The organism is Tritonibacter litoralis (assembly GCF_009496005.1).
In the GTDB taxonomy this organism is placed as follows: Bacteria; Pseudomonadota; Alphaproteobacteria; order Rhodobacterales; family Rhodobacteraceae; genus Epibacterium; species Epibacterium litoralis.
Window position 1 is genome coordinate 111,396 of sequence record NZ_WIBF01000005.1, and the last position, 53,497, is coordinate 164,892.

A 53,497-nucleotide genomic window follows, 5' to 3' on the forward strand; every position below is an offset into this window, starting at 1 on the left:
GCCAGCGCGTGGCGGCCGGATTTGGTGACATAATAGCCGGTGGCGCAGGTGGTCATATCGGCGATGCCATTGTCGATATTGCGAAACACCCGGCCAAAGCCGCTGTCTTGGGGGTTGAGCGTTCCGCCCTCGTCGTCAACGGTAATGTCCTTGGCCGCCACGGGTGTGGCGCAGGCCAGGGCAATGCAGATCGTCAGATAACGCATGGTCTCCTCCCTTTTGCGAGACAGGATAGGCCGGTTGGCGCTTTCGGGCTCTGGGACTTTGGTCGCATAGGGCGGTGCGTCACCTTTTGTGTCGGGTCAGCCCATGGGACGGATCATAACCCCAAAGCGCCAGCGCCAGAAAAACCACACCGGCCAGCGCGCTCCAGCCCAATGCGGTCAGGTTCAGCTGGCCATAAAGGGCAAATCGGATCAGTTCGACCACATGGGTAAAGGGGTTCACCGCACAGATGTCATGTAACAGTTCCGAGCTTTCGGCCATTTTCCATAAGGGGTAGAGCGCGGAGGACAGGAAGAACATGGGAAAGATCACAAAGTTCATGACGCCTGCAAAATTCTCCAACTGGCGGATCAGAGAAGAGAGCGCCAGCCCCAGCGCGCCCAAAGTCAGCCCTGCGATAATAAGCGCGGGCAGCACCAGCACATAGCCCTGCCACGGCAGATGAATGCCGTAGATCGCGGCAATTGCCAGAAAGGCATAGACCTGAAGGCCGGAAATCACAGTGGCGGCGATCAAGCGGCACAAGAGCAGCCACCAGCGCGGCAAGGGGCTGGTGAGCAACAGCCGCATCGAGCCCATCTCGCGGTCATACACCAGAGACAGCGCGCTTTGCATGCCGTTGAACAGGATGATCATGCCACAAAGACCCGGCACAATGTAGATCTCATAGGTGATATAGGTCTGATAGGGTGGGGTGATCGACAGGCCCAGGGCGGCTCGAAATCCAGCGGCAAAGACAATCAGCCACACCAGCGGGCGCACAAGGGCTGCGATAAAGCGTTCGCGTTGGCGAATGAACCGCAGCGCCTCGCGTTGGATAATGGCGGCAAGGGCGATGAACGCGGTCCTCATGTGGCGGCTCCGGTGCGCAAAAGGAAATCATCGGCCAAGGGGCGGTCGCCGCGTACCGTGGCGCAGCTGTCATTGGCCAGGATCTGTCCCCGGTGCAGCACCACCAGCTGGTCGCTGTCCTGCACCTCATCCGTCAAATGGGTGGCCCACAGGACGGTTTTGCCGGTCTGTTGCGCCAGATCATGCACATGATTGGTGATTGCGCGGCGGCTGGCCGCGTCCAGCCCCACGGTGGGTTCATCCAGCAAAAGGACCGCCGGGTCATGGATCAGGGCGCGTGCAATCTCGGCCCGGCGGCGGTGGCCGCCGTTCAGGTCGCGGGCGCGTTCGTCGGCGCGTTCGGCCATGTCCAGACGTTCAAGCGCGGCTAGGATCCGGACCTCGGCCTGTGCGCCAGACAGGCCATGCAGCGCCGCGAAATAGCGCAGGTTGCGCCGGACGCTCAGATCCAGATCCAGGGTCGATTGCTGAAACACCACGCCGATTTGCGCCAGCGCCACACGTGGCTGGCGGGCCAGGTCAGCGCCCGCCACGGTGATCTGCCCCTGGCGCGTGGTGAACAGCCGGGTCAACAGGGCAAACAGCGTCGATTTCCCCGCGCCGTTTGGCCCCAGAAGCGCGCAGAACTGACCTGGCTTTACCTCAAACGAGACACCGTTGAGCGCGGTTTTTGCCCCATAGGAAAAGCTGACGTCGGTGATCTTCAGACCGCCCATATGCCGGATCACTGGATGGTGATTTCAAGGCGTTGGGTGTCGCCCGTGCTGCCCGGAACTTTGAGGTAATAGCTGCCGGGTTTGATTGCGATAAAGCCGATTTCCATCTCGCCGGCCTCGTCAAATTCGATGCTGTCCAGGCCAAGGGGGCGGATTTCCAGCCCTTCGACGACAATTTCGTCCACCCAGATGGCGCGGAAAAACTCGGACCCGATCAGTGCGAGTTCCTGGCTGCCGTCGCCTTGGATTTCGAACTCATAGTACGTCCCGGATTCCAGCGTCCAGGGCGCATCTGACAATGGCATGCCAGCGGACAGGATGACGGGTGGCAGGTCTTCTTTGTTCTTGGCGGACAAGAGCCCCGCCAGGCCAAAGCCGTTGTCATCATCGTCATTGTCTGCCCAGGCATGGGTTCCGGTCAGGGCGACGCAGGTTGCAGCGGCATAAATCAATGCACGTTTCATTGGGGGTCCTCCTCGTTTGATTTTATTCTAATGCGTGTCGGGGGCGCATGGCTGCGCTCAGGCTTGCTTTAAGGGCGCATGGCTACGCCGAGGCTTGTTTTAGGGGCGCATGGCCGCACCCCAGGGAAACCGGCCAACCTTGATGGTTTTGATGGGGGTACGTTTGGCCACATCGATTACGGTGACATCGCCAGACACTCCATTGGTGGTGAAAAGCTTTGATTTGTCAGGCGAAAACGCCATGTGCCAGACCCGGCGGCCCACCAGAATGTAATCTTCGACCTCATAGGTTTCGGCATTCACAACAGCCACGTGGTTTGAGGGGCCAAGCGCCACAAAGGCGGTTTTCTCATCCTCTGTGAACTCAAACCCCACCGGTTGGACGCGGTCGGGGTGGACGCCTTTGACCTCAAAATTGATCTTGCCCTTCTCAGACTGGCTGGCCACGTCAAAGATCGAGACGGTGCCGCCGATCTCGGCGCTGACCCAGAGTTCGCGGCCTGCTTGGGCAAATTCCGCGTGACGCGGGCGGCTGTCGACCAGCGTATTGGCAAAAAGCTCTTGGGTTTCGGTGTCGATCCAATGGGCCATATTGGTGGTTTCGGATGTGGTGATTGCGATCTTGCCATCGGGAGAGACGGCCATGCCCTCGGGTTCAATCCCCACATCAATCTGGGCCACCACCTTGCGGGTTTGCGTATCCACCACTGTGGTGATCGCGTCATCTTCGTTTGCGATATAAAGGTGGCGGTCATCGGGGTGCAGAACAAATTGCTCCGGGTCTTCGCCCGACGGCAGATCAAACAGGATTTCGCCTGTGTCGGGATCCATCACCTGCACCGTGTCGCTGTCAGAGGCGCAGATATAGACGCGGCTGAAATCCTTGGAGAAGGTGATGCCACGTGGGCGTTCACCGGTTTCAATCGTGCGCGTCACCTCAAGCGTGTCGACGTCGATCACAGAGATGGTGTCGTCTTTTTCATTGGTGACCCAAATCTCGGCCGATTGGGCCAGGGTCGCCAATGGGATCAGGGTTGAGGCGAGGAATAGGGATTTAAGCGTCATTGGAAGGCCTCACATGTGGTTTCGGGTTGATCAAAGCCAAGGGTGTCCATTTCGCTGTGCTGGTGCAGATAGCCGGGCAAGGGGGCCTGGGTGACCACAGCGCGGGGGGTGACCAGCGGGATGGGCTGGCGCAATTGTCCATTCCAGGAACGATAGCTGAGGGGGCGGCCTTTGAAACCTGCGAGTTCGAACGCATCCGACAGGATAAAGTCGCGCAAGGTCTGGGCGTCCGCACTTCCGGTGCGAGTCACGGCTTCGCCGATGCTGCGCACGGCAGCCCAGGCCGCATAATCGCGGGATTGCATGTCGCGGGCATGTTCGTCGAGAAACCGTCCCTGAAGCTGGGCTGCGCCCCATTGTTCCACCACCGGGCTCCAGGTTTTGGGCATCAAACCGGCCGAACCTGCCACGGGGCGGGGGTGCCAGGTGTTAAACGGGATATAGCGGGCAAAATCATCAGCCTCATCCGCAACCAGCAGCAGGTCGTAATCGCCAAGGCTTTGGGTCAACAGCGGCACCTCTTGGGCGGCGTTGCGGCGCATGTCAGCGTCGATGTCCCAGGTGAGCTTGGTGTCGATCTTCAGGCCGAATTTGGCGGCGCTGTTTTCCAGGGCGGCGGCAAACCGTTGGTCCGCGGGACGCGGTCCCATCACCATCGCCAGGTCTTCCCAGCGTTTACTGCGTGCAAATTGCATCACAGCATCGGCGCGCATGGCGTCGCTGGGGATCGTATGCAAAAGGTTGGCGCGGCAGTCGGCATTGCGCAGATCTGCATCCGGGGCGCTGGCATTAAACAACAGCGCCGTTTGCGCTGCGGGCAGGTCCGCGACGGCGCGCGCAGTTGCGGCGGGCATGTCCAGAACCACAAGCTGTGAGGTCATGAGCGCCGTGGTCACCGCAGCTAGGGCATCGCCGTCTTCCGGCACCTCAACCAGGTTCAGTTTGTAATTGTGGCCAAGGAATTTTCCGGTGGTCAGATTGTCCAAAAGCGCGAGTTGCGCGCCTGCCGTCCCCAGGTCGTCAGGGCGGGGATCAAGGTTCGACAACGTTGCCAGAGGAGCCTGCTTTTGCCGAACATATGTAACGGGCACATCTATTGGTGCGCTGTGCGCCAACAGCGGCTGCACCGCTAGAAATAGCGTTGTACAGAAACGTCTTAGCATTGAACTTCCTCCCACTGGGAAGGGTAAGTCGGGGGGCGGTCTGGCGGATATAGGACCAAGGTCGAACTTTGCGCGCGCCTTAAACCAAGGTCGAATATCCCAAGGGTCGGAGGCTGGTCTATGACCGAAGTTGACGCTCGTAAGGGAGGTAAAAAATGAAACTGAAACGCGCGATTTCTGCTTCGCTTTTCTGTGTGGCCCCGGCTTTGGTGCTGGCCCATGGTGATGTGGCCCCACAGCCGATGAACACCGATGCTTTGCCCGATGTTGGGGAAGAATGGCTGATCGAAAACCCCTATCGTGACCAGGGCGAAGAGGTCTGGCAGGCTGCGATTGATATTGGTGACAGTGGCTACAACCAGAACTGCGCCCGTTGCCATGGGTTGGGTGTGGTCTCGGGTGGATTGGCGCCGGACCTGCGCTATCTTGAGGCCGAGGAATACGGGGATGAGTGGTACATGGAGCGCTTCCGCACCGGGTATACGCAAAACGGGATCACCAAAATGCCGGCCTTTGGCGATTTGCTGGGCCAAAAGGCTGCGTGGGCGATCCGCACCTATATTGAAACCCGCCCCGATGATGGTGCGCTGGATGAGGCGACGCCACGTTTGAAAGAGATCCGGGATACTTTGGAAGGCATGGCCAGCGCAGGTTCTGGTGATGTGACCGAACTGCAGGCCGAGCTGGCAGGTATTGCCGAAGCGGTCGAGACCGGATCGGGTGCACCGATTGCGGACAGTGTGGCCCTGCGCGCGGCAAACTTGTTGGTTGGGGATGCGCCGAATTATGGCAAGGCGGCTGAAGTTCTGACCATCGGCCTGTCCGCGGCCCATTAACCCGGACAACGCAGCAAAGCAGATAAAAGGAGGACGGCTTTGGGGAATAAATGGATGTACGCTCTATGCGTGATCGCTGCGACGGCCGGGTCCGCTTGGGCGCGCTGTGCGGATTATGTTCCCCAAGCCAAACCGCAAAATGCCTCGCGTGATATTGTGGGGCAGGATCTGGATCGGATCCAGGAACGCGGATTTATGACCTTTGCCGCTTATGAGAATTTCCCCCCCTGGTCCTGGGAAGAGGGGGGGAAGGCCAAAGGGGTTGATATTGAGATCGGCAAGCTGATTGCCGAGGCGCTGGGCGTCAGCGCGCGGTTCACCCTGGTCGCCGCCGGAGAGGATCTGGCCACGGATCTGCGCAATTGGGTCTGGAAAGGTCCAATTGTCGGCGGGCAGGTGGCCAATGTGATGCTGCATGTACCCTATGACAGCGAATTTGCCTGCAGGGTCGAACAGGTGGTGTTCACCGGGCAATATCACGTGGAAGAGGTGGCGATTGCTTATCGCACGCAGGCCTATCCCGAAGATCCCCCCATTCCCGCCTATTTCCGGTTTGACACTGTTGGGGTCGAAAATGACTCGATCGCGGATTTCTACCTGTCAGCGTTTCCCGGTGGGCAGCTGTCGCATAATGTGACGCGCTATTCCGAGATGGCAGAGGCAATGGCGGGATTGGCCGCTGGAGAGACTATGGCCGCCATGGGGCCGCTGGCGCAGCTGGAATATGGTCTGACCGATGAGCTGGACGTGCACACGCCGCCCTTGCCAGGGTTTGCCGTTGGCAATTGGACTGTGGGGGTTGGGGTGCACTTTGCCTATCGCCCCTTGGCCTATGCGGTGGAGGATGCGATTTATGCGGGTCTTCAGGACGGGCGCATCGCGCAGATCTTTGCCGATTTTGGTCTCTCTCACCGCGTGCCGGAGCTACGCTGAGGGCGTCAATCGTTGCAGTGCGCCGGTCTCGGAGACCAAGAGCACCGATGTCACGCCCGGCATGGCGCGGCAGGCGGTGCGTATCTCATCCTGTGACATCAGACAAAAGGCGGTAGAGGCCGCATCCGCAAGACCTGCGTCCTGTGCGGTGACCGACACTGTCGCCCATTTTGGGAGCTGACCGTTGGGGCCCAGAATATGGCTGTGATCGCGTCCCAGCGGCAGGGCTGCTGGGCTGGAGGTGGCGATGGCCGCGTTTTGCAGTGTTTCGACCGCCACCTGTCCAAACCGGGCATCTACCACCCCCAAGTTGAACGGCCCGCCAAGGGCTGCAAATTCACCCAGATTGATCAGACAGTGATCCAGCCCCATGGCGCGCCAGCGATCCCGCAGCACATCTGTCAGCACCCCTTGGGCGATGCCGTTCAAGGTCAGGGCCTGACCTGGCTCCAAGGTGATATGTTCTGCGCTCCAGCGGATGCGATGCCAGCCGAGGGCGGCCTGTGCGGCGGTGAGATTAGCGCCCTGTGCCAGCGCCTGCCACAGGGGTTGTACGGTTGGGTCAAAGCAGCCATCTGTCGCGCCATGGACGTGGTCCGCGATGTCCAACATATGCAGGAACAGCGGGTCGGGTTGGTGCAGCTGTGTGGTTCTGTTCAACCGGGTCAAATCGGACTGTGGATTGTACAGGCTAAAGAGCGCCTCGCCCTCAGCCAGGGTTGATTTTGCCACCGAGATGGCAGCAGCCGCCTGATCGGGATCTGCATGGATGGTCAGCGTGACCTCTGCCCCCAGGGCAAAGCCATGCCACCGGGTTGGCGTGGCCCAGGCCGGGGTGGCCATGGATGCGGCGGACAGAGACAGGAAGCGGCGGCGTGAGATCATTCGGCGGGCTCCAAAGCGTTGGTGTCGGTGCTGCGATTGCGCTGGCGTGCGGCCAGGATCAGCGGCACGCATTGGGTGTCGTCATTGTGGATCGTCACACAGTCCAGGCATTGGAAACATTCGCTGTATGAGATTTTTCCGCTTTTCTGAATGGCGCCATAATTGCATTTGACCCGGCACAGCTGGCAGGGTGAGCCGCAGTCCGCCCGGCGCGCGATCCAGTCACGCCCCCGCAACAGCCCGCCAATGGCCATCACCGCGCCAAGCGGGCAGACATAGCGGCAGAACCCTTTGAACAGCACCATCCCGGACAACAGCCACAGGGCCGCATAGGCGACATAATACCATTCGCGGATGAAAAACGTGGTGATGGCGGTTTTGAACGGCTCCACCTCGGCGGCCGTGTCCAAATGGTCTGGCGCCCAAAGGGTGACCGCGATAAGGGCGGCGAGGATCCCATATTTCACCGTTTTCAAACGTGCATCCCAGATCGCATTAGGGGTGATCTGGGGCAGGCGCAGCAGGCGGCCCAGATGGTGAGTGAATTCTTGCATCGCGCCAAAGGGGCAGAGCCAGCCGCAGAAATACCCTCGTCCCCACAGGACAAACCCGAGGATCACAAATCCCCAGATCAACAAGGAGAACGGATCATACAAGAGATAGGCAAAACTGCCGCCGTCCATTGCGGTGCGCAGCGTCGCCAAAGGCGTGACAATGGACAGCTGCCCCTGTCCCCACCAGCCGATAAACCCGGTGACCGCTGCCAAAATGATCAACCGCACAGGCGTGAATTTAGGATGATCCGCAAGCCGGTTCATGCCGCCCAGCAACACCAGCGTCAGCAGCACAAGACCGGCGGCCAGCACCAAAAGATCCGCTTGCCGGTTGCGCAGCGCTTCACGCCACGGCGGCACCGATTTGGGAGGTGTTTCGCGCAGGAAAAACCGCTCATCCGTCTGGTGGTTGGCTGAGAGGGTCACCGCGCCGACCTCGGGTCGGAAAATCCCATGTTCCCGTTCGGCTCGCAGGTTCAGCGTCCAGGGGCGGGCGGGGTCAAAGCCCAGGCGTCGGTCCGTGCGCAGGATCATGGCCACCCCATCGGGCACATCAGCGGCCAGATCAACAAACAGATCTGCATCCCGCAGGGCGACCGGCAAACCGTCCTGTTCCGCGCTTAAAAGATCGGGCGCGGTGTTGCGGACAAAATCCTCTCCGACCAGCCCGTGACGGGCGTTTTCGATCACCAGCAGCGGTTCGTCACTGTCTGAGATCCGAAGAAAACCCTGCAGCTCCTTAAACCCGTCTGCGCTGAGGGCGGCGCGGGCAATGGCGGGTGGGCCCAGATCGACGATCCATAGATCCAAATAGGGCGCATCAGGGTCGTCCTGCGCCTCTGGGTCGTCGTCCGCCCAGGTGGTGTCCTGAAACAGCGCGTCCACTTCGGCATTGGTTACAACGTGATGACTGGCCAAGCCTTGGTCCACCAGGTCCTGCCAGGTCAGCTGTTCATCATGCTCTGGATTGGGACGGGCCGGGGGAGCAGAGGCCAGGCCCTGCATCTTTTCCCGCGCGACGGCAAGCGTGGCCCCCATCACCGATTCATGGGCGATCCGGACCGAGGCGGTCGCCTTGGTCACCCCGTCCAGATAGACCAGCGCCGAACTGTCGCTGCCATCCCCGTAGGGCGTGCCCACTACAATCGAAGAGGAAATCGAGAGGCCCGGATATTGTTCAAAAAACTTGTGAAACGGAGCTTCGCCCAGACCCGAGACAAAGATCGGCTCATTGTGGTCCAGCAGGCGCACATCCAGGAACGTCCCTTCGAGGTCGAGGATCACCAACATATTGATGACGCCGCCAGAAAACCCAGGGAGTGGGGCAAGGGGGCCGGTTTCAAACACATAACCCGCTTCGGCACCGCCGGAATTCAGTAGGCTGTAGACACCTTGGTCATTGATCGCTTCGCCCAAGGAAAACGGTGGCATGACATATTCTGCCAATGCCGCGTGATCGCGGGGCTCGGCTTTGGCGGTACTGGCCCACGCCAAAGCGAAGACCCCAAGCCAAAGCGCAAGCGCTGCGCAAGAGATGTGCCGCTGTAACATGGCTGGCAGGTTATGGGCCGGGCGCGGGGTGGGATATGCGACGTTGGTCTGACAGGCGGCGGGCTTACGACCAAAGGATCATTTCCGCTGCCGGCTCCTCTGCCTATCGTCGTGGGATGACAACCAGCCACTGGAGGTGAAAAATGGCCTGGACTGCTCCGACACTGAAAGAAATCAACTGCGGTATGGAAATCAACATGTACAGCCCGTCCGAGGACGAAGGCGGCCGCGGTCATGATCCTGACCTGTTTTAAGCAAACTGATCTGCGCGGAGACCGTGCATGAAGTTTCTTGTATTAGGCGCTGCGGCAGGTGGTGGCCTGCCGCAGTGGAACTGTGGCTGTGCCAATTGCAATGATGCGCGGGCCGGACGAATTCCACCTGCAACACAGTCTTCGCTGGCCGTCTCTGTTGATGGCGAAACATGGGCTGTGCTGAATGCTTCTCCCGACATTCGGATGCAGATGCAAATGCTGTCCTCCCTACACCCGCGCAGCTTGCGGCACAGCCCGGTCGCTTCGGTTCTGGTAACCAATGGCGATATTGATCATGTGGCGGGCCTGCTGAGCCTGCGCGAGCAGACACCGTTTGAGCTGTTTGCGACGGGAGATATTCATCATGTACTGGCGCAGAACCGGATCTTTGACGCCGTGAACCGCGAGGTGGTGACACGCCATCAGATCGCGCTGGACCAGGGGTTTGAGATCCTGATGGGGGTTCAGGCCACCGTGTTTCCGATCCCGGGCAAAGTTCCGTTGTACATGGAAGGGGAGAATGTCCAGACGGATCTGGTGGGAGAGCAGACAGTTGGCGTGCGGTTGGATGACGGGCGTCGCGTTGCCTATTACATTCCCGGCTGCGCCTTGGTCGATGACCGGCTTTATGCTCGGATTGCGGATGCGGACATCCTGTTTTTTGACGGCACGCTGTGGGATGATGAGGAGATGATCCGCACGGGCACCGGGGTTAAAACCGGGCGGCGGATGGGCCATATCCCGATGTCGGGCGCGGAGGGATCGATTGCGGCTTTGGCTAGTCTCGATTGCCGCAAGGTCTTTACCCATATGAATAACACCAACCCGGTCTGGCGGCCGGACAGTGTCGAACGGATTCAGGCAGAGGCCGCGGGTTGGACAATCGCACAAGACGGGATGGAGATTGCACTATGAACCGCGAAAGCCTGGAAACCCGACTGCGGGCCATTGGCGCGGCGCGGTATCATGACAAACATCCCTTTCATCACAGGCTGCATGGCGGGGCGTGTACCCCAGATCAAGTGCGGGCTTGGGTGATCAATCGCTGGGCCTATCAGGCGGCGATCCCGATGAAGGACGCGGCCTTTTTGTCGCGCTGCTCTGATCCCGCAATGCGGCGTGAATGGCGGTCGCGGATCGAGGACCACGACGGCGGCGTTGACGAAGGTGGCGGCCTGCGTCGCTGGTTGAAACTGGCCGAGGCGGTGGGGCTGGATCCTGACTATGTCGCCTCGGGGCAGGGGATCCTGCCTGCCACGCAATTCGCGGTGGATGCCTATATTCGCTATGTGCGGGATATGCCGTTGCTGCAGGCGGTGGCCTCTTCTTTGACCGAGCTCTTTGCGCCATCGATCCATGAGCGGCGCATTGAAGGGCTGTTGGAACATTATGACTTCGCCAATCCCGACAGCCTGTCCTATTTCCGCAAACGGTTGAGTGAAGCGCCCAAGGATGTGGCCTTTGGTCTGGCCTGGGTGCTGGAACATGCGGATAGCCCGGAAAAGGAAGACATGGCCTGTGCGGCGTTGACGTTTAAAACGGATGTCCTGTGGGCGCAGCTGGATGCGATCTGGGGCGCTTATGTGGAACCGGGTCGTATTCCGCCGGGCGCTTGGCAGCCGGGGGAGGGGATGTTGTGACCTTGGAGTTGGCGATGGAAGACACCCCTGTGTTGCCGCGCGGCGTGCGTCTGCATCAGGACCGCGTGCGCGGCGGCTGGGTGCTGTTGGGGCCAGAAAAAGCGGTGGCGCTGGATGCGATTGGCACCGCAATCCTCAGCCGGGTGGATGGGCAGACGGATCTGGCCGCTTTGGTTGCGGATCTGGCAGCCACCTATGACGCGCCCGAAGCACAGATTGCGCAGGATGTGCAACGGTTTCTGGTTGGTCTGCGGGCGCGGATGTTTCTGACGGTGTCGGCATGACGGTCCAGCCTCCCATCGCGATGCTGGCTGAGCTGACCCATCGCTGCCCTTTGGCCTGTCCCTATTGTTCGAACCCTCTGGCGTTGGTTCAGAAGGACCGTGAATTGCCGACCGAGGTCTGGGCGGATGTGTTTCGCCAAGCAGCGGATATGGGCGTGTTGCAGCTGCATCTGTCAGGCGGGGAGCCAGCGGCGCGTCCGGATCTGGTGGCCCTGACCCAAGCGGCGCGGGAGGCCGGGCTTTATGTCAATCTGATCACCAGCGGCATTGGTCTGACGCCGCGCAGGATCGGCCAACTGGAAGACGCCGGTCTTGATCACATTCAACTGTCCCTGCAAGGCACCAATGCTGAATTGGCGGATTGGATCGGTGGGTATAACGGCGGGTTTGACCGCAAGATGCAGGTGGCGGATGAGATCAAGGCGCGCGGCATTCCGTTGACCCTGAATGCGGTGATGCACCGGCACAATCTGGATGATCTGGACCGGACGTTTGACATGGCGCTTGAGATGGGCGCGCGCCGACTTGAGGTGGCTTGTGTGCAGTTTCACGGCTGGGCGACCCAGAACCGGGGCATGCTGTTGCCCACACGCGCCCAGACAGCGGCAACCAAACGCAAGGTGGCCGAGGCTGCAAAACGCTTGCAGGGCATATTGGCCATCGATTTTGTACCACCGGATTACTATGCTGAATATCCCAAGGCCTGTATGGGCGGCTGGGGCACGGCGGGGTTGAATGTGACACCCGAAGGCAAGGTTTTGCCCTGTCACGCGGCCGAAACCATTCCGCATTTGCAGTTTGATACCGTGACCGACCGTCCTTTGGCAGAGATCTGGTATAATAGCGCGGCGTTCAACGCCTATCGCGGCACCGATTGGCTGCCGGAGCCCTGTCAAAGCTGCGACCGCAAAGAGGTGGATTTTGGCGGCTGCCGCTGTCAGGCGCTGGCCTTGGCCGGGGATGCTAATGCCACTGATCCCGTCTGTCGCCACGCGCCCGGACGCGGGCAGGTGGATGCATTGCTGGCCGCTGCAGAAGCGGATGAGACGACCGCGTTTACCTATCGCAGGGTTGCGGCCACCTAAGGCCTGCTTTCATTTACAATTTTGGTTGCAACTGGGGCAATTTGCGCCAGATGATGCGCTATGCCCAGGGTTTGACTTCTGCTGATGTCAGTGTCATCATGACGTCATGAAGGAGCGGGCGCATGGCAAAAGACAAACAAAACAAGTCCTCTGAAGGTGACAAGAAAAACACGTCCCTCCGTCTGGAGCGCAAGACGTTGAAAGCGTTGAAAATTCGCGCAATCGAAGAGGATACCAGTGTTCAAAAGATCATTGAGCAGCTGATCGAAGAGTATCTGGCTGGAACCAAAAAGAAAAATTGAGACCAGAAATGTCGAACCAACTGTTATCATATCCCAAAGCATTGCCACTGTCTGATTGGTCAAACATGGCAAGCGGCCTGTCGGCCCAAGCGGGCGAAGACGTCGAACCCAGCCCGTTTACTGTGCTGGATTGTTTTGATCAGAGCATTCGTCAATCCGGGCGGTTGTTGATTGAAACAGAAGGCGCACTTGTCCTGATGGAGGCGGATGGCCGCTTGTTGCGGCAACCAGCGGCGCGCAAGGGCAATTTTGTTGCGGATCTGGCGGATGGCCCGGTCAAACATCACCTGTCGGATATGTCCCCGCTGCGGTGCTTGTTGGATCTGGGACAGGGAGAGCTGGTCAAAGATCAGCTGCGTCTGGTGGATGATGAGGAAAAGACCCATTTGCGCGTGGATGTCCTGCGGTTTTCCAAAGACAACAAGACCGTAAGCCTGATGGCGCTGACGCCGGTGCGCGGCTATGACAAGGCGCAGAAACAGGTGACCAAAGGTTTGTTGACGGCGGGTGCATCGGTGGCGACACCGGGGCAGATCCAGTCGGTTCTGTTTCCGGATCTTGTGCCATATGTGGCCAAGCCCAAGCTGAGCTTTGCGCCCGAGACCACCGCCGTTGCAGCCGCCAATCAAATCATCGCCGCTTATCTGTCTGTGGCGCGCCAGAACGAGCCGGGCACAATTGCCGATTTTGACACCGAGTTTCTGCATGACTACCGCGTTGCGCTGCGCAAGATCCGATCGGTTCTGAGCCTGTTCAAAGGGGTCTATGGCGATGCGGCAACGGCCGAGTTGAAGCAGCGCTTCTCGGATCTCATGGCCCCAACCGGGGCGCTGCGGGATCTGGATGTTTATCTGCTGGAGCAGGATTACTATTTCGACATGCTGCCGGAAAACCTCCACGAGGGGCTGCGACTGATGTTTGAGACCTTTGCCACAGATCGCAAGGATGCGCTGACCACAGTGACCAAGCGGCTGAAAAGCGTCGCCTACAACCGTGAGATGGCCGAGCTGCAAGTGATGTTTGAGACACCGGGCGAGATTGTGCAGGGCCCACAAGGCGGTCTGACGGTTGGGGATTATGCCAAACGGCTGATCTGGAAGCGCTATCGCAAAGTCTGCAAAACCGCGGCCAAGATCGACGATCAGACCCCCGATGAAGAGGTGCACGAGCTGCGCATTTCCTGCAAGAAACTGCGGTATCTGATCGAGTTTTTTGCGCCCCAGTTTGACGGCGCAGAAATCAAGGCGATCCTGAAGCCGTTGAAGAAACTGCAGGATAATCTGGGTCTGTTCAACGATTATTCGGTGCAGCAAGAAAGCCTGCAGGCGTTGATTTCCTCCGGGCGGCTCAAAGGGCAGACCGCGCTGAAAGCCGCTCAAAGCATCGGTGCGCTGATCTCGATTTTGCACGGGCGGCAGTTGGAAGAACGGGCCCGTGTGGTCCAGAGCTTTGCCGGTTTTGACAGCCAAGGGACCCGCGAGAGGTTCCGCACATTGTTCCACGAGAAAGGGGCGCAGTCATGAAGATCATAGCCTGTTACAGCAACAAAGGCGGCGTGGGGAAAACCGCCTCGGCCGTGAACCTGGCCTATGCCTATGCCCAATCAGGCGCGCGCACCTTGTTGTGTGATCTGGACCCTCAAGGGGCGTCCGGGTTTTACTTCCGGGTGAAACCGTCGAAAAAGCTCAAAGAGGCAAAGTTCTTTGAGGATGTGGAGCGGTTCACCAAGGCCATTCGCGGTAGCGACTACGAAAACCTCGATATCCTGCCGGCAAACCTGACATTCCGGGATTTCGATATCTTCTTGTCGCGGATGAAAAACAGCCGCTCGCGTTTGAAAAAGGCGCTGCAAGGTGTGGATGGCGATTATGACGTGATCCTGCTTGACTGCCCACCTAACCTGTCGGCGCTTTCTGAGGCGGTGTTTAAGGCGGCCGATCATATTGTGGTGCCGGTGATCCCCTCGACCCTGACGGAACGGACCTTTGCACAGCTGGTGACCTTCTTTGATGAACAGGGGTTAAAGGCGAAGAAGCTGAAGCCGTTCTTTTCCATGGTGCAGGCGCGCAAGACGCTCCACGGGGATACGATGGCGCGGATGCGTAAATCCTATAAGGGGCGGTTTATGGACACCCATCTGCCGTTTTCCACCGATGTCGAGAAGATGGGCGTGCACCGGGAGCCTACCATGGCCTTTGCGGGCAATCGGCCTGCAGGCAAGGCCTATCAGGCCCTGTGGCAGGAACTGGAAAAGCGGACCTGAGGAGCGCGTCATGGAAGAGATCGAACGCAAGTTCCTTGTGCGCGAATTGCCCAATTTGGACGAGGCCAAGCGGACCGAGGTGCGTCAGGGCTATATCACCCATCCAACGGATGCGGTGGAAATGCGACTGCGCCAGAAAAACGCAACCTTTGTGATGACGTTCAAATCGGGCGAAGGCACGGTGCGCACGGAACGCGAGGCAGAGATTACCCAAGCGCAGTTTGAGACCTTCTGGCCGGAGACCGAAGGCCGCCGGGTGGAGAAGATCCGCTGGAGCGCCGCGCTGCCGGATGGGCTCATCTTTGAGCTGGACGTGTTTGAAGGGGCCTTGGCTGGATTGGTCCTGGTCGAGGTGGAGTTTGACACGCTGGCCGCCGCTGAGGCGTTTCAGCCGCCCCATTGGTTTGGGGCCGATGTCACCGATGACAAACGCTATAAGAACAAGAACATGGCCGTGAACGGCCTGCCGGATTAAGGCGCGGATCTGCGCAGCATATAGATATCCATCAACCAGCCATGATCCGCCCGTGCACGCGCGCGGGTTGTGGTGATCTTCTCCGTGACCTCGGACAAGGGGCCGGAGATTGAAATCTCATTTGTCATGCCAGCATAGGCCGTCCACCAGATCTGGATCCCTTGGGGGGGAAGGGTCTGGAAGGAACATTGCCCGTCGAGCATCACCACCACAGTATCGGCCGTGGCAGGCCAGCCGTGGTCGCGCAATTGGCGGCCGGTGGTAATGGTGACGGCCGCGTTGATCTGGTTCAACGGCTCTGTGTGGGCAGCGGTCAGCGCCTGGATCGACGTGATGCCGGGGATGACATTGACTGCGATGTCTCCCCTTTGGTGCAGCCGGTCGGCGATCCGCATCGTGCTGTCATAAAGCGATGGATCCCCCCAGACCAGAAATCCTACGGTGCCGCCTGCAGGCAGGGCTTGGGTCATGCTGTCCCACCAAATCGCGGCGATGGCATCGTGCCAATCGTCGACCCGGGTGTGGTAATCCCGGGTCGCTTCATCCCGCGTGGGCAGGTCAAATTCCACAATTTGTGGTCCCGGCGCGCGGATCACCTCGGCGCAGATCGCCTGACGGAGGGCGGCCAGATCATCCTTGCCCGCGCCTTTGTTGGGGATCAGGATCAGATCCACGGCATTCAAAGCCTCTACCGCTTCCAACGTCAGATGTTTGGGGTTGCCGGTGCCAATGCCGATCAGCGACAGGTTGTAAGGGATCGCGGACATCTTAGTTCTCATCCGCCAGTGGACCGTAAAGGATCAGAACCGGTGCGGTGGTTTCTAACTTGGGCAACAGATCCGGCAAAGCGCCCAGGGTCTCGCGCCGCAATTCCTGATCGGGCGTGGAGACGCCGCTGGCCACTAGCGCGGGTGTGTCAGCCGGTAGACCGTGGTTCAAAAGCTGCGTTGCCAGATCAGCAAAGGTGCGTTTGCCCATATAGACCACAGTTGTCGCCTCGGGGTCGGCAAGGGCTGCCATATTCATTTCTTCGGGCAGCGCGCCGGTGGCGCTGTGGCCGGTGATATATTGCAGACGCCGCGCCGTCATCCGACGGGTGAGCGGGATATTGGCAGCTGCAGCAGCGGCAGAGGCGGCGGTGACGCCGGGGATGATCTCAAACGCGATACCTTCGGCGCGCAGGGCGGTGATTTCCTCTTCGAGGCGGCCATAAACACCCGCGTCGCCGGATTTCAGACGCACGACTTTGGCCCCGGTTCTGGCATAATCCACCAACAGGCGGCTGACATGATCCTGTTTGGGCGACGGGCGGCCTGCGCGTTTGCCAACACCGATCAGATCCGCGTCATCACGCGCATGACTCAGGATCGGGCCTGAGGACAGATCGTCAAACAGAACCGCATCGGCGGTTTCCAGACGTTTGACCGCCTTGACCGTCAAAAGTTCCGGATCGCCGGGGCCAGAAGAAACAAAGGAGACAAAACCGGTCATGTGTCCTCTCCGGTGATCAGATGGAAGAAGGTGCCCGTCACATGACCGTTGACGGATCCGGTTTCCGGCACCGGATTGCCATCGGCGTCAAAAACACTGGCAAGCGGCGCATCGGGTTCATCCAAAATGGTTGAATAATGGAACTCATGCCCGCGCAGGGCTGACCCCGTCGCAAATCCCGGCATGGCGTTTTGCAACACGGCGCGACGATAGCCCAGGTGGAATTTGCGTTTCTCATAAGAGGTCACAAGCCCCAGGAGGCCTGCCATCTGGTGGCGGTTGCCCTGTTTGTCGATCAAGGCCTCTCCGAGCGCCATATAGCCCCCGCATTCGCCGTGGACGGGTTTGGTTTTGGCGTGTTTTTGCAGACCTCGGCGGAAGGTTTCTGCCGCCGCCAGCGTGCCGCCGTGGAGTTCAGGGTAGCCACCGGGCAGCCAGACCAGATCCGCGTCTGGCGCGGGGGCCTCATCCGCGAGGGGCGAAAACGGCAGGATTTCAGCCCCGGCCTGACGCCAGCCCTCTAACAGATGGGGATAGGTAAAGGAAAAGGCCGCATCGCGGGCCAGGGCAATCCGCTGTGCGGGCGGGGTCGGCAGCGGTGCCGCAGGCGTTTCGGGGCCCGAAAGCGCGGCTGCCTTGATCGCATCAAGGTCGACGTTCTCGCGCAGGAAACTGGCATAGCCTGCAATCGCGGCCTCCAGATCCGGGTGTTCGACCGCCTGGATCAGACCCAGATGCCGTTCCGGCAGGGCCAGGTCACCGCGTCGGGGCAGGGAACCGAGCACTTTGACCCCGGCGTGCTCCATCCCCAGCCGGGTGAGCCGTTCGTGACGGGGGCTGGCGACCCGGTTCAGGATGACCCCGGCAAAGGGCAGATCCGGGTCATAGGCTTTGAAGCCCAAGGCGGTGGCCGCAGCAGATTGCGCCTGCCCCCCCACATCGATCACCAGAATGACCGGCCAGCCCATGCGTTTGGCGGTTTCTGCAGAAGAGCCAAACCCAGATTGCCCCCGGGTGGCCACACCGTCAAAAAGTCCCATGGACCCTTCGGCCACGCAGATCTCGGCCCCTGTGGCCTGGGCGCTGATGGCGTTCAGCAAGGGGTCGTCCATGGCCCATGTGTCAAGGTTAAAGGACGCGCGTTTGGCCGCTGCCAGGTGGAAGGCCGGATCAATGTAGTCGGGGCCGCTTTTGAAGGGTTGCACGGTCAGGCCGTCCTCCGCCAGGGCGCGCAGAAGGCCAAGCATCACGGTGGTTTTGCCGGTGCCCGAAGAGGGGGCAGAGATCATCAATCCATGGGGCATCATTCTGTTCCTTCCGGGAAGCGCGGATCTGTGCCGACCGGGCGGTAGCGACGGTCATAGTCACCCGCATAAAGGCAGCTTTCGTCGAACTCTTCCGCTCCGATGGCGCGACCCACAAGGATCAGCGCTGTCCGGCCCCGTTCGCCTTGGGTCGCGTCCTCAAGTGTTTCGAGCGTGGCCTTGACGATGCGCTGGTCCGGCCAGGTTGCGCGCCAGATCACGGCCACAGGACAATCGGCGCCGTAATGGGGGGTGAGGCGGGCGATCACGTCCTCCAGCACATGCACGCTGAGGTGGATGGCGAGGGTTGCACCGGTTTTGCCAAAGTTTTCCAGCGTCTCTCCATCCGGCATGGCGGACGCGCGGCCCGAGGTGCGGGTGAGCACCAGCGATTGTGCGACGCCCGGCAGGGTGAGTTCTGATCCCAAAGCAGCGGCGGCCGCGGCAAAGGAGGGCACGCCGGGGGTCACGTCATAGGGGATGCCTTCAGCGCGCAGACGGCGCAGCTGTTCGCCCATGGCAGACCAGACCGACAGGTCGCCCGAATGGAGCCGCGCCACATCCTGACCGGCTGCATGGGCCGACTTGATCTCGGCAATGATTTCATCCAGCGACAAGGGCGCGGTGTTCACAATGCGCGCACCCTCTGGGCAATGGGCCAGCAGCGCCTCTGGCACCAGAGAGCCCGCATAAAGGCAGACCGGGCAGGCGGCGATCAGGTCGCGTCCGCGCAGGGTGATCAGATCAGCGGCTCCGGGGCCAGCACCAATAAAGTGAACGGTCATTGGGGGTGCACCTCTGCTAAGGCCACGGTGACGAGGCCATCCGTGGAGATATGTCTGGGGTGGATCAGCCGGGCGGTGCCGTGGCGGCGGGCCGCAACAAGGGCTGCGGCTTCGGCCAGTGATCCGGTGCCAAATCGCGCAAGGATGCGCGATGAGCGGGTTGGCGTCTCTATGCCTGCGATCTCATCCTCTTCCAAGAGGCAAGTGGCGAGGTTTTGGCTGCTGGCGAAGGATTGAAACACTTCGGTTTCGCCTTTGGCCCTGAGCGTGGCCAGGAGCTGGGGGTGGGCGGGTAGCCCTGACAGGGCCTGGGTCAGATCCACAAGGGATGCGGCGGCGCGCATGCCAAAGCCTGCAACAATCATCGGGTGACGCTCCATTGGATTACGGGGCGGGCCCGGTCCCAGCCGCGCATCGTGCCCAAGGGACCTGCTTCGGCGATCTCCACCTTCAAGAGCTGGCCGCCCCATTGGGCCTGGGCTTGCATCAGCAGGGTTTCGGTTTCCAGGGTGACGCCATTGGCAACGATCCGGGTGCCTGGCGGCAGGATCTGCCAAAGGTGGTCCAGCAAGGTTTGCGAGCCGCCGCCGCCAATAAACACACAATCCGGCAATGGCTGGTCGGCCAGACAGTCAGGCGCACGGTCCTGATGGGCCTGCATGCGGTGAGACAGGCCAAAGGCGGCAGCATTGGCGGTGATGTTTGCCATGCGATCTGCACGGGGTTCAAAGGTGAGGGCCCGGGTCCCACGCGCGGCCAGACACCATTCGACCGAGACCGAGCCAGAGCCACCGCCGATGTCCCACAGCAGCTCAGCCGGGCGCGGGGCGAGCGCCGAGAGGGTCAGGGCGCGGATGGGGCGTTTGGTGATTTGGCCGTCGTTTTGAAACAGATCATCCGCAAGCCCGCTGGCCTGGGACAACCCGCGGTGACCTGCAAGGTCAAGCGCCATTGCAACAGGGGCGCAGATCTCGGTGAGGTCAAACCCTTGGGCGGTGGTCTGACGCAGCCGTTCGCGCGGGCCACCAAGAGCCTCGGCCACCGTGAGGGAGGAGGCACCAAAGCCTTGCTCGGTGAGATAGGCGGCCAGTTCCGCTGCCGCGTCCCCGTCGCGTAGGGTGCAGAGGATGCGCGCCTGGTCCGCCAACAGGGGGCGTAGGCGTTGATAGGGTGCAGCGTGCAGCCCTTGGGTCAGCGTATCCTCCAGCTTCCAGCCCAATCGGTTGGCGAGCAGAGAAAACGTCGAGGGCGCGGGGTATGAGATCCAGTCCCCTGGTGCAAGCGCGCGCATCAGGGAGCCGCCGGCCCCATGCCAGAAAGGATCGCCCGAAGCCAGAACCACCACCGGGCGGCCACGGGCGGCCAGAACCGGGTCGATTGAGAAAGGCACCGGCCAGGGCTGCCCTTTGGGACCTGCGTCCACCAGATCCAGATGGCGCGGGCCGCCAAAAATGATCTCGGCCTGCGCCAGCGCTTTGCGGCTTGCATCTGTGAGGCCTGCCGGGCCATCTTCGCCAAGCCCGATGAGCGTGAGCCAGGGTGTGGGAAGAGGATCAGACATGGCGCAGATACTCCTGTTGGGCGGAACCACCGAAGCCTCGCAATTGGCGCGGGCGCTGGCCGATCACTGGACGGGGGCCGGGCGTCGGGCCGTGTTCTCTTATGCGGGCCGTACCGCACGCCCGGCGGCGCAACCTTTGCGTGTGCGGCAGGGCGGGTTTGGCGGTGTTGCGGGTCTTGTCGACTATATCCGCCGCGAAGGCGTGAGCCATGTGATTGACGCCACTCATCCCTTTGCGGCGCAGATGAGCCGCAATGCCGTGGCGGCCTGCGCCGAGACGGGCGTGCCGCTGGCCGCGCTGGAGCGGCCTGCCTGGCAGGCACAAGAGGGCGATGATTGGCGCCATGTGTGCGATGTCGACGCCGCGGTTGCGGATCTGCCCGACAGGGACGCGCGGGTTTTTCTGGCCATTGGCAAGCAAACGCTTTTGCCCTTTGCCGCAAAGCCTCAGAACTTCTATTTGCTGCGGCTGGTGGATCCGCCCGCAGGGGCGCTGCCTGTGCCAAAGGCGGATGTTGTAGTGGCCCGTGGGCCATTTGACCAGGCCGGGGATCAGGCGTTGATGAGGACCCATGGCATCACCCATGTTGTGGCCAAAAATGCAGGTGGCAGCGGTGCCGTCGCCAAGCTGCTGGCGGCGCGGGCCCTTGGACTGCCGGTGGTCATGATCGACCGGCCCGCTGTGCCTGCACGCCACATCTGTCACAGCGTCCGCGCGGTGATGTGCTGGCTGGCGGATCATTCGGCGTAGCGCGGCGTGAAGACATGGCGACCGATGCGGCGGGTGTCGCGGTTGCCCACAATCACCATGGTGCGCATATCGGCCATCTCGGGCGTGGCGTCGGCAAGGCGCACGGTGGTGATGTTCTGCGTGGGCTTGGTCACGTCGCGGGCAAAGCTGATCAACGTCTCGGGCCCGCAGGCTTCGCGCAGGATCTCAAGCGCGCGGGCAAATTGATGCGGGCGGGATTTGGAGCGCGGGTTGTAAAAGGCCATAGCAAATCCGGCGGCGCCCGCAGCGCGCAGGCGGGTTTCGATCAGATCCCAGGGTTTCAGGTTGTCGCTGAGGTTGATGGCCGCAAAGTCATGGCCCAGCGGGGCACCCAGCTGGGCGGCAGCGGCCAGCATGGCGGTGATGCCGGGCAGGACGCGGATATCCAGGTCGAGCCAGTCTTGGGGGCCGTTTTCCAGCGCCTCAAACACTGCTGAGGCCATGGCAAAGACGCCGGGATCTCCGGAGGAAACAACAACAACCCGTTTGCCTTCAGCGGCCATTTCCAGCGCATGGGTGGCGCGGTCAACCTCGACCCGGTTGTCGGTCGCATGCAGGGTAAGACCATCGCGCGGTGCGATCCGTTTGACATAGGGAATATAGCCCACCACATCAGTGGCGGCTGCCAGCGCCTGTCGGACCTCATCCGTGACCATCGCCTCATCTCCGGGGCCGAGGCCTGCAATGACAAGCGAACCGGTGTCTGCCTTTGTCAGGGGGGGCGTCACGGATTGTGTCATGGGCGGCGTCCTTGGCCGTGGATCAACACGATCGAGAAATAGGGGACAGGCCCGTCCACATCCGACAGTTTGCGCACCTGCTGCTGGGCCATGGTGCCATGTTCAACCAGCCAGGCGTCCTGCGCGCGGCCAGCCCGCTCCAGCGCCCGGCGCAGTTTGGGGAGGTTGCGGCCGATTTTCATGACCACCAGGGCATCGGTGTTTTGAGCCCGCGCCGCCAGCTCATCCTCCTCCAATGTGGCCATGGCCACCGTCAGCACGTCATCCCCCCAGGTGATCGGCTGGCCCGAGGCAGTCCAGCAGCCGGACATGCCGGTGATGCCGGGAATGACCTCAACCTCGGCGCGGCCTTGCAGCCGGGTGTAAAGATGCATGAAGGAGCCATAAAGGAATGGATCGCCTTCGCAGAGTACCACCACATCCTCGTCCTGTGAGATCTCGGTCAGCGTGTCAGCCCATTGATCATAAAAGGCAGAGAGGAGGCGGTTGTATTCCGGATCGCTGAAATGGATTTCGGTGGTGACCGGATATTCCATCGCATGTTCGACGGCGGTGTCGGGCAAGAGACCATCGACCAGGGTTCGCGCCTGTCCTTTGCGGCCTGCCTTGCGGAAATAAGCCACATGGCGCGCGCCTTGGATGGCGCGCCAGGAGCGGACGCTCATCAATTCCGGATCGCCCGGGCCAAGGCCTGCGCAGATGACTTTTCCCATAGTGTGTTTCCGTTACTCTTTCCAGCTGGCCAATGCGTTGACAGCGGCCACCGTGATTGCGGATCCGCCCAGACGGCCTTTTACTATCATCGATGGGACCGGCAAGTCCTGCATCAAAGCGTCCTTGGATTCCATGGCGCCGACAAATCCGACCGGGCAGCCGATAATGGCTGCGGGCCGGGGGCAACTGGGGTCTTTCAGCATGTTCAGCAGGTGGAACAGGGCGGTGGGTGCATTGCCAATGGCCACCAGCGCGCCCTCCAGTTTCGGGCGCCACAGTTCCAGCGCGGCGGCTGAGCGGGTGTTGCCCATTTCCTTGGCCAGGTCAGGGACGCTTGGGTCACGCAGGGTACAGATGACTGCGTTGTCTGCTGGCAGGCGCGGGCGGGTGATGCCTTCGCTGACCATATAGGCGTCACACAGGATGGGGGCCCCTTGGGCCAAAGCGGCACGGGCGGTTTCGGCCATCTGGGGGGAGAAACGGATGTGTTCTTCGAGACCCACCATGCCAGCGGCGTGGATCATTCGGACGGCAACGCTTTCCTCATCCTTGGTGAACCGTGCCAGATTGGCCTCGGCGCGGATGGTGGCAAAGCTTTCGGCATAGATCTTGGCACCATCGGTTTCATAAGTGTGGAGCATTGGTCTGCCCTTTCTGAAAGAGGCTCACAAGGGCGTCTGGCAAGGTCGCGGCTGATAGGCCGGTGTGGCGTGGCGCGTCCTGAGCTGTGCCCTGAAGGATGAGGTCGAATGTGTCGTTTTCCTGCGCCACGAGGGTGAGGTCACAGGGCGTGTTCCGGGCGCAGCCTTTGGCGCAGCCCGATATATGGAGTTGCGTGCCTTGGGGAAGCAGCGGGGCAAGATTGCGCGCCAAAGCGCGCGTTTGCGCGCGCGCCTGCAGGCAACCGGGTGCGCCGGTGCAGGCGATCACCTGCAGGCGGGGATCCGTTGCGTCAAGGATCAGACCGGGCAGGGGTGGGATCGGCTGTTGTGTCTTTACCAAGAGTTGCCGCCAAGGGGTGAGGCGCAGAGGTGCGATGTCAGCAAGGGCCTGAAAGCTTGTCGCAGGGATCTGGCCGAACTCCAACGCCACCAGTTGCCCGGCGGGCGTCAAGCCGGGGCTTGGCAAAGGTGCGCTGGCGCGGCGGGGGGCGGCAAACTCAGGCGGGAGCGCGCGGCGCGCAGTGAGACGGTGCATCCGGCCCCGACCGTCGGGCGCGCCGCCTTGGTCCAGAAACCAGCGGGCCAGTGCGATGGCGTCTTGCGCCGCCGTGCCCACCGTCATCGGCTTGCCAACATCGGCGCCATCTGCGACCAGCAACAGCCCAGCGTTGCCCTGTTCGATGCGGATATCCGCGGCGGTTGCGCCTAGAACCGGCTCTGGCCCTGCATCCACCGCAAAGCCAAACTTGCCCGGCAGCGAGAGGTCCTTCGCCTGTGTCAGCGCGTGGGTCAAGGACTGCGCAATGTGATGGGTGGCGTCTCCTTCGGACCAAAACGGTGTGAGGATCACATTGCGCAGGCTTTCTTGCGCCGCGGTCTCATCCACCAGATCCAATTCGCGCAAGGCGGCAATCACAGTTGGGTGTGCCTCGGGCGTAATGCCGCGCAGTTGCAGATTGGCACGCGACGACACATCCATACGTCCGTTGCCATAGGTCAGCGAGAGTTCAGCCAGCTTGTGCGCCTGCTCTTGGCTCAGCTGTCCCAAGGGCGGGCGGATCCGCACCACCAACCCGTCGCCAGACATCATGGGGCGCAGCGCGCCCGGACACCAGCCATAGACGTGGGGCGCACTCATGAGGTCCCCTCAAGCGTGGCCAGAATGGAATTGCGCCGGGTCTGCCATAGGCCTGCGTCTTGCAAGGCCCGGAACCGGTCGCGCATCGCTTGCAGCGCCGCCGGATTGGCATCCCCCATAAAAGCAACCAGATCGTCGCGTCCCAATGTGGCCTCGAAATACAGATCAAACAGATGTGGGGGCACCACTTGGGCCAGATGGGCAAAAGCTGCCATGTGGTCTAAGGTCGCTGCAATCTCTGCCGCGCCGCGGAACCCATGTGCCATCATCGAGGTGGCCCAATCTGGATTGGCGGCGCGGGCGCGGGTGACGCGGGCAATCTCTTCACCCAAGGCGCGCGCGGTGGGGCGGTCCACCCGCGTTGCGTCCATGTGATAAAGCGCAGGCGCCTCGTGTCCCAGCCGGGCCATGGCAGCGGCAAAGCCGGCTTCATGGGCCGCATAGTCCGAGGCGACCAGAACATCCGTCTCTGGCAAGTCTTGCAAGTGTACAAAACTGTCTGCGGTTTTGAGCCGGGTTTCCAAGGCCGCGCGGGCATCGTGGCTGTCCCCTTGCGCGGTGATCGCATGGGAGGAAGCGGCCAGCCAGGCCTCTCCGGCGGCGGCGCGTGCCTCTGGTGAATAATCATCCAGATGCGTCCCCATAGAGAGGCCATATTGCCCGGGGCGCGGGCCAAAGACGCGTGGGATTTTAGCCAGATAGGGGTTGTCGCCTGCGTCTTCGTCGCGGCCGGCCAATGCGGCGGCGGCTGTTTCAAACATTTGGGCCAGGCCCGGGAAGACATCGCGGAACAGGCCCGAGACGCGCAGGGTCACATCAATGCGGGGACGGCCCAGCAGGGCAAGGGGGATCACCTCAAAGCCGGACACCCGTTGCGAGCCTTCGTCCCAGCTCGGCGCAAGGCCCGCCAGATGCAGCGCCATGGCGAATTCCTCGCCCGCTGTGCGCATGGTGGCGGAGCCCCAGAGGTCGATCACCAGTCCTTTGGGCCAGTCGCCATGGTCCTGAAGGTGGCGGCGCAGCAGCTCTTCCGCCAGTTTGACCCCTTGCGCCTGCGCCGCGCGCGACGGCACCGCGCGTGGATCCGTGGTAAAGAGGTTGCGCCCGGTGGGAAGAACATCGGCCCGCCCACGATACGGCGAGCCGGACGGCCCCGGCGCAACCAGCTGCCCGTTGAGCGCTGCCACCAACCCGGCCCGTTCTGCGGGGCCACAATCGCCGGTGCCAAAGATATGCAACCCCTCGCCATATTGGCTTTCTTTGATGTCGCAGACGAAGGCATCAATCCGGGTGATCGCCTCGGCCGAGGAGGCCTCGGCAGGTATATTCAGATCGGCCTCAACCCCGGTGCCCTGTGCCTCGGCGCGGATGTCTTCAATCAGCCGGTCGCGGCGGGCGGGATCCAGACCATCGGCTGTGGAATATTCGTCCAGCAGGCTTTCCAGCCGACCCATACCTTCGGGCAGGGTGGTCTGTGCCAGAGGCGGTGGCAGGTGGCCGATGGTGACACCCGCGATGCGGCGTTTGGCCTGGGCCGCCTCACCAGGGTCGTTCACAATAAAGGGGTAGATCACCGGCAAAGGGCCGATCAGAGCCTCGGGCCAGCAGGTTTCGGACAGGGCCACCGCCTTGCCCGGCAGCCATTCCAGCGTGCCATGGGCGCCGATATGGACAATCGCATCGACCTGTGACTGCAGCCACAGATAAAACGCCACATAGGCGTGGCGTGGCGTGCGGTCGAGGTCGTGATAATCATCAACACGGGTTTTGACCTCACCACGTTCGGGTTGCAGCGCCAGTAGCGCCTTGCCCGCCCGGAGCGCGCGAAAGCGGAAGACCTGCCCATCACAATCGGGGTCGTCTTTGGGGTCGCCCCAGGCGGCTGCAAGATCTGCTTGCAACAGATCCGGTAGCGTCTGGAGCGCGTCCATATAGGTGGCAAGCGGCAGAGTTATCACCTCTTCCATCAGTCGCAGGCCCGCGCGGTCGAGGTCCGTGACGTCATATCCTTGACGGGAAAGCTCGGCCAGGATCTCATCACACGAGGCCAGCGCATCCAGGCCAACCGCATGGGCCAGATTGTGATCGCGCCCGGGATAGGTGGACACAACCAGCGCCAGATGTTTGTCGGCGTTTGCCGTGGTGGCCAGCGCCAGCTGCCCGTGAATGCGGTCCACAACCGCCTGCACCCGGTCCGGATCGGCACGGTGGGCAAAGCGGGAGTATTCCAGATCGGGGTCTTTCTTCCCCGGAGCCTTGAAACTGATGACACCGGCAAAGATGCGCCCGTCCACCTCAGGCAGGACCACATGCATGGCGAGGTCTGCCGGCGAAAGGCCCCGGTCCGCGTTGGCCCAATCCTTGCGCCGGGCGGTCGAGAGCGAGACTTGGAACACCGGGCAGCCAGTGGTCGACAGGGGCGAGGCGCTGCCATCACTGCCCTGAGCCGAAAAGGCAGTGGCATTGATGATGGCGGCGGGGTTTTCGGCAGGCAGCAGGGTGTTGAGCCAGGCCACAGCTGCGGGTGTTTTGAGGCTGGGCGCAAAGAGGCCAAAGGCCGCATAGCCGCGTGCGCGTAGCGCGTGGATCAGCGCATCCACCGGTGCGGTGTCGGCAGATGTGAGGTAAGAGCGATAAAAGCTCAGCAGAACGAGGGGTTTGCCGTCCGTGGTGATGTTTTCGACCACGCCCAGATCCGGGTCATAGATCCCTTGGTCGGGCATGGATTTCAACCCAGCCACAGGCCCGGCATAAAGGCCTGCTGCCAGGGCGAGCTGTGCCAATGCGGCCTGAGCTGCCACGGCCCCGCCGGCGTCGCACAGATGCTGCAACCGCCGTAGGGTTGAAACCGGCAGGGTCGACAGTTCATCCAGACGCGGATCCTCGCGCCCATCTGCGGGTAGGATTGCCAGGGCGATTCCCTTTCGGCGGGCCAGATCCTGCAAGGTGGCCAGACCATAGGACCAGTAGCTTTCGCCGCCAATCAAACGCACCAGAATGCCCTTGGCCCCCTCCAGCGTCTGTTCGGCGTAGACATCCACCGACAGCGGATGTTTCAACGCCACCAGATTGGCCAGACGCAGCTTGGGCAAGGATCCCTCCGCGCGATGCCAGCCCGCCGCAAAGGCCCCGAGGTCACTGTCGGAAAAGGACAGCACAATCAGATCCGCAGGCGTCTGCCCGAGATCCTGTGGTGTCTCACTTTCCTCTAACCCGTGGCTTTCGCGGAAGACGACATGCATCGTGGTTTAGGCTCCGAGATCTGCGTGGATACCAGCGGCATCGATATTGTGATGCTCTGCAATCACCACCAATTGGGTTTTGCGTGGCGCGCTGCCCCAGGGTTGGTCATATTGCGCGCGCAGGCGGTCGCCGACGGCCTGGATCAGCATCCGCATTGGTTTGCCTGCCACAGCGACATAGCCTTTGACACGCAGGATCTTGCGGTTGCGTGCCATTTCAATGATGCGGTTTTGCAGCGCTTCGGGGTCAGAGACTTCGCCCAATTCGACCACAATGCTTTCAAATTCGTCATGGCTGTGATCGTGATGGTGGTGATGATGCCCGTGATCATGGTCATGCGCGTCATCATGATCGTGGTCGTGATGATGATGATCATGGTTTGACGGGCGCGCATCCAGATCATCTTCGGCGGCAGCCTCAACCCCCAGAACCACACGGGGGTCAATCACGCCTTCGGTCATTGGCAGGATCGGCAGCTCACGCGGGGATTCTTTTTCGATGATGGCCCGTGCCGTGGCCAGACCGTCCTCACCGGCAAGATCCGCTTTGGACAAAAGGATGATGTCCGCGCAGGAGATCTGATCCTTGAACAGTTCAGACAATGGCGTTTCATGGTCGATGCCCTCATCGGCCTCGCGCTGGGCCTGCACCGCATCCAGGTCGGTGGCAAACTGGCCTTTGGCAACGGCCTCGGCATCGGCCAAAGCGATCACCCCATCCACGGTGATGCGCGACCGGATCGCGGGCCAGTCAAAGGCTTTGAGCAGCGGTTTTGGCAGCGCCAGGCCTGAGGTTTCGATCACAATATGTTCAGGCGCTTCGGGCAGGGCCATCAGCTGTTCGATGGTGGGGATGAAATCATCGGCCACGGTGCAGCAGATGCAGCCATTGGCCAGTTCCATAATGTTTTCGGCCGGGCAGTTTTCATCCGCGCAGGACTTTAGGATATTGCCGTCCACACCGGCGGTGCCGAACTCATTGACAACAACCGCCAGACGCTTGCCCTGTGGGTTTTGCATCAGGTGGCGGATCAGAGTGGTTTTGCCTGCGCCCAGAAAACCGGTGATGATGGTGACGGGGATCTTGTTCAGATTGCTCATTAAACTCAGGCCTCTGGCAGTTTCAACGGCGGGATGCGGGCAACGGTTTGCTTGCGAAAGCTTTGGGGACGTTCGCGCCAGGGCACCAGACCATCTGTGGTTTGGGCATAGGCCGCGATCCCGTCCAGAATTTCCGCCACATGGGTATCAGGATCCATGTCGCCATAGACATAGGTCCAGCGTTCAGATCCGCCGCTCAGCACCATGGAACAACCGCGGGTACAGGCCGACAAACACTCAACGCCGCGCAGCTGAACCCCCTCGGGCAGGGTGGCCTCTTTGAGAGCCTCAAGCATAACAGCACCTGGGCGCGGGCCTTCGGGGTCAACATCTGCACGTTTGCAGGTGGTGCAAACGGTCAACATGACCGGCGCGAGATCGTGAGTTTCAGCCATTTTAAACCGCTCCTATTCCATGTCCGTGGGGGAGGGAGCCAGCCAGTGGGGCGCATGTTTCATCAACGGCCCGCAACCGGTCGCAGAACACCCCGTCCGCCCGTTCTATCTGTGTTGGCAGGTCTCCCGGCTTGCGGATGTAGCCTTTGGGGGGCAGCGGTGTTCTGTCCTTCCCGGGCAAAACCCAGTGGATATCAGAAACCTCATCCGGTCACGGTCGCGGGGGCGGCTGTGCTTGGCGCGCAGGCGCTGGCACATTCCCTCTTCGCCCAGACCTAAGCCTGGGAACCAACATAAAACCCCTTGCGCTATTGGGGGCTTCCTTGTCAAGACATGGCAAAAGCCGAAGGAGCCTGTGATGAGCGAGAAACCTGATACCGTTATTTCCGAAGAAGAAGCGGCACGCCATGCCTCCAAGATGGCCAAGAAGAAGGCCGCACGTGACAAAATGATGAAAACCAAAGATGGCGAAAAGGGGTTGATCATCGTTCATACAGGGCCCGGCAAAGGGAAGTCGAGTTCGGGCTTTGGCATGATCATGCGCTGTATCGCGCACAAGATGCCCTGTGCGGTGGTGCAGTTTATCAAAGGGGCCTGGGCCACAGGTGAGCGGACGCTGATCGAAGAAAACTTTGGCGATCTGTGCCAATTTTACGCGATGGGTGAAGGCTTTACCTGGGAAACCCAAGACAAGGCCCGCGATATTGCGGCGGCGCGCAAAGGTTGGGAAAAGGCCAAGGAAATGATCCTGGATGAACGCAATACGATGGTTCTTCTGGATGAGATCAATATTGCATTGCGGTATGAATATCTGGACCTGGATGAGGTCTTGGAATTCCTGGTGGAACAGAAACCTGCCATGACGCATGTGGTTTTGACAGGGCGCAATGCCAAGGATGAGCTGATCGAAATTGCGGATCTGGTCACAGAAATGGGGCAGATCAAACACCCGTTTCGGGCGGGCATCAAAGCACAAAAAGGTGTGGAGTTTTAATCCTGGGTGGCAGGGCTTTGCCCTGCTGGCCTGACCTTTGGTCAGGCCAAGGCCGCGCGCTGGGGGGCTGGAGACTTTGTCTCCAGCCCCCCAGCGCGCGGCGCCCCCGTGTCAACCGACGGGGATCAGATGATTGTCCCATGCGGTTGCGCCTGTTGTAATTGGGCGCGCCTGTTCTGGGGAAAGCGATAGAACCTGGCCCAATCCGGTTGTGGCGACCCAGCCTGCTCCTGCTGTGGCCAGGCCACACACATCTGCGAGATTGTGTTCCTGCGTCATTTCAGCGCTGTGAACGTCCATGATTTGAACACGATCCCCGCGTGGGGACGACACTGCGACCGTCTCACCATCGGGGGCAAAGGCGATGGAGCCTCCATACCCGTTGAGATTTCGCAGACGCGGATCATCCTCGGCCAGCAGACGCGGTGCTGTGCCGCGCCGATGCAGCCCGACAATAGGAACCACGTCGCCCAGGTCTCCCTGCCATTGCATCGCAAACCCAACGGTTCCATCAGGCGCAAGCGCCAGGTGACGTATGGAGTTGAGACGCAGATCCGTAGGCAGCGCCACATGCTCCAGTAGGGCACCGTCAAAGCTCAGATAAGCAAGACTGGAGCGCATGGTCGGCAGGTTCAAAGGCGTGCGGCCGCTTTCGGGGTGGGTTTCGATCCCACCGTTTGCGACCACCAGATAGCCGTCCGGGTGGCGCAGGATGTCATGCGGGCCAATATCGCCCGAAGAAAAGCTGCCGATCCGGCGATAGGTCGCGCTGTCCCAGATCCCGATCACCCCGCGGGCATTTTCATAGTCGTTTTCGGTTGTGAACAGCCGACTGCCGTCCTCGGAAAAACAGCCGTGGCCGTAAAAATGCAAGCCCTCGGGCGGGGTGATGCGGGCGATCTGGCGGCCTGTGCGACAGTCCAGAACATCCGCAAACCGGCCGGGGCGGCGGGCAAAGGCGATGACCTCTGGGCGGAGCGGATGCGCGCTGGCGGCGTGGCCGCGCCCTGGCAACGGATGGCGGAACAGAACCTCGCCGCTGCGCGACAGCCCCGCCAGAATGTATTGGCCGTTTGGCTCCAAGCCTGCGGTCACAAAATCGGGCAGGCCCACATCCGCCCAACTGGCCCGAGGGGTTAGGCCTGCGGCCATCAGACCGCCCAAGAAACCGCGTCGTGTGGTCATATCAGTCTCCGTCCAATGCGTTGAAACCGGCGGCGACGCCCAAACGGGGGCCAAGCTCGGCCGCGACCAACGCGCGAATATCCGCAACCTCTTGTTTCAGCGCTTCGACCCGGAACCGGCTGGCGGGGTCTGAAACCCCGGCAAACTGTGGATCTTCCAACGCCTTGGCGCGGCGCAGAGCTTTGTCAAACGCCCGAGTCAACTTGTCCTGAAGGTTTGGGGCACCAACGGCCAAAGACTGGGCGAGCGGCTTTAGGGCCTCCAACGATAGGGTCAGATGGCGCAGAGAACGGGCAGATCGCCAGGCTTCGGCCCGACGGGGGCGGGGTTTGTCAAAGCTGCCCAGCGGTCGGCCAAGGCGCAGGTCCTCATCCACTTGCAAGCCGGTGGTCAGGGTTTTGAACAGCTCTTGGCGCACTTCGTCCTGGCTTTGATAACGGGCCGAGGGCGGGGAAAGCTGTTCTGCAAAACCCGTGCTCCAATCCGCGTCAATTGCTGTGGCCGTGGCTGCAATATCGGTGGTCATTGCGCCAACCAAAGCGCAGCGATAACTGGCAGAGCCAAGGGTCTGGGCTTGGGTGTCAAACATCAGATAGTCCAGCGCATAGAAACCTTTGCCAGCGATAGAGAATTGCGCGAACTCATCCGCGGCCAAAATGCCGGTATCCTCGCTGCGCAACAGCGCCCCAACGGTTTTGCCGATCTTGCCGCGGTTGTCGGGCCAGAAGGACAGCGAGAAGGCACGGGAGTCCGTCTCGGTCGGGCCAAAGCGCCAGATGCTCGCGGTGATCCAGGCGTCAAAGGCGCGCCCATAGGCTTCGGCCAGAGCCGTGTCAGAGGCGGTGGCGTCATGGCAGCTTGTGGCTGCAACATCTGCCAGGGCTGCGGTCTCATGGGCCAGCGTATCAAAGGCCGGTTGGATCAGATCGGCGACAATGGGCTGTGTCAGATCATCTGCAGCATGGGCCGACGACAGGCCGACAGCAGCCAGTCCAACAGAGATCACACAGGAGTAGGTCAAACGCATGGGTTACAGGCTTTCGATAAAGGCGATCAGATCCGCGCGTTCGTCTGCTGTCATCTCGGTCACTTTGGTTTTGGCAGTCTCTGCCTCGCCGCCGTGCCACAGGATGGCCTCAAGCAGGGTGCGGGCGCGCCCGTCGTGGAGGAAGCCGGCTTGCGGTGAGACTTGCTGTGTCAATCCGATGCCCCAGAGGGGCGGTGTGCGCCATTCTTCACCGGTGGCGCGGGCTTCGGGGCGGTTGTCGGCCAGACCCTCGCCCATGTCATGCAGCAACATATCGCTGTAGGGCCAGATCAGCTGGAAGCTTTGTTCATCGCGATCCTCCAGCCGGTGGGTCACAAACTTAGGCGTATGGCAGCTGATGCAGCCTGTGTCGTAAAACAGCTCTTTGCCGCGCAGAACGGCGGGGTCGGACATGTTGCGCCGGGCGGGCACCGCCAGGTTGCGGCTGTAAAAGGTGACCAGATCCATATTCGGCTGATCGATTTCGGTCCCGCGGACCTCATCATTGCCATGGGGCGCGGCGCGGCAATCGGTTTGCGCTTCGGTGCACTCGCCCCAATGGGCAGGGAACAAAGGTGTTGAAATGCCGATATCACCTGAAAAAGCGCCGGCAGATTGTTCGTGGACCGTGGGGCTGCCGGCTTTGAGGCCAAAGCGGCCCAGCAGGATGGTTTGATACTCCTGTGACCAGACCATGTTCGCCCGGCCAGAGATCCCATCGCCATCGACGTCCGCGTCATCCGCACCCGCCAGAATATCTGCCGCCGGGATCGCCTCCAGCAGGCCAAGGCCGATCATCGAAGGGGCGACGCGGGGCGAAAACATGGCGTCCGCCTGCATGGGGCCATAACCCAGATCAAGCGCCTGATAGGTGGGGTTGCGCAGGGTCACAACGGTGCCATCGGCGAGCGTGACGGGCAGATCCTCATATGTGGCGGCCAGACGGTATTCCGGGTTTATGCCGGGTGGGGAGAAATCCTGTAATTGGCGGCCATAGGTCGGCTCGGGCGCGTCGCCAATATAGTCATGGATGGCTTGCAGGTGTTCGGGCACCGGACCGGGCACCGAGACGCGCAGGAACATGGACACGGCTGCATCCGCCAGATCCTGTGGCGGGTGTCCGCGCCCATCCTTCAGGTGGCAACGCTGACAAGAGCGGGCGTTGTGCAAGGGGCCAAGACCGTCAGAGGCTTTGGTCGAGGCGGGTGCAAACACCCAGATCTTTTCAAACAGGGCATTGCCAAGTTTGAATTCCAGCTCTTCCTCAAACGACAGGTTGGCGCTGTGCTGTGAGAACGCGTCCCGGTCGGTGCGTGCCCGCGTTGTGGCGGCGCCTGCGGGATGGGCTTCAAACGCTTCGGGTGCATCAAACGTCGTTGCAGGCTGGGTTACCGTGTCGATCTTGGCACGGTCTTCATCGGTGCGGGGGATGAGGTTCAGGTGCGGATCTGTGGCCACGCTTGTGGGCCAATCAGAGGCCGCGACGGTGGTCGCCATCAATATGGCAAGGACGGAAAACGCCGAAGCGCGGGTGGTTTGGGTAAACATGCCTGAACCAAATCGTGGGAGGAGAAATACGTGGTGCAACCCCGGGCCAGGGAATGGCCCGGGGCGTGTGTTATTATTGGAAGACGGCTGTGGGGTTGTCCAGCGAGTCAGAGCCTTCGAACGCGATGCTGTCCAGTTTCAGTGCTGTAACAGCCCGTTCAAAAGAGCGGGTCTGGTCGATCAGACCGGTCACACCGCCCATGATCAGCGCTTCGCCTTTGGCATCGCCGGACGCCAGCATCTGGTCATAGGAATACCCTGCCTCGGCCGCCAGTTTGATCCGACCCAGGGCCATCATGGTGGTCGACAGTTTGGTCAGGATCTCAGCATCCAGCGCAGCGTCGGTTTCTGCAACCAGTTCTGACAGGGACGGACCGGAGACCAGGGATCCATCAACGCGCACATATTGACCCAGATAGACGTTCTGCACACCCAGCCCGTCGTAGTAATGGCTGTTGTGCGTGTTGTCCGAGAAGCAGTCATGCTCTTCTTCGGGGTCGTTCAGCATCACGCCAAGGCGCATCCGTTCGCCTGCTTGCTCACCGTAGGACAGCGACCCCATGCCGGTCAGCATGGTGGAAATGCCTGCGGTTACGTCCTCAAACAATGCGGTGCGACCGGCACCGGTGTCGGCCCATTGAGCGGTCATCCATTCCAGATCGCTCACCAGCAGATCCGTGGCCGCCTGCAGGTATTCGCCACGACGGTCACAATTGCCGCCGGTGCACGCGTCGCCCGAGGCAAAATCGGTCCATGGACGGTCGCCCGCGCCATGGTCGGTGCCTTTCAGATCCTGACCCCAAAGCAGGAATTCGATGGCATGATAGCCGGTGGCAACATTGGCCTCGATCCCGTCAGCCTCATGCAGGGTGCCTTCCAGCAGCGTCGGGGTGATTTTGGCGGCATCAATGGTTTTGCCGGACAGGTCAAAGCTGGGGTTGGCAACAACGTTCAACGCAGCCAGGCCGTTTTCATCGCTGGGGCCACCATAAGAGGCGTCGACATAGTCGATCAGACCTTCGTCCAGCGGCCATGCGTTCACTTTGCCTTCCCAATCATCCACAATCGCATTGCCAAAGCGGAACACTTCGGATTGCTGATAGGGGACGCGGGCCGCCAGCCATGCCGCGCGCGCAGCCTGCAGGTTTTCGGCTGAGGGGGCGTCCAGCAGGGCGTCAACCGCGCCTTTCAGGGTCTTGGCGGTGATCAGGCTGTCTTCGTAGGTGGCCAGAGCAATATCGGCGTAATTGGTCAGGACCGCTTCTTTTTCCACGGCAAACGCCGCTGTGGCAGAAAGGGTCATCGCGGACACGGCCGTGGTGCGCAGAATTTTGGAGATCATGGTGTGCTCATCGCTTGCGTTAAAAGGGCGCCACGGGGGCGCCTTGTAAATCGAAAGCCCGGCCCAGACTAGGACGGCCGGGCTGGCTTTATTTTGTCAGGATCAGTTTTCCAGCGCGGGTGATCCGCAGGCTGTAGACCTGGCCGTTCAAAAGAATACGGGCCTGGTTGCCACCTTTGGTCAAATCCTCGGCATAGAAGGTGGGGAAAACTTCAGTTGCAGTGGTCAATTCATTTGTGTCGATCTGTTTCATCTCATCTACCCAACGCTGTTTTGAGGTCATGACTGTCCCTCGTTAATCTCCTGACATCGGGCTGACCTGACTCGGCAGGTTGGCTGGATAGGTGTTTTCTGACTTGTTTAGTCGGATATGTCAATCTGAGTTTTTTAGTCGGTTATAAAATTGGTCACAAAAAAACGCACCCCGCAGGGTGCGTCCTTGATTTGGATCAAAAAAATGGCGGTTTAGGCGCGGGTGCCCGAAAATTTCTCTTGCCACTCTTCGCGCTGCTCGTCGGCGATTTTGGCAAAGAGCACATCCGGGACCGTAAAGGCGTGGCCCGCGGGCAGGGCGGCCAGGAAAGCGTCCACATCTGTCGGCCAGTTACGGTCTTCTGTACCCAGGGCCTCCAGCATCTTGTCCGCTGTATCCGGGATAAACGGCGCGCTGAGGACCGCATAAAGACGGATCAGGTTCAGGCCCAGTCGCACCTGTGCGGCGGCTTTCTCGGGCTCGGTTTTGAAGGTCGACCAGGGGGCTGCGGATTGCAGGTATTCATTGCCCGCAACCCAAATTGCGCGCAGCTCTTGGGCAGATTTGCGCACGTCCATGGCTTCCATATGGCCTTCATAAGCGCGGATGCGCTTGGTCAGATCGGCAATCAATGTCGCTTCTTGGTCGCCGAATTCACCACCGGCGGGGACTTCCTCGCCAAATTTAGAACGGCAGAATTTGGTGATGCGGCTGACAAAATTGCCCAGAACATCCGCCAGGTCCTTGTTCACGGATTGCTGGAAGTTCTCCCAGGTGAACTCGGAATCGCTGCTTTCGGGCGCATGGGACAAGAGCCACCAGCGCCAGTAATCCGAGGGCAACAGTTCGAGCGCTTGGTCCATAAACACGCCGCGCCCTTTGGAGGTAGAGAACTGGCCGCCGTCATAATTCAGGTAGTTGAAGGATTTGAGGTGGTCGACCATTTTCCACGGCTCGCCAGATCCCAGGATGGTGGCCGGGAAGGAGAGGGTGTGGAAGGGGACGTTGTCTTTGCCCATGAACTGGACATAGCGCACGTCATCGGCGCCCTTGTCGGTGCGCCACCAGCGTTCCCATTCGGCGTCGTCTTTGCCGTTGGCCTCGGCCCATTCTTTGGCGCAGGCGATGTATTCGATCGGCGCGTCAAACCAGACATAAAAGACCTTGCCTTCCATACCTTCCCAAGGCGCGTAACCTTTCTTGACCTCAATCCCCCAGTCCAGATCGCGGGTGATGCCCCGGTCCTGCAGACCGTCGCCATCATGCAACCATTTCTTGGCGATCGAGGTGGTCAGAACCGGCCAGTCCGTCTTGCTGTCGATCCAGGCATCCAGTTGGTCGCGCATCTGGGATTGACGCAGGAACAGGTGCTTGGTCTCGCGCACTTCCAGATCGGTAGAGCCGGAGATGGCCGAACGCGGATTGATCAGATCGGTGGGGTCCAGCTGTTTGGTGCATTCCTCGCACTGGTCGCCACGCGCATGTTCATAGCCACAGTTGGGGCAGGTGCCTTCGACATAGCGGTCGGGCAGGAAGCGGCCATCAGCGTGCGAATAGACCTGACGATCCGCAACCTCGGTAATCAAACCAGCCTCGGCCAGTTTCCCCGCAAAATGCTGTGTCAGCTTGTGGTTGGCCTCGCTGGAGGAGCGGCCAAAGTGGTCAAAGGACAGGCCAAAGCCACGCGCAATTTTGGCCTGAACCTCATGCATCTCGGCGCAATAGTCCGCAACAGGCTTGCCTGCTTTGGCCGCCGCCAGTTCCGCCGGCGTGCCATGTTCATCCGTGGCGCACAGAAACATAACCTCATTGCCGATACCACGTTGGAAACGGGCGAACAGATCAGCGGGCAGCTGGCTGCCAACCAGATTGCCCAGGTGCTTGATCCCATTGATGTAGGGCAGTGCCGAGGTGATGAGAATACGTGCCATGCGGTCCATCCAGAATACGAAGTTGGTGCACCGTCTACAGGAAGCGCGCGACAGGGGAAAGCCCGCGCTGAGGTTTGGGATGAAACAGTGTGTGGTAAAACGGGAAGCGGCCCGGAAAATCCGAGCCGCCGTTTGAAGCTGTTTCAAATGGTGCGCGCGATTACAGCTTTTCGACTGCCGTGCTGCGGATCTTGTCCCAGTTTTCGGACGCTTTTTCGATGGTGCCGCTGCGGTCCTTGTTGAAGGCTTCAAAGATCTCGGCATTCAGGAAGACATATAGCTTGTCATCAATCACGGCGGCGTATTCCGGGTCGCCGTCGAATTTTTTGCCGACCGAGACGCCAAAGGTGCAAAAGCCCCCGTTCTGCGGCAGGTAGGCGGCAGGGTTTGCCTCAAACTTTGCCTGGGTTTTGGCGTTTTTGAAGTAATAGGCAACGCCATCATGCACGGTGGTGTGGGCGGCTTTGCCTTCGGTTGGTTTGCCGGACTGGATAAAGGCCACCGGGTCCACGCCATGCAGGCCCAGCTGCGCCCCGGCAGCGGTCAGGCCGACCGAGGTGTTGTATTCATCCGCAGCAAACGCAGGTGCAGCCGCCAGCGCGCCAATTACGGTCAATGCGGCGATATTCAGTTTCGTGATCATGTCGTTTCCTTCCAAATGTTTTGGATCTGATTTGGCAGAAGGCTTGTCTGTGCCTTCGGTTGCCATTTGAGCGTGTTCCGAATGATCAGCAATGAATCAGGAATCCTGATGAACTGTTGGTAAAAAAGGCTGAACGATCTGCAGGTTTTCATGAAAAAGGCGACGGTCTCCCGTCGCCTCGTTCCGTTTTGTGCGGTGACGGATGTCAGACCGTTGCGCCCTCAGGCTCGGGTTTGTGCAGACCCACAACAATGGCCACCGCCAGACCGTTGACCCAATAGTAGTAGGCATCCAGCCCTTCAAAGCCAAAGACCATGGGGGCCAACAGGAAGGTTGCGCCAACCGCGCCATCAACAGCCAGATGCACCGAATAGGGCAGGACGCGGAAAATGCCGAGGTGGTGATCCGTCAGGACCGTCAGCACAAAGGCCGCGGCTCCCGTGATCACCGACAGCCACAGCGCCAGCGGGTTTGCCGCCCCAAGGCCAAGCGCAAAGGGCGCGGCCATCAGGGTCAGGGCAACGGGGTAGTCAAGGTAAGCGTGAATGCTTTTGGTTACGAATTTCAGGGACATGGAACCTCCTTTGAGATAAGAGCGCCGACCCCAAGTGGTCGGTGTCGATCAAAGGATAGGTATTGCCGGGCTTTGCCCCCATGACTGCGCGTTCAGCAGCCTGTACGGATCGTTCAAACGCGGCCTCAGGCGCGGGCGCGGTAACTGGCGGGGCTCAGGCCCATTTCCTTTTTAAAGACGCGGCTAAAGGCGCTTTCGGAGGAATAACCGGTGCGTGCGGCCACTTCGGCGATGCTGGCTTGATGTTTGCCCAGCCACTGACAGGCGATCTGCATCCGCCAGCTGGTCAGATATTGCATCGGCGGCATGCCCATCTTGGCATTGAATTGCACGGCAAAGCCGGTGCGTGACAGTCCCGCCTCACGCGCCAGACCTTCGACGGTCCAGTCATTGGCGGGCGCATTATGAAAGGCGGCCAGGGCGCGGGCCAGTTTGGGATCTGCAAACCCCGCAAGGCCAATGTGGTTGCTGCCTTGGGTTTCAATAAAACAGCGCAGCGCCTGGGCCAGGATCACCTCGGACAGGCGCAGGGCAATCAGGTCGCCGCCAAACTGCGATTTGCCCGCCTCATCCCCGATCATCCTGAGCGAGGCCTCCATCCAGCGCCCGGCGGCTTCGCCATAGTTTTTGATGTGCACATATTGCGGCAGCCGGTCAAAGATCAGGTGTTGCGCATGGGCGGCAAAAGAGAAATGCCCGCAGATCAGTTGGGTGTCGCGTTGGCTCTCTTCGCTGCCATAAACCAATGTGCCCTGACCGGTGTAGCCCGATGTCTCGAGCACGCGGTCCAGCGGCAAGGTTCGGTGGGCCTGATCGGGCCCTGAGATCAGATCATGGGCCGCGCCATGGGGAATGATGACCAGATCTCCCTGGGCCAGATGCAATATCTCAGCGCTTTGGGGTAGGCGCACGCTGCAATCCCCGCGGTGGGCAAAATGGAACCGCGCGACATTTTCAAAGGCGGGCACAGAGACGCCCCATTTGCCGGAAAAGCTGGTGCGGAAATAGAGCGTGCCCTCGACCGAGAGCTTGGTGAAGATATCGCTGAGCGTGTCGATCATGGTTTGTTTTTGCATGGGCTCATGCGCGGCGTCCAGAGGCGTGAACGATCGGTCATGTATCCTGAACGTTTGGGATCACCTCCAGCGGGGTGGGGCCGGTTGCGGATTGTAACAACCAGCTTTTGGGCGGCTGGGTGCGGGCGCGCAACCGTTCAAGTCGCCAGCGCGCGGCTGTGGGCGTATGGGCCGGGGCCATATGCCAGCGCGTTTCGATGCCCGGCGCCCCGCCCTGATCCGGGGTCAGCAGCAGCGCCATGGGGGCGGGGCCCTGGGTGCTGCCTTCTTCGGCGGCCAGATGCAGGCGGCGCACCGGGGTCATGGCTGGGGGGGCGGGCAGTTCACAGACCACAAGGGCGGCGGCACCGCTGCGCAGGCTTTCCTCGACACACCACAAAAGATCCTCTCCCCGTGTGGGGCGTACAAACAAAAACCGTGCAGGATCCGTGAACCGGCTGACCCCATCAGGGTTCAGCTGATCGCGAAACCAGGCAGGTACAATCCACAGAATCGGCCCCGCGATGGCCGAGGCCACCCAAAGCGCAAAGCTCCACCGCGCCGGGCCACAGACCTCATGCGCGCGGGCGCGGGGCAGGAGAATGTCATCACTGAGGCGCAGGCCATTGGCGGGGCGGTGTGCCTTGCGGCTGAGGAGGTGAGTCGTCATGAGATTACGTTAGCACGTTCTTTGTTTGTTCTCAATTTCTCACGGTGCTGCGGATGACATGCTGCGAGATGTAGCAGCAGCGATCGTGGGCGGTCTGACAGGTAAACGGCAGGACCAAGAGGGGTTGCACTGCCACAAATCCTTCGTAGGGTGCCGGAGAAAGACGCCCACACAGCACAAAGGATGCGCGCGATGAAACAGAACCGGCTTGGCCGCACTGATATTATGGTCTCGGAATATTGCTTGGGCACCATGACCTTTGGCACTCAGACCGACGAAGCAGATGCCCATGGGCAGCTGGACATGGCGTTGGATGCAGGGATCAATTTCCTGGATACGGCAGAAATGTATCCGGTGAACCCAATAAGGGCCGAAACGATTGGCGACAGCGAAGCCATCATTGGCCGCTGGATCGAGAAAAGCGGGCGGCGGGGTGACTATGTGCTGGCCACCAAACATTCCGGCGAAGGGCTGAAAGCCGTGCGCGATGGGGCGCCGATCAGCAAAGACAGCATTGCCGCCACGGTGGAAGGCTCGCTGAAGCGGTTGAAGACCGACTATATCGACCTCTATCAATTTCACTGGCCCAACCGCGGCAGTTTTATGTTCCGCAAGAACTGGTCGTTTGCGCCCTGGAACTCCGGCCACACCTTGGACGATATCCGCGCCGATATGGAAAGCTGCCTGGAAGCGTTGCAGGAGCAGGTGGACAAGGGCAATATCCGTGCCTTTGGTCTCAGCAATGAAGGGGCCTGGGGCACAGCGCAATGGCTGCAGCTGTCAGAAGCCGGCAAAGGCCCGCGGGTGTCGACGATGCAGAATGAATATTCGATGCTGTGCCGTCTTTATGACACCGACCTGGCAGAGATGAGCATCTATGAAGAGGTGGGGTTGATTGCCTATTCGCCGCTGGCAACTGGTCTGCTGACAGGCAAGTATCAGGGTGGTGAAATTCCAGAGGGCTCACGCATGTCGATCAATGACAACTTGGGCGGGCGGGTGTCGCCGCGGGTGTTTGCCGCTGTTGAGGCCTATCTGGAGATCGCCCGCAAACATGACCTGGATCCAACCCAAATGGCGCTGGCCTGGTGTAAAACGCGGCCCTTTATGGCGTCTGTCATTTTTGGCGCGACAAGCCAGACACAGCTGGCGCATATTATTGCGGGCAAGGATCTGGAGCTGAGCGCAGACGTGGTGGCCGAGATTGATGCGGCCCATAAAGCGCATCCAATGCCGTATTAAATGTAGTTGAACGGGGGCGAACAGCTCCCGCCCGGGCCTGCACGATTAAAATCGCGCGGGCCCCGTTGGGCCAAGCGCCGCGCCATGGGCGCGGCGCGGTTGCGTTCTGAGGTGCCGTTGGCGAAACCTGTCAATGACGGGTGGCAGAAGAGCGCGAAGCAAAGCGCGCCAAGCTATGGGGCAGAAGGCCCCGCCCTGACTGCTGTTGTTCGGTGCCGCTGTTGCGACCTGAAACAGCACCTTGGTCCTGACGGAACTCTTCCTGACGCAAGTCCCGGGCTGAGACCCCATGCGCGGTGCGGAAAGCGCGCGAGAAGCTGGATTGCGAGGTGAACCCCGTGGCCTCGGCCACTTCCATCAGCGGAAGGGATGTATCGGTGACCAATCGCCGTGCCTCTGCCAGGCGCAGTTGCAGATAATGATCCTGCGGCGTGGTGTTCAGGCGCAGGCGGAACTGTTGTTGCAACGTGCGGGTGCTGGTGCCCAGGATCTCGGCCATCATCGACAGGGGCATTGGCGTGGCCAGCGTGTCTTCCATCAGCGTATGGGCCTGGTCGGTCAACGCGGTGTCGCGCTCACCGCCAGAAGGCAGGGTGACAATCGCATCTTGGTCCGAGCCGTCCTGTGGCGATGCAAGAGGCGGCGCAAAGAGGTCGGCCATACGCCCTGCAAAGCCTGCGCCCATGCGTGCATTGATCACATGGAGCATCAGATCCACGGCTGCGGTGCCGCCACCTGCGGTGATGCACCCCTCGGCAACGGTAAAAGGGTCGTCAGACAGGGACACCTGCGGGAAGCGGCGGGCAAAGCTTTCGCGGGCATTCCAATGGGTGGTGGCAGGCAACCCGTCCAATAAACCCGCCTCGGCCATCAGCCAGGAGCCGCCGTCGATCCCGATCAACGTGGCGCCTGAGTCAGAAATCCGGCGTAGGCCTGACAACAAGCTGGGCGTGGCGTGGCGCGCCAGCTGGAAGCCTGCCAGAACAATCAACGCATCACAGGTTTCAAGCTGGGCCAGCGGAAAGCAGGGCACAGTCAGACCGCTGGAGAGCATCGGCACCTCATCCGTGGCGCTGACATAGTCCCAGTCAAAGATCGGACGCCCCGCCAGCCGGTTTGCCGCCCGCATCGGATCCACGGTGGCCGCAAAGGCCAGGGTGTTGGTTTCGTCCAGCACAAGCACGGCTGTGTTCAGCGCTTGGGCCTCGGGCTGGAGGATGTTCAGTGCGGATTTCATCAAGTCGATTCGCTTTGTGATAAGTCTTTCCACAAGGCTGAGCGATGGGCGATTTCGGCGCAAATGGGTTTCCGGGGGTAAGGCTGGGGATAACTTGGGGCACAACACGGTACATGGCGAGGAGAAGATTTTTTGCCCAAAAAGTGTTAAAATCAGCGGCAAGCGGGCGCTTTTTGTGGGGCAGATCCGCCAACGTGCTGGGGCCGGAAACCGGCGCAGATCAGGGCGACTTGCCCATAGCTCGCACCGCCAGAAGATGCCATAAGCGGGCCTATGTATTTATGGATCTTCATCGCTCTTGCGGCCGCCAGTTTTCAGACCATCCGCTTTATGCTGCAAAAGGTGCTTGCGTCCGTCAGTCTGACAGCTGCTGGTGCGACCTTTGCCCGGTTCCTGTATTCGATGCCGTTCATTCTGGGCGCGCTTGCGGTTTACCTCTGGCAAAGCGGCCAGTCGCTGCCGGACATGGGCGCGCGGTTCTGGATGTTTGCGCTGATTGGCGGGGTGGCGCAGATCCTTGGGACAATTTGCGTTGTGGCCTTGTTCAAACAGCGCAATTTTGCCGTTGGTATTACCTTTAAGAAGACCGAGGTTATTCAGACCGCCTTGGTTGGGCTGGTGATCCTGGGCGATCAGATCACGATGGGCGGCTGGGGGGCCATCCTGTTGGGCCTGGTTGCGGTTCTGATCCTGTCAAAACCTGCCCAAAGCAGCGGTCCCTGGTATCAGCATCTGACCAACCGGGCCTCATCCCTTGGGATTGCGTCGGGGGTGTTCTTTGCCTTCTCGGCAGTGGGCTACCGTGCTGCATCGCTAGAGTTTGCAGAGCTTGCGCCCATTGTGCGTGCGGGCGTGACGCTGGCGGCAGTGGTGACCTTGCAGACTGTGATCATGGCCGTGTGGCTGGTGCTGCGGGACCGGGGTGAGATCGCGCGGGTCTGGCAAGCCCGCCGTGTGGCGATCTGGGTGGGGTTGACCAGCATGGGCGGGTCGTTCTGCTGGTTCTGGGCCTTCACCTTGCAAAACGCAGCCTATGTCAAAGCCGTGGGGCAGGCGGAATTGTTGCTGTCGCTGTTGGCCTCGGTTTTGGTGTTCAAAGAGACGGTGACCCGGCGCGAGATAGTCGGCATGGCCGTCCTTGGCCTGTCGATCCTGCTGCTGATCCTGACGTTATAGTGTCCAAACACAACAGCTTAGCCCAGGGGCGAGGCCCCATTTAGACGCAGGAACAGGCTTTCTTCGTCGGAGTTTCGGAAAAATGGCACCGCCTCAAGCGGAGTAAGGTCTGGAAGGCGCGCGGTGAGCTCTGCCAGAACCACCTGGGTAATGAACGGCAGGTCAAAGCTGCGGGCGTTGGCCAAGGGCACCCATTGCAGGTTTGACAGCTCATCCGAGGCGCGTGAAAAGTCATCAAGGTCACTTGCAACCTGGCGCGCGTCCGCAAGGAAAAACCGCGCATCAAACCGGCGGGGACGGCCCACGGGGGTGATGGCGCGAAACACAAACTCAAGCGCGGTGGGGTCCGGTTGGTGACCGGTGGCGGCGAAGCTGGTCCAATCGGCGGGCGCGTCATCCCATCGGCCCGGACGCCCCAGGATCAGGCCGGTTTCCTCCCATAATTCGCGAATGGCGGCCGAAATCAGCGCTGGGCCAAGTGTGGCGCTGGATTGATCCGCCAGTTGCGCGGCGATCCGCGCCGAAATCTCCGAGGTCAGGGGGATATCTGCATCACCCGGATCCACAGCCCCACCGGGAAAGACAAATTTGCTGGGCATAAAGGCAGCCTTGGCACCGCGCTGCCCCATCAGAACGCTGGGTGCATCACCGCGCGGGTCGCGGATCAGAATAATAGTGGCAGCGTCGCGGAGTGCAGATTTGTCGGGCATTGAACCTCGGCTGGGTTAATCGTCGCGGTCAAACCCATGCATACCACGCGCCCATTGATAGGCAATGACTATCCCCTTCATGCGGGGCAGCAGATACAGAGAGGACACAAGGCAACCGATGCTGAACACAGAGAATGTCACCATGGGTGCAGGTTGCCAGGTGAAATAGACGATATGCAGCAAGGGGGCCATCAAATGCCCCACGATCAGGATCGTCAGATACGCAGGTCCGTCGTCGGCCTGAGCTTTTGACAGCTCCAAATCACAATGGCTGCAGGTGTCATTGACCTTGAGATAGGAATGAAGCGCCTTCCCCTCACCGCAGCGGGGGCACCGGCACCGCCATCCCTTCCACAGGGCCGGGCGGGTTGCGCGCGGTGCTGGGCTGGTTTCAAGTGGCGTGTCAGTCTGGCTTTGGGCGGCGCTGTTGTTCATAGCATTTATCCTACATGATCGATGCAGATTTGGGCGTTGTGAGAACAAAGTAAAGGTGAGTACGCCGCGTTGCGTCGGCGTGTCGCAATTTTTTTCGACGATCTGCGACGGAACTGCGGCCCCCGTCCGTTTCTCTTGGGCATCGGGCAGCAAGAGGCTGTCTGCGCCATAGGAGAGTTAAACATGAAACATATCACCTTTATTGCTTTGATTGTTACCGGCGCGAGTGTTCTGGCCGCAGGCGCAGCATTGGCTAAACCTCATGGCCATCACGGACCACGTGCAAGTTTTGAAGAACTGGACGCCAACGGTGATGGTGAGGTCACCCAGGCCGAAATGGAAGCATTGCGGACGCGCCACTTCTCGGCAGCGGATACCAATGGCGATGGGGCTTTGTCGCTGGAGGAGTTGACCGCGCGGGCGGCCGAACGGGCGCAAGACCGGGCTGAACGTATGCTGGAGAAACTGGATGCCAATAACGACGGGGTCCTGAGCACGGATGAGATGCCTCAGCCGCGCAACCCTGGCAAGCAGTTCGCGCGCTTGGATGCGGACAACAGCGGTGGTATCTCCAAGGAAGAGTTCGATACAGCCCGTGAAAAACACCGCAACGGGCAGGGTGGCAAGTGGAGAAAACATTGGCAGGGTCAGAACCAGGACCAGAACTGATCCAAGCTGAGTGTTTGATGCAACACAACACCAGTCACGGCGTGCCCCAAGCGTGGGGCCGCCGATGACGACTGCAGAAGCGCCGACGGATGATGCTCTGCTGGTCCTGTTTGCCAATGGCGACAGGGCCGCTGCCGCAGATCTGAGCCAAAGACTGGCGCCGCGCGCGCTGGGCGTGGCGATGCGGATGCTGGGCAATCGTGCTGAGGCGGAGGACATCACCCAAGAGGCGATGATGCGCCTGTGGCGGATGGCGCCCAATTGGCAACCGGGGCAGGCGCAGGTTTCGACTTGGCTGTACCGTGTGGTGACCAATCTATGTATCGATCTGAAACGCAGGCAACGCGGCGGGCATCTGGATCTGGATGCGATCCCAGAGCCTGCGGATGAGGCGCGCGGCGCAGCAGAAAAGTTGCAAGAACAAGCCCGTCGGGATGCGCTGCAGGAGGCATTGATGCAGCTGCCGGTGCGTCAGCGACAGGCGGTGGTGTTGCGCCACATCGAAGAATTGTCCAACCCCGAGATTGCTGAGATTATGGGTGTTGGGGTCGAAGCCGTCGAAAGCCTGACGGCGCGGGCAAAACGGGGTCTTGCCAAAGCTTTGGCCGGTCGCAAAGAAGAGTTGGGTTATCACGATGGCTGATGAACATAAGACAGATTTGAATCCTTCTCTGACGGAGGTGGATGCGCTGTTGCACACAGCCCGAGCCGCGCCGCCAGTGGTGTCTGACGATTTGATGGCCGCGATCCTGGCGGATGCAAGTCAGGTGCAAGCCGGTTTTCTGCCGCCAGAGATGCCCGTGCGCAGGCAAAACTTCTTTGCCGCGCTATTGTCGGTTCTGGGCGGGGGCGTCGGCGTCGGGGGGCTGGTGACGGCTGGACTTGCCGGGGTCTGGATCGGCGTGGCGCCGCCTGCGTTTTTGCCTGATCCAATGGAGCTGACCGGCATCACCACCACAAGTGAACTCTTTGACGGGTTTGATATGAGCGAATTAATCAGCGAGGATCTGCAATGAGCGATGCGCAAACCCCCCAAAAACCATCGAAAGGACCGCGTTGGGTGCGCATCTTGTTGGTGATCTCTCTTGCGGTGAATGTCGCAGTTGTTGGGGTGATGGCGGGGACCGCATATCGGATCAAGGACCGTCGCGGTGGTCATGATGGGCCACCGTCGCTGTCGGTGATGGTGTTTCGCGCGATGGAGCCAGAGATGCGTCGTGATCTGATGCGCCGGGCCGCAGGTCATCACAAAGATCTGCGCGCGCAGCGTCACGCCGATCGCGACGCATTGTATCAAGCCTTGCGGGCTGAGCCTTTTGATGCGGCGGCAGTGGCTGCCGTGCTAGAGGAACAGGCACAGCGACAGTATCAGGTTCGGGAAGGCCTGCGGATGGTCTGGTTGGAAGAGGTCAGCCAGATGAGCGCTGAAGAGCGGGCCCAGTTGATCGAACGGTTGGAAAACCCGCCACATCACCGCTTCAAAGAGCACAAACGCTGGGGTGGGCGCGATTAAGCGGCCACCGGGCTTTGCTTGCTGACGCTGACCCGATTGCGTCCGGCGTTCTTGGCTGCATAAAGCGCCTGATCCGCTTTGGCGATCAGATCAGCGGCTGACAGATCTCTCATCTGGCGCGTGCTGCCAATCACTGCGCCAACGCTGATGGTCATCTTGATCGGTTGATCGATGCCTGCGACCCGAAACGGACGTTCATTAATCGCGTCACAGAAATCCGCAGCGGATTTTGCGGCATCGCTGGCGCTTTGACCGGGGAGCACAAACAGGAACTCTTCACCGCCGATCCGCGCCAGCAGATCCTTGGGCGTGATCATCATTTTGAGCCGGGCGGCGGTTTCAATCAGCACCGCATCGCCGACGGGATGGCCATAAAGGTCGTTGACCTGTTTGAAATGGTCCAGATCCGCCACCATCAGCGCAAAGCTTTCGCCCGTGGCGCGGGCGTCCTGCAGAACCCGGTCCAGAAACGGCATCGCATAACGCCGGTTGTGCAGACCCGTCATCATATCCGAGGAGGCTGCCTTCAATTCGCTGTGGATACTGGCGCGCAGGCGGTCCTCTTGCAGCTTTTGGGTCAGCTGGGCTCGCAGCCGCATGGCCAGCTCGGCCGGGTTGAAGCCGGATTGAACGACATCATGGGCGCCGCGATCCAGGGCTTCGGCAGCAATCTCTGGTGTGTCCTGATCGGGCAGAGCTACAATGATCGATTGGCGCGTTGCCGCGCGGGCCCGCAGATCCGCAACCAGGCGCAGGCCCAGCCCGGCGGTGTCTGGGTTCAGCTCGATCACAATGGCATCCGGCACCGGCGCGCTCATCAAACCGCGAATATCCGTCAGGTCGTGGCAGCGCAGCCCAAAGGGGGCAAACTCTTCCAAGGCCTTTTTCCAGTTGCGCCCCATCAGCTTAGTCTCGGTGACCAAGGCAACGGTAGCGGCGCGCAGGGGTTCCATCTGGCCAAATTCAATCGAACTGTGGCGCATGGCACCGGCGGCATCGCGCTGCAGGCGCAGCTCTTCCTTGGCGCTGCGGGCGCGCAGCAGGCTGCGAATGCGGGCGTGTAGAACCAAATCATCAATCGGGTGACATATCACGTCTTCCACGCCGGCCGCCAATGCGTCCAGCCGCGCCGTTGTGCATCCTTTGGCATCAACTGCGATCACGGGAACGTTGCGCAGCCTCTCCTCGCGCTGCGTAGCGGATTTCACATCACAAGCGGTACCGTCCGAAACAGCCAGGGCGGTGATAATCAGGTCTGGGGTGCAAATGCGCAGTTTATGATGCATCTCCTTCAGGTCGCCTGCTTGGACCACATCAAAGAAAGCATCAGCCAGTTGCACCTTGAGCGCAATCCGGTTGGTGGAGACCCCGTCTATAACAAGGATTGTTCCTTGCACCTGATTTCCCTTCGAAGCTTGCATTCTGTTTGTTAGGAGTTTTTATGAGACTGGTTAAGAAACCCTTTCCCATCTAGCTAAAACTGTTCCGATATGCCGAAATCCGCTCATGCCGCTGAAACTCTGGCCCTGAAAGCACTGGCCTGGCTGGTCAGCCAAGAAGACCTGTTGCCGGTTTTCCTGGGGTCATCCGGTGCAAGCGAAGCGGATTTAAGGGAACAGGCGCAGGATCCGGTGTTTTTGGCTTCGGTGCTGGACTTTCTGTTGATGGATGATGCCTGGATTGTCGGGTTCTGCGATGCGGCTCAGGTCGGCTATGAAACGCCGATGCAGGCCCGTGCGCAACTTCCGGGTGGCGCACAGATCAACTGGACTTGATAATCCCGCGGAAAATGGCAGAACGCTTGGGCATTTGATACGAGCAGGAGAGGTGAGGCAATGTCAATTGATGCGATCTTGTTCGACAAAGATGGCACGCTGTTTGAATTTTCAGCGACGTGGGACACCTGGTCGGCGGGGATCATTCACACCCTGGCAGACGGTGCCGAGGACTTGGCCCACCGGCTGGCTGCTGCAATCGATTTTGATCTTGTAAATCAACAATTTCACCCCAATAGCATCGCGATTGCTGGCACCACCAGCGAGATCGTGACAGCGCTGTTGCCGCATCTGCCCGGACGGCAGCCTGATGAGTTGGAAGCCTTTTTGAGCGATGAGGCTGCAAGCGCGCCTTTGGTGGAGGCGGCGCCTTTGCAGGGGTTGCTGACTGGGTTGCGTGAAAACGGGTTGAAGCTGGGAGTTATGACAAACGACTCTGAGGCGTCTGCGCTCTCTCAGCTGGACAGGGCTGGGGTGCGGGATCACTTTACCTTTGTTGCTGGATGCGACAGCGGTTTTGGGGCCAAGCCGGATCCGGATCCGTTATTGGCCTTCTGCAATGCTGCACAGGTTGAACCTGCGCGGACCGTAATGGTTGGCGACAGTCTGCATGATCTTCATGCGGGCCGCGCCGCTGGCATGCAAAGCATCGGTGTTTTGACCGGAACCGCAACGCGGGCTGATCTGAGCCCTCACGCGGACGTCGTTTTAAATCATATTGGGGAGATACCAGCATGGATGACCGAGAATCGTTAAGCTTTCCCCTTGTTTCTATCGCCAGAATCTCATGTTTTGCGTGTCACATCAGCATGTTTTGCGTGTCGCACCAGATAGCATCTTAGCTTTGTGATTGTATTTTGCCGTGTTGTCGCCACGATTTTGGCTTGAAACATGGTTTTGTTGTACTGAGAGGCTGTGGAATTTGGAGAATTCGGCCTTTGTTAATAAAGCCGGGTCCATATTGGACAAATGAACAACAAGGGGCCAAGCGATGCATGGTCTAATCAACAAAGCGATACAAGCGTTTGTCACCGATACATATGGGGCAGACCGCTGGAGATCCGTGATGGATTTGGCCGGGCTCGGGTTTGTCGAGTTCGAGGCGATGTTGATTTATCCTGACGACCAATCCCACAAAGTGCTTTCAGCGATGGAAACAGTCTTGGAGCGGCCCTTGGTTGAGATGCTTGAGGATATGGGAACATTCCTTGTGTCCAATCCCCAGGCCGAAGCCCTGCGCCGCCTGTTGCGGTTTGGTGGGGTGGACTATGTGGAATTTCTTTATTCACTGGATGACCTTCCGGACCGGGCGCGGTTGGCGGTGTCTGATCTGCACCTTCCCGCGCTTGAATTGATCGAGCAGGGACCTGGGCAATTTGAACTGATATGCGCGCCGGGCCTGCCCGGATTTTCCAATGTCATGATGGGCATCTTGCGGGCCATGGCGGATGACTATGGCGATCTGGTGATCTTGGACCACGCAGGCCAGCGCGACGGTGCTGATATTATTGCGGTCACTCATGTCGAATCTCAGTTCGCAGAAGGTCGCTCCTTTAGCTTGGGAGCCCACAGCTTATGATGACGCCGCAGCAACTCTCAGATTTTGCCAGTAAAATCTGCCCTATGCATGTGATTATCGATGCATCTGGAAAGATCACATCAGCGGGGCCGACCCTGCGCAAACTGCGTCCTGAGCTTGAATGGGACGGGGCGGATTTCTTTGCTGTGTTTACCATGTCACGCCCCCGTTGGGTGCGCACGGTCAAGGATATGCTGTCCTCGGCCGGGGCCAAGCTGCATATGAATTTCGACAGTGAACCGCAAACCGGCCTGAAGGCAGTGTTGGCACCGTTGCCCGATGGCGGTGGCTTCTTGAACATGTCCTTTGGCATTTCCGTTCTGGAAGCCGTGCAGGATTATGACCTGACAAGCGCGGATTTTTCACCCACCGATCTCACGATCGAGATGCTGTATCTGGTGGAAGCAAAATCAGCGGCGATGGAAGCGTCGCGCCAGCTGAATATGCGCTTGCAAGGGGCAAAGATCGCTGCGGAAGAGCAGGCCTTTACCGATACACTGACTGGTTTGAAAAACCGTCGCGCGATGGACCACGTTCTGGCACGCATGATTGCGGCAGGCCGTGAATTTGCGTTGATGCATGTGGATCTGGACTTCTTCAAACAGGTCAACGACACGATGGGTCATGCGGCTGGGGATGCGGTGTTGCAGCGCGTGGCCCAAGTTCTGGTGGAATGCACGCGCGATGCGGACACCGCCGTGCGGGTCGGGGGTGATGAATTCATTCTGTTGCTGGACGGTTTGACCGATCCCAGCAAATTGGAAAACATTGCCAACCGCTTGATCCAAAAACTGGAACAGCCAATTCCGTTTGAGGGTAAGATGTGCCAGATCTCGGCCAGTGCGGGTACGACTCTGGCTAAAGGCGCCCCTCCACGAGATGCAGCAACCCTCATCCACGAGGCGGATCTGGCGCTCTATGCGGCCAAGAATGCGGGCCGTGGTCGGCATCTGTTCTACCAACCCCACATGGAAATGGCCGGTTAAGTCACACTTTGTGCCGTGCTGAACCGTTAGGTCGCGACGTCATTTGATGTACGGGGCGGGCACGGCCGTTTGTCCACTTGTCAAATCTACTTTGTGTTTTCACCTTGGGCTCCACAAATCATCGAAGGGGGAGATCAAGATGGATGTGCGTGGGCAGATTGCAGTGGTCACCGGTGCGGGCAGCGGATTGGGAGAAGCCACAGCGCGCCACCTGGCGGCACAAGGCGCGCGCGTGGCCGTGTTTGATGCCAACGAGACGGCGGCGCAGGCTGTTGCGCAAGACATCGATGGGCTTTCGGTTTTTGTTGATGTGACGGATCAAACAGCGGTTGAGGCGGGATTTGCAAAGACGCTGTCGACATTTGGCGACGCGCCCCGAATTGTTGTGAATTGCGCGGGCGTGGCCTTGGGCGCGCGGGTTGTTGGGCGCGAGGGCAAGATGTCCTTTGATGTGTTTGAAAAGACGCTGAAAGTGAACCTGTTTGGAACCTACAACGTCATGAGCCACGGGGTGCGCCATATGCTGGATCTGCCGGTGCAGCAGGATGGTGAACGTGGGGTGGTCATCAATACGGCTTCGATCGCTTACGAGGATGGGCAATTTGGCCAGACCGCCTATGCGGCGTCCAAAGGGGCGGTCGCGGCGATGTGTCTGCCCGCCGCGCGTGAGCTTGCTGCCTCAGCGGTGCGTGTGGTTGCCATTGCGCCGGGCCTGTTTGGCACACCAATGATGCAAAGCCTGCCGGATGAGGTGACCGATAAAATCACCGGCGATGTTCCCTTTCCCGCGCGGCTTGGAGATCCCCGGGAATATGGGTTGATGGTCGAGCATATTGTGACCAACCCCTATTTGAACGGGACAACCATCCGTCTGGACGGTGCACTGCGCCTGCCGCCGCGATAATGTGAGGTCAATGCTATCGCCCAGACCATAGTCCGTTCGAAGATTTTAATACTCAATCGGGGAAAAGTGGCAGCCCGTAGGGGAATCGAACCCCTCTTTCCAGGTTGAAAACCTGGCGTCCTAACCGATAGACGAACGGGCCACTCTGTGCGTGAGGGGGTGTTTACTCACTCTGCTTGTTGGGCGCAAGAGGAATTTTGTGGAAAACTGGAAAAAAGACCAACTTTTGTCGATCAGGTCTAAGGTGTTGTAAAGGTTTAAAGAAAGCTCTGTTTTGGGCAGGGCGCTGCCGGTGGGCGTCGACGCCGCCTTGGCCATAGGTGCCGGGGCTCGAATGTCATTGGGTGTTGCGCCTGCGCGGTGTTGCCGGGATACTTGGGCCCTAACCCTGGTGGCGCACCGTTGCGTCAGCGGCCCAAAAACACAAGAGACACTGATTGATGACTGAAGCGCGCACCGCGGTTTCGGCGGTAACGCCTGGACAAACACCCCTGTCACAAGACCCCCATGCAGTGCGCGAAGTGCGCGAGAAAAACCTGGAGGTCGCCATTGGTCGTCAGGTGCGTGAATTGCGCAAACGGCAACGGCTGACCGGTG

Annotated in this window: 60 protein-coding genes, 1 tRNA gene and 1 riboswitch (2 of these 62 only partly in view); of the genes, 25 read left to right on the forward strand and 36 right to left on the reverse strand. The window is 60.3% G+C overall.

Going from position 1 to position 53,497, the window contains the following annotated elements:
* The 6 genes from GFB49_RS10140 to GFB49_RS10165 form a co-directional block, all read right to left on the reverse strand.
* On the reverse strand, window positions 1–206 hold the beginning of the coding sequence (locus GFB49_RS10140) for an SEL1-like repeat protein (protein WP_153215754.1). The gene continues 343 nt to the left of window position 1, outside the view; only the first 206 of its 549 coding nucleotides appear in the window; it begins with the start codon at window positions 204–206; the stop codon falls past the left edge of the window.
* A gap of 79 nt (window positions 207–285) precedes the next feature.
* A complete protein-coding gene (locus GFB49_RS10145) occupies window positions 286–1,077 on the reverse strand; it encodes an ABC transporter permease (protein WP_153215755.1) in 792 nt (263 codons plus the stop codon).
* Window positions 1,074–1,793 (reverse strand): ABC transporter ATP-binding protein, encoded by a 720-nt coding sequence (locus tag GFB49_RS10150; RefSeq protein ID WP_153215896.1) that lies wholly within the window; start codon window positions 1,791–1,793, stop codon window positions 1,074–1,076. The genes GFB49_RS10145 and GFB49_RS10150 overlap by 4 nt, the downstream gene beginning before the upstream one ends.
* Before the next feature lie 8 nt (window positions 1,794–1,801).
* Complete coding sequence (locus GFB49_RS10155) at window positions 1,802–2,257, reverse strand: cupredoxin domain-containing protein (protein WP_153215756.1); 456 nt, start codon at window positions 2,255–2,257, stop codon at window positions 1,802–1,804.
* 99 nt (window positions 2,258–2,356) lie between these two features.
* Window positions 2,357–3,322, reverse strand: a complete 966-nt coding sequence (locus GFB49_RS10160) for a YVTN family beta-propeller repeat protein (protein WP_153215757.1) — start codon at window positions 3,320–3,322, stop codon at window positions 2,357–2,359.
* Entirely contained in the window at window positions 3,319–4,485 is a 1,167-nt protein-coding gene (locus tag GFB49_RS10165) for an ABC transporter substrate-binding protein (RefSeq protein ID WP_153215758.1), read from the reverse strand. The genes GFB49_RS10160 and GFB49_RS10165 overlap by 4 nt, the downstream gene beginning before the upstream one ends.
* A 155-nt stretch (window positions 4,486–4,640) precedes the next feature.
* On the opposite strand from GFB49_RS10165, the gene pedF reads away from it, so the two are divergent.
* Entirely contained in the window at window positions 4,641–5,321 is a 681-nt protein-coding gene (gene pedF, locus GFB49_RS10170; RefSeq protein WP_153215759.1) for a cytochrome c-550 PedF, read from the forward strand.
* A 54-nt stretch (window positions 5,322–5,375) separates the two neighbouring features.
* Entirely contained in the window at window positions 5,376–6,254 is an 879-nt protein-coding gene (locus GFB49_RS10175; RefSeq protein ID WP_153215760.1) for a substrate-binding periplasmic protein, read from the forward strand.
* Here GFB49_RS10175 and GFB49_RS10180 read toward each other — a convergent pair.
* Together GFB49_RS10180 and GFB49_RS10185 are read right to left on the reverse strand one after the other, a co-directional pair.
* The gene (locus GFB49_RS10180; RefSeq protein ID WP_194269309.1) at window positions 6,246–7,139 is read right to left on the reverse strand and encodes an FAD:protein FMN transferase; all 894 of its coding nucleotides are present in this window, start codon (window positions 7,137–7,139) and stop codon (window positions 6,246–6,248) included. The genes GFB49_RS10175 and GFB49_RS10180 overlap by 9 nt on opposite strands.
* On the reverse strand, window positions 7,136–9,244 hold the full coding sequence (locus GFB49_RS10185) for a 4Fe-4S binding protein (RefSeq protein WP_153215762.1): 2,109 nt from the start codon (window positions 9,242–9,244) through the stop codon (window positions 7,136–7,138). The genes GFB49_RS10180 and GFB49_RS10185 overlap by 4 nt, the downstream gene beginning before the upstream one ends.
* 143 nt (window positions 9,245–9,387) lie before the next feature.
* Between GFB49_RS10185 and pqqA the strand changes: the two genes are divergently transcribed.
* The 9 genes from pqqA (at window position 9,388) to GFB49_RS10230 (ending at window position 15,547) form a co-directional block, all read left to right on the forward strand.
* Window positions 9,388–9,498, forward strand: coding sequence for a pyrroloquinoline quinone precursor peptide PqqA (gene pqqA / locus GFB49_RS10190; RefSeq protein WP_153215763.1), 111 nt, complete (start codon window positions 9,388–9,390; stop codon window positions 9,496–9,498).
* Window positions 9,499–9,525: 27 nt separating this feature from the next.
* On the forward strand, window positions 9,526–10,413 hold the full coding sequence (gene pqqB / locus GFB49_RS10195) for a pyrroloquinoline quinone biosynthesis protein PqqB (RefSeq protein ID WP_153215764.1): 888 nt from the start codon (window positions 9,526–9,528) through the stop codon (window positions 10,411–10,413).
* Window positions 10,410–11,138, forward strand: coding sequence for a pyrroloquinoline-quinone synthase PqqC (gene pqqC / locus GFB49_RS10200; protein ID WP_153215765.1), 729 nt, complete (start codon window positions 10,410–10,412; stop codon window positions 11,136–11,138). Before pqqB ends, pqqC begins: the two co-directional genes overlap by 4 nt.
* A gap of 14 nt (window positions 11,139–11,152) precedes the next feature.
* Window positions 11,153–11,422, forward strand: coding sequence for a pyrroloquinoline quinone biosynthesis peptide chaperone PqqD (pqqD, locus tag GFB49_RS10205; RefSeq protein WP_153215897.1), 270 nt, complete (start codon window positions 11,153–11,155; stop codon window positions 11,420–11,422).
* Window positions 11,419–12,507 (forward strand): pyrroloquinoline quinone biosynthesis protein PqqE, encoded by a 1,089-nt coding sequence (pqqE, locus tag GFB49_RS10210; RefSeq protein WP_153215766.1) that lies wholly within the window; start codon window positions 11,419–11,421, stop codon window positions 12,505–12,507. The genes pqqD and pqqE overlap by 4 nt, the downstream gene beginning before the upstream one ends.
* 122 nt (window positions 12,508–12,629) lie before the next feature.
* Entirely contained in the window at window positions 12,630–12,809 is a 180-nt protein-coding gene (locus GFB49_RS10215) for a ribbon-helix-helix protein, CopG family (RefSeq protein WP_153215767.1), read from the forward strand.
* 8 nt (window positions 12,810–12,817) lie between these two features.
* On the forward strand, window positions 12,818–14,332 hold the full coding sequence (locus GFB49_RS10220; RefSeq protein WP_153215768.1) for a CHAD domain-containing protein: 1,515 nt from the start codon (window positions 12,818–12,820) through the stop codon (window positions 14,330–14,332).
* Entirely contained in the window at window positions 14,329–15,072 is a 744-nt protein-coding gene (locus GFB49_RS10225) for a ParA family protein (RefSeq protein WP_153215769.1), read from the forward strand. Before GFB49_RS10220 ends, GFB49_RS10225 begins: the two co-directional genes overlap by 4 nt.
* Window positions 15,073–15,082: 10 nt before the next feature.
* Window positions 15,083–15,547 carry a CYTH domain-containing protein gene (locus tag GFB49_RS10230; RefSeq protein ID WP_153215770.1) on the forward strand — a complete coding sequence of 155 codons (465 nt, stop codon included), beginning with the start codon at window positions 15,083–15,085 and terminating at the stop codon, window positions 15,545–15,547.
* On the opposite strand, the gene cobF is transcribed toward GFB49_RS10230, so the two are convergent.
* Genes cobF through cbiE form a run of 6 tightly spaced genes read right to left on the reverse strand, consistent with a single transcriptional unit; the run spans window position 15,544 to window position 20,688 of the window.
* Complete coding sequence (gene cobF / locus GFB49_RS10235) at window positions 15,544–16,314, reverse strand: precorrin-6A synthase (deacetylating) (RefSeq protein ID WP_153215771.1); 771 nt, start codon at window positions 16,312–16,314, stop codon at window positions 15,544–15,546. The two genes, GFB49_RS10230 and cobF, sit on opposite strands and share 4 nt — an antisense overlap.
* Window position 16,315: 1 nt before the next feature.
* Window positions 16,316–17,038: a uroporphyrinogen-III C-methyltransferase gene (cobA, locus tag GFB49_RS10240; RefSeq protein WP_153215772.1), complete on the reverse strand. Its 723-nt coding sequence runs from the start codon at window positions 17,036–17,038 to the stop codon at window positions 16,316–16,318.
* Window positions 17,035–18,345, reverse strand: a complete 1,311-nt coding sequence (locus GFB49_RS10245; RefSeq protein WP_153215773.1) for a cobyrinic acid a,c-diamide synthase CobB — start codon at window positions 18,343–18,345, stop codon at window positions 17,035–17,037. Before GFB49_RS10245 ends, cobA begins: the two co-directional genes overlap by 4 nt.
* Window positions 18,342–19,127: a precorrin-4 C(11)-methyltransferase gene (cobM, locus tag GFB49_RS10250; protein WP_153215774.1), complete on the reverse strand. Its 786-nt coding sequence runs from the start codon at window positions 19,125–19,127 to the stop codon at window positions 18,342–18,344. The genes GFB49_RS10245 and cobM overlap by 4 nt, the downstream gene beginning before the upstream one ends.
* Window positions 19,124–19,492, reverse strand: coding sequence for a cobalamin biosynthesis protein (locus GFB49_RS10255; RefSeq protein WP_153215775.1), 369 nt, complete (start codon window positions 19,490–19,492; stop codon window positions 19,124–19,126). The genes cobM and GFB49_RS10255 overlap by 4 nt, the downstream gene beginning before the upstream one ends.
* Complete coding sequence (gene cbiE / locus GFB49_RS10260) at window positions 19,489–20,688, reverse strand: precorrin-6y C5,15-methyltransferase (decarboxylating) subunit CbiE (RefSeq protein WP_153215776.1); 1,200 nt, start codon at window positions 20,686–20,688, stop codon at window positions 19,489–19,491. Before cbiE ends, GFB49_RS10255 begins: the two co-directional genes overlap by 4 nt.
* On the opposite strand from cbiE, the gene GFB49_RS10265 reads away from it, so the two are divergent.
* Window positions 20,687–21,439, forward strand: a complete 753-nt coding sequence (locus GFB49_RS10265) for a cobalt-precorrin-6A reductase (protein WP_153215777.1) — start codon at window positions 20,687–20,689, stop codon at window positions 21,437–21,439. The two genes, cbiE and GFB49_RS10265, sit on opposite strands and share 2 nt — an antisense overlap.
* Here the strand turns inward: GFB49_RS10265 and cobJ are convergent.
* Genes cobJ through GFB49_RS10300 form a run of 7 tightly spaced genes read right to left on the reverse strand, consistent with a single transcriptional unit; the run spans window position 21,427 to window position 29,452 of the window.
* Window positions 21,427–22,200 (reverse strand): precorrin-3B C(17)-methyltransferase, encoded by a 774-nt coding sequence (cobJ, locus tag GFB49_RS10270; protein ID WP_153215778.1) that lies wholly within the window; start codon window positions 22,198–22,200, stop codon window positions 21,427–21,429. The two genes, GFB49_RS10265 and cobJ, sit on opposite strands and share 13 nt — an antisense overlap.
* Entirely contained in the window at window positions 22,197–22,913 is a 717-nt protein-coding gene (cobI, locus tag GFB49_RS10275) for a precorrin-2 C(20)-methyltransferase (protein WP_153215779.1), read from the reverse strand. The genes cobJ and cobI overlap by 4 nt, the downstream gene beginning before the upstream one ends.
* 12 nt (window positions 22,914–22,925) lie before the next feature.
* Window positions 22,926–23,555, reverse strand: coding sequence for a precorrin-8X methylmutase (locus GFB49_RS10280; RefSeq protein WP_153215780.1), 630 nt, complete (start codon window positions 23,553–23,555; stop codon window positions 22,926–22,928).
* Window positions 23,539–24,714: a precorrin-3B synthase gene (cobG, locus tag GFB49_RS10285; protein WP_153215781.1), complete on the reverse strand. Its 1,176-nt coding sequence runs from the start codon at window positions 24,712–24,714 to the stop codon at window positions 23,539–23,541. Before cobG ends, GFB49_RS10280 begins: the two co-directional genes overlap by 17 nt.
* Window positions 24,711–27,956, reverse strand: a complete 3,246-nt coding sequence (gene cobN / locus GFB49_RS10290) for a cobaltochelatase subunit CobN (protein WP_153215782.1) — start codon at window positions 27,954–27,956, stop codon at window positions 24,711–24,713. Before cobN ends, cobG begins: the two co-directional genes overlap by 4 nt.
* Before the next feature lie 6 nt (window positions 27,957–27,962).
* Window positions 27,963–29,057 carry a cobalamin biosynthesis protein CobW gene (gene cobW, locus GFB49_RS10295; RefSeq protein ID WP_153215783.1) on the reverse strand — a complete coding sequence of 365 codons (1,095 nt, stop codon included), beginning with the start codon at window positions 29,055–29,057 and terminating at the stop codon, window positions 27,963–27,965.
* A 5-nt stretch (window positions 29,058–29,062) separates the two neighbouring features.
* Window positions 29,063–29,452 carry a DUF1636 family protein gene (locus GFB49_RS10300; protein ID WP_153215784.1) on the reverse strand — a complete coding sequence of 130 codons (390 nt, stop codon included), beginning with the start codon at window positions 29,450–29,452 and terminating at the stop codon, window positions 29,063–29,065.
* Between the two features lie 99 nt (window positions 29,453–29,551).
* Window positions 29,552–29,760, reverse strand: a riboswitch (cobalamin riboswitch).
* Window positions 29,761–29,810: 50 nt separating this feature from the next.
* Between GFB49_RS10300 and cobO the strand changes: the two genes are divergently transcribed.
* Window positions 29,811–30,446 carry a cob(I)yrinic acid a,c-diamide adenosyltransferase gene (cobO, locus tag GFB49_RS10305; protein ID WP_153215785.1) on the forward strand — a complete coding sequence of 212 codons (636 nt, stop codon included), beginning with the start codon at window positions 29,811–29,813 and terminating at the stop codon, window positions 30,444–30,446.
* Between the two features lie 111 nt (window positions 30,447–30,557).
* On the opposite strand, the gene GFB49_RS10310 is transcribed toward cobO, so the two are convergent.
* The 10 genes from GFB49_RS10310 to GFB49_RS10355 all read right to left on the reverse strand — a co-directional run bounded on the left by GFB49_RS10310 (window position 30,558) and on the right by GFB49_RS10355 (window position 40,674).
* Window positions 30,558–31,631 (reverse strand): DUF1513 domain-containing protein, encoded by a 1,074-nt coding sequence (locus GFB49_RS10310; protein ID WP_153215786.1) that lies wholly within the window; start codon window positions 31,629–31,631, stop codon window positions 30,558–30,560.
* 1 nt (window position 31,632) lies between these two features.
* The gene (locus GFB49_RS10315; RefSeq protein WP_153215787.1) at window positions 31,633–32,658 is read right to left on the reverse strand and encodes an imelysin family protein; all 1,026 of its coding nucleotides are present in this window, start codon (window positions 32,656–32,658) and stop codon (window positions 31,633–31,635) included.
* 3 nt (window positions 32,659–32,661) lie between these two features.
* Window positions 32,662–34,155, reverse strand: coding sequence for a di-heme oxidoreductase family protein (locus tag GFB49_RS10320; RefSeq protein ID WP_246149679.1), 1,494 nt, complete (start codon window positions 34,153–34,155; stop codon window positions 32,662–32,664).
* Between the two features lie 124 nt (window positions 34,156–34,279).
* Window positions 34,280–35,548, reverse strand: coding sequence for an imelysin family protein (locus GFB49_RS10325; RefSeq protein ID WP_153215789.1), 1,269 nt, complete (start codon window positions 35,546–35,548; stop codon window positions 34,280–34,282).
* Window positions 35,549–35,636: 88 nt separating this feature from the next.
* Entirely contained in the window at window positions 35,637–35,801 is a 165-nt protein-coding gene (gene hemP, locus GFB49_RS10330; RefSeq protein WP_153215898.1) for a hemin uptake protein HemP, read from the reverse strand.
* Window positions 35,802–36,013: 212 nt separating this feature from the next.
* A complete protein-coding gene (metG, locus tag GFB49_RS10335; RefSeq protein ID WP_153215790.1) occupies window positions 36,014–37,732 on the reverse strand; it encodes a methionine--tRNA ligase in 1,719 nt (572 codons plus the stop codon).
* 160 nt (window positions 37,733–37,892) lie between these two features.
* Window positions 37,893–38,375: a YHS domain-containing (seleno)protein gene (locus GFB49_RS10340; RefSeq protein ID WP_153215791.1), complete on the reverse strand. Its 483-nt coding sequence runs from the start codon at window positions 38,373–38,375 to the stop codon at window positions 37,893–37,895.
* A gap of 205 nt (window positions 38,376–38,580) precedes the next feature.
* On the reverse strand, window positions 38,581–38,949 hold the full coding sequence (locus GFB49_RS10345) for an SPW repeat domain-containing protein (RefSeq protein WP_153215792.1): 369 nt from the start codon (window positions 38,947–38,949) through the stop codon (window positions 38,581–38,583).
* 125 nt (window positions 38,950–39,074) lie between these two features.
* On the reverse strand, window positions 39,075–40,025 hold the full coding sequence (locus GFB49_RS10350; RefSeq protein WP_246149672.1) for an AraC family transcriptional regulator: 951 nt from the start codon (window positions 40,023–40,025) through the stop codon (window positions 39,075–39,077).
* A 37-nt stretch (window positions 40,026–40,062) separates the two neighbouring features.
* Window positions 40,063–40,674 (reverse strand): ImuA family protein, encoded by a 612-nt coding sequence (locus GFB49_RS10355; protein WP_153215793.1) that lies wholly within the window; start codon window positions 40,672–40,674, stop codon window positions 40,063–40,065.
* A gap of 192 nt (window positions 40,675–40,866) precedes the next feature.
* Between GFB49_RS10355 and GFB49_RS10360 the strand changes: the two genes are divergently transcribed.
* Window positions 40,867–41,916: an aldo/keto reductase gene (locus GFB49_RS10360; RefSeq protein WP_153215794.1), complete on the forward strand. Its 1,050-nt coding sequence runs from the start codon at window positions 40,867–40,869 to the stop codon at window positions 41,914–41,916.
* Window positions 41,917–42,046: 130 nt separating this feature from the next.
* Here the strand turns inward: GFB49_RS10360 and GFB49_RS10365 are convergent, their stop codons facing one another.
* Window positions 42,047–43,153, reverse strand: coding sequence for a GlxA family transcriptional regulator (locus tag GFB49_RS10365; RefSeq protein WP_153215795.1), 1,107 nt, complete (start codon window positions 43,151–43,153; stop codon window positions 42,047–42,049).
* 273 nt (window positions 43,154–43,426) lie between these two features.
* On the opposite strand from GFB49_RS10365, the gene GFB49_RS10370 reads away from it, so the two are divergent.
* Entirely contained in the window at window positions 43,427–44,329 is a 903-nt protein-coding gene (locus tag GFB49_RS10370; RefSeq protein ID WP_153215796.1) for an EamA family transporter, read from the forward strand.
* 17 nt (window positions 44,330–44,346) lie between these two features.
* Here GFB49_RS10370 and GFB49_RS10375 read toward each other — a convergent pair whose 3' ends face one another.
* Both GFB49_RS10375 and GFB49_RS10380 read right to left on the reverse strand, forming a co-directional pair.
* A complete protein-coding gene (locus GFB49_RS10375; protein WP_153215797.1) occupies window positions 44,347–45,039 on the reverse strand; it encodes an NUDIX hydrolase in 693 nt (230 codons plus the stop codon).
* A gap of 15 nt (window positions 45,040–45,054) precedes the next feature.
* Window positions 45,055–45,474, reverse strand: coding sequence for a DUF983 domain-containing protein (locus tag GFB49_RS10380; protein ID WP_153215798.1), 420 nt, complete (start codon window positions 45,472–45,474; stop codon window positions 45,055–45,057).
* A 183-nt stretch (window positions 45,475–45,657) separates the two neighbouring features.
* On the opposite strand from GFB49_RS10380, the gene GFB49_RS10385 reads away from it, so the two are divergent.
* From GFB49_RS10385 to GFB49_RS10400, 4 genes are all read left to right on the forward strand, one after another.
* Window positions 45,658–46,143 (forward strand): EF-hand domain-containing protein, encoded by a 486-nt coding sequence (locus GFB49_RS10385; protein WP_153215799.1) that lies wholly within the window; start codon window positions 45,658–45,660, stop codon window positions 46,141–46,143.
* A gap of 64 nt (window positions 46,144–46,207) precedes the next feature.
* The gene (locus GFB49_RS10390; RefSeq protein WP_153215800.1) at window positions 46,208–46,786 is read left to right on the forward strand and encodes an RNA polymerase sigma factor; all 579 of its coding nucleotides are present in this window, start codon (window positions 46,208–46,210) and stop codon (window positions 46,784–46,786) included.
* Window positions 46,779–47,159 carry a hypothetical protein gene (locus tag GFB49_RS10395; protein ID WP_153215801.1) on the forward strand — a complete coding sequence of 127 codons (381 nt, stop codon included), beginning with the start codon at window positions 46,779–46,781 and terminating at the stop codon, window positions 47,157–47,159. Before GFB49_RS10390 ends, GFB49_RS10395 begins: the two co-directional genes overlap by 8 nt.
* A gap of 44 nt (window positions 47,160–47,203) precedes the next feature.
* The gene (locus tag GFB49_RS10400) at window positions 47,204–47,656 is read left to right on the forward strand and encodes a periplasmic heavy metal sensor (protein WP_194269310.1); all 453 of its coding nucleotides are present in this window, start codon (window positions 47,204–47,206) and stop codon (window positions 47,654–47,656) included.
* Here GFB49_RS10400 and GFB49_RS10405 read toward each other — a convergent pair.
* Complete coding sequence (locus GFB49_RS10405) at window positions 47,653–49,053, reverse strand: diguanylate cyclase (protein WP_343032537.1); 1,401 nt, start codon at window positions 49,051–49,053, stop codon at window positions 47,653–47,655. The genes GFB49_RS10400 and GFB49_RS10405 overlap by 4 nt on opposite strands.
* A gap of 93 nt (window positions 49,054–49,146) precedes the next feature.
* Here GFB49_RS10405 and GFB49_RS10410 point away from each other — a divergent pair, with 93 nt between their 5' ends.
* The 5 genes from GFB49_RS10410 (at window position 49,147) to GFB49_RS10430 (ending at window position 52,900) form a co-directional block, all read left to right on the forward strand.
* Window positions 49,147–49,431, forward strand: a complete 285-nt coding sequence (locus tag GFB49_RS10410) for a DUF3572 domain-containing protein (RefSeq protein ID WP_153215804.1) — start codon at window positions 49,147–49,149, stop codon at window positions 49,429–49,431.
* Between the two features lie 60 nt (window positions 49,432–49,491).
* On the forward strand, window positions 49,492–50,187 hold the full coding sequence (locus GFB49_RS10415) for an HAD family hydrolase (RefSeq protein ID WP_153215805.1): 696 nt from the start codon (window positions 49,492–49,494) through the stop codon (window positions 50,185–50,187).
* Between the two features lie 235 nt (window positions 50,188–50,422).
* Window positions 50,423–51,010: a heme NO-binding domain-containing protein gene (locus GFB49_RS10420; RefSeq protein WP_153215806.1), complete on the forward strand. Its 588-nt coding sequence runs from the start codon at window positions 50,423–50,425 to the stop codon at window positions 51,008–51,010.
* Complete coding sequence (locus GFB49_RS10425; protein WP_153215807.1) at window positions 51,007–51,996, forward strand: GGDEF domain-containing protein; 990 nt, start codon at window positions 51,007–51,009, stop codon at window positions 51,994–51,996. The genes GFB49_RS10420 and GFB49_RS10425 overlap by 4 nt, the downstream gene beginning before the upstream one ends.
* A 139-nt stretch (window positions 51,997–52,135) precedes the next feature.
* Window positions 52,136–52,900: an SDR family NAD(P)-dependent oxidoreductase gene (locus tag GFB49_RS10430; RefSeq protein ID WP_153215808.1), complete on the forward strand. Its 765-nt coding sequence runs from the start codon at window positions 52,136–52,138 to the stop codon at window positions 52,898–52,900.
* A 67-nt stretch (window positions 52,901–52,967) separates the two neighbouring features.
* Here the strand turns inward: GFB49_RS10430 and GFB49_RS10435 are convergent.
* A tRNA-Glu gene (locus tag GFB49_RS10435) sits at window positions 52,968–53,042 on the reverse strand.
* Window positions 53,043–53,340: 298 nt separating this feature from the next.
* On the opposite strand from GFB49_RS10435, the gene GFB49_RS10440 reads away from it, so the two are divergent.
* Window positions 53,341–53,497, forward strand: the 5' end (the start) of a protein-coding gene (locus GFB49_RS10440) for a helix-turn-helix domain-containing protein (RefSeq protein WP_153215809.1). Its footprint extends 509 nt past the window's final position; the window shows 157 of its 666 coding nt (coding positions 1–157); it begins with the start codon at window positions 53,341–53,343; its stop codon lies off the right edge, out of view.

What these genes read in the sequence shown, in the direction of transcription:
- GFB49_RS10145 (WP_153215755.1), bottom strand. Translation starts at nt 1,077, where the DNA reads ATGAGGACCGCGTTCATCGCCCTTGCCGCCATTATCCAACGCGAGGCG.
- GFB49_RS10150 (WP_153215896.1), bottom strand. Translation starts at nt 1,793, where the DNA reads ATGGGCGGTCTGAAGATCACCGACGTCAGCTTTTCCTATGGGGCAAAA.
- GFB49_RS10155 (WP_153215756.1), bottom strand. Translation starts at nt 2,257, where the DNA reads ATGAAACGTGCATTGATTTATGCCGCTGCAACCTGCGTCGCCCTGACC.
- GFB49_RS10160 (WP_153215757.1), bottom strand. Translation starts at nt 3,322, where the DNA reads ATGACGCTTAAATCCCTATTCCTCGCCTCAACCCTGATCCCATTGGCG.
- GFB49_RS10165 (WP_153215758.1), bottom strand. Translation starts at nt 4,485, where the DNA reads ATGCTAAGACGTTTCTGTACAACGCTATTTCTAGCGGTGCAGCCGCTG.
- pedF (WP_153215759.1), top strand. Translation starts at nt 4,641, where the DNA reads ATGAAACTGAAACGCGCGATTTCTGCTTCGCTTTTCTGTGTGGCCCCG.
- GFB49_RS10175 (WP_153215760.1), top strand. Translation starts at nt 5,376, where the DNA reads ATGTACGCTCTATGCGTGATCGCTGCGACGGCCGGGTCCGCTTGGGCG.
- GFB49_RS10180 (WP_194269309.1), bottom strand. Translation starts at nt 7,139, where the DNA reads ATGATCTCACGCCGCCGCTTCCTGTCTCTGTCCGCCGCATCCATGGCC.
- GFB49_RS10185 (WP_153215762.1), bottom strand. Translation starts at nt 9,244, where the DNA reads ATGTTACAGCGGCACATCTCTTGCGCAGCGCTTGCGCTTTGGCTTGGG.
- pqqA (WP_153215763.1), top strand. Translation starts at nt 9,388, where the DNA reads ATGGCCTGGACTGCTCCGACACTGAAAGAAATCAACTGCGGTATGGAA.
- pqqB (WP_153215764.1), top strand. Translation starts at nt 9,526, where the DNA reads ATGAAGTTTCTTGTATTAGGCGCTGCGGCAGGTGGTGGCCTGCCGCAG.
- pqqC (WP_153215765.1), top strand. Translation starts at nt 10,410, where the DNA reads ATGAACCGCGAAAGCCTGGAAACCCGACTGCGGGCCATTGGCGCGGCG.
- pqqD (WP_153215897.1), top strand. Translation starts at nt 11,153, where the DNA reads ATGGAAGACACCCCTGTGTTGCCGCGCGGCGTGCGTCTGCATCAGGAC.
- pqqE (WP_153215766.1), top strand. Translation starts at nt 11,419, where the DNA reads ATGACGGTCCAGCCTCCCATCGCGATGCTGGCTGAGCTGACCCATCGC.
- GFB49_RS10215 (WP_153215767.1), top strand. Translation starts at nt 12,630, where the DNA reads ATGGCAAAAGACAAACAAAACAAGTCCTCTGAAGGTGACAAGAAAAAC.
- GFB49_RS10220 (WP_153215768.1), top strand. Translation starts at nt 12,818, where the DNA reads ATGTCGAACCAACTGTTATCATATCCCAAAGCATTGCCACTGTCTGAT.
- GFB49_RS10225 (WP_153215769.1), top strand. Translation starts at nt 14,329, where the DNA reads ATGAAGATCATAGCCTGTTACAGCAACAAAGGCGGCGTGGGGAAAACC.
- GFB49_RS10230 (WP_153215770.1), top strand. Translation starts at nt 15,083, where the DNA reads ATGGAAGAGATCGAACGCAAGTTCCTTGTGCGCGAATTGCCCAATTTG.
- cobF (WP_153215771.1), bottom strand. Translation starts at nt 16,314, where the DNA reads ATGTCCGCGATCCCTTACAACCTGTCGCTGATCGGCATTGGCACCGGC.
- cobA (WP_153215772.1), bottom strand. Translation starts at nt 17,038, where the DNA reads ATGACCGGTTTTGTCTCCTTTGTTTCTTCTGGCCCCGGCGATCCGGAA.
- GFB49_RS10245 (WP_153215773.1), bottom strand. Translation starts at nt 18,345, where the DNA reads ATGATGCCCCATGGATTGATGATCTCTGCCCCCTCTTCGGGCACCGGC.
- cobM (WP_153215774.1), bottom strand. Translation starts at nt 19,127, where the DNA reads ATGACCGTTCACTTTATTGGTGCTGGCCCCGGAGCCGCTGATCTGATC.
- GFB49_RS10255 (WP_153215775.1), bottom strand. Translation starts at nt 19,492, where the DNA reads ATGATTGTTGCAGGCTTTGGCATGCGCGCCGCCGCATCCCTTGTGGAT.
- GFB49_RS10265 (WP_153215777.1), top strand. Translation starts at nt 20,687, where the DNA reads ATGGCGCAGATACTCCTGTTGGGCGGAACCACCGAAGCCTCGCAATTG.
- cbiE (WP_153215776.1), bottom strand. Translation starts at nt 20,688, where the DNA reads ATGTCTGATCCTCTTCCCACACCCTGGCTCACGCTCATCGGGCTTGGC.
- cobJ (WP_153215778.1), bottom strand. Translation starts at nt 22,200, where the DNA reads ATGACACAATCCGTGACGCCCCCCCTGACAAAGGCAGACACCGGTTCG.
- cobI (WP_153215779.1), bottom strand. Translation starts at nt 22,913, where the DNA reads ATGGGAAAAGTCATCTGCGCAGGCCTTGGCCCGGGCGATCCGGAATTG.
- GFB49_RS10280 (WP_153215780.1), bottom strand. Translation starts at nt 23,555, where the DNA reads ATGCTCCACACTTATGAAACCGATGGTGCCAAGATCTATGCCGAAAGC.
- cobG (WP_153215781.1), bottom strand. Translation starts at nt 24,714, where the DNA reads ATGAGTGCGCCCCACGTCTATGGCTGGTGTCCGGGCGCGCTGCGCCCC.
- cobN (WP_153215782.1), bottom strand. Translation starts at nt 27,956, where the DNA reads ATGCATGTCGTCTTCCGCGAAAGCCACGGGTTAGAGGAAAGTGAGACA.
- cobW (WP_153215783.1), bottom strand. Translation starts at nt 29,057, where the DNA reads ATGAGCAATCTGAACAAGATCCCCGTCACCATCATCACCGGTTTTCTG.
- GFB49_RS10300 (WP_153215784.1), bottom strand. Translation starts at nt 29,452, where the DNA reads ATGGCTGAAACTCACGATCTCGCGCCGGTCATGTTGACCGTTTGCACC.
- cobO (WP_153215785.1), top strand. Translation starts at nt 29,811, where the DNA reads ATGAGCGAGAAACCTGATACCGTTATTTCCGAAGAAGAAGCGGCACGC.
- GFB49_RS10310 (WP_153215786.1), bottom strand. Translation starts at nt 31,631, where the DNA reads ATGACCACACGACGCGGTTTCTTGGGCGGTCTGATGGCCGCAGGCCTA.
- GFB49_RS10315 (WP_153215787.1), bottom strand. Translation starts at nt 32,658, where the DNA reads ATGCGTTTGACCTACTCCTGTGTGATCTCTGTTGGACTGGCTGCTGTC.
- GFB49_RS10320 (WP_246149679.1), bottom strand. Translation starts at nt 34,155, where the DNA reads ATGGCGACCACCGTCGCGGCCTCTGATTGGCCCACAAGCGTGGCCACA.
- GFB49_RS10325 (WP_153215789.1), bottom strand. Translation starts at nt 35,548, where the DNA reads ATGATCTCCAAAATTCTGCGCACCACGGCCGTGTCCGCGATGACCCTT.
- hemP (WP_153215898.1), bottom strand. Translation starts at nt 35,801, where the DNA reads ATGAAACAGATCGACACAAATGAATTGACCACTGCAACTGAAGTTTTC.
- metG (WP_153215790.1), bottom strand. Translation starts at nt 37,732, where the DNA reads ATGGCACGTATTCTCATCACCTCGGCACTGCCCTACATCAATGGGATC.
- GFB49_RS10340 (WP_153215791.1), bottom strand. Translation starts at nt 38,375, where the DNA reads ATGATCACGAAACTGAATATCGCCGCATTGACCGTAATTGGCGCGCTG.
- GFB49_RS10345 (WP_153215792.1), bottom strand. Translation starts at nt 38,949, where the DNA reads ATGTCCCTGAAATTCGTAACCAAAAGCATTCACGCTTACCTTGACTAC.
- GFB49_RS10350 (WP_246149672.1), bottom strand. Translation starts at nt 40,025, where the DNA reads ATGCAAAAACAAACCATGATCGACACGCTCAGCGATATCTTCACCAAG.
- GFB49_RS10355 (WP_153215793.1), bottom strand. Translation starts at nt 40,674, where the DNA reads ATGACGACTCACCTCCTCAGCCGCAAGGCACACCGCCCCGCCAATGGC.
- GFB49_RS10360 (WP_153215794.1), top strand. Translation starts at nt 40,867, where the DNA reads ATGAAACAGAACCGGCTTGGCCGCACTGATATTATGGTCTCGGAATAT.
- GFB49_RS10365 (WP_153215795.1), bottom strand. Translation starts at nt 43,153, where the DNA reads ATGAAATCCGCACTGAACATCCTCCAGCCCGAGGCCCAAGCGCTGAAC.
- GFB49_RS10370 (WP_153215796.1), top strand. Translation starts at nt 43,427, where the DNA reads ATGTATTTATGGATCTTCATCGCTCTTGCGGCCGCCAGTTTTCAGACC.
- GFB49_RS10375 (WP_153215797.1), bottom strand. Translation starts at nt 45,039, where the DNA reads ATGCCCGACAAATCTGCACTCCGCGACGCTGCCACTATTATTCTGATC.
- GFB49_RS10380 (WP_153215798.1), bottom strand. Translation starts at nt 45,474, where the DNA reads ATGAACAACAGCGCCGCCCAAAGCCAGACTGACACGCCACTTGAAACC.
- GFB49_RS10385 (WP_153215799.1), top strand. Translation starts at nt 45,658, where the DNA reads ATGAAACATATCACCTTTATTGCTTTGATTGTTACCGGCGCGAGTGTT.
- GFB49_RS10390 (WP_153215800.1), top strand. Translation starts at nt 46,208, where the DNA reads ATGACGACTGCAGAAGCGCCGACGGATGATGCTCTGCTGGTCCTGTTT.
- GFB49_RS10395 (WP_153215801.1), top strand. Translation starts at nt 46,779, where the DNA reads ATGGCTGATGAACATAAGACAGATTTGAATCCTTCTCTGACGGAGGTG.
- GFB49_RS10410 (WP_153215804.1), top strand. Translation starts at nt 49,147, where the DNA reads ATGCCGAAATCCGCTCATGCCGCTGAAACTCTGGCCCTGAAAGCACTG.
- GFB49_RS10415 (WP_153215805.1), top strand. Translation starts at nt 49,492, where the DNA reads ATGTCAATTGATGCGATCTTGTTCGACAAAGATGGCACGCTGTTTGAA.
- GFB49_RS10420 (WP_153215806.1), top strand. Translation starts at nt 50,423, where the DNA reads ATGCATGGTCTAATCAACAAAGCGATACAAGCGTTTGTCACCGATACA.
- GFB49_RS10425 (WP_153215807.1), top strand. Translation starts at nt 51,007, where the DNA reads ATGATGACGCCGCAGCAACTCTCAGATTTTGCCAGTAAAATCTGCCCT.
- GFB49_RS10430 (WP_153215808.1), top strand. Translation starts at nt 52,136, where the DNA reads ATGGATGTGCGTGGGCAGATTGCAGTGGTCACCGGTGCGGGCAGCGGA.